The following is a 50,390-nucleotide window of genomic DNA, read 5'->3' as shown; positions in this document are numbered from 1 at the left end:
CGACGGACGCCCAATTGGGCTATAGAAATCGGCGAGGTGGTGGCGCAGGTCGCTCAGATCGAGGCACTGATCAATGCTGCGCAGGAGGTGATTGGCTGGGATGTGATCTTCAAGGTTGAACGAGTAAAACAGTCGCTCCTGCCCACTCGATAACTGTCCCATCATGCTGGTGATCCCCCTCCGGCCAATGAAGCGACTTTGCCGCAGGCCAGGCAGGGGAGCTACTTTTTCAACAGAATCGGCCGATAGCGGTCAGTGCTGAGGAGCAGGAGTCGGCCAACAGGCCCTGCGCCGAGCGTTATGTTTTCTGGCCCATTGCAACAAGACCGAAGAGGACATAACCTATCGTCGGTTTCGGAAGCCCCAGCCTCCCCCTTCGCACGCGAGTGCACGGTAAATGCCTTCTACTCCTCCGTTTTCACGGGGGTGCGACAAACTCATGCAAGGCCCCAAAACAGTCCGATCTTGTGTCTGTAACCGGGGGGACCAGATGCACATGGATCGCTATTCAGGTGCCTCGTATGTCCATTTTTGCGCTCTCTTCGCACGATGTAAAACTGCTGTCGCATATCCTCCACTCCACGTCCAAGGCTATCGGCCGCCCCAGCAAGCTCGCACCTCAGCGAGAAATGCTCAGCAAGCTGCTCGGCTTCCGTGACTGGAATATCGCATGCGCGATATTGCCCGATCGCCTATCCGACACAATCCATGTGGCAATTGCCTTGCTCGAGGCTCCATCGGCAGCACCCAAGCTGCTCATGACCAGCGGCATCGACGCTCCATGGCGACTGCCCGAGAAGGTGCGCGATCACCTAGTCAACCAATCCCAGGATCCGACAGGTTTTACCGTGTCCAGCTGCACGAGGCCTGACCCGGTCGGTGATGTGAAACTGCAGCATTGGTCCTATGAACTCGCGCCGGGACTAGGGCGCGTCACAGAGCACAAAGTGGCGTTTGGCCCTCACGAGATCGATTACGGCCGCAGCAATCACACTCCAACCGTGATGACATTTGCCAATGCGCGGGGCCAAGACGCCTTCACGGTCACTGTTTGGTCGATCACTCTGCATCCAGAATCCCGCAAAGCGACAAATTTCACCGGAGCGGCCTCAATGCCGTTCTACAACACGTTCATTGAATCGATCACAGGCCATGCACCTGAACATCGCCAAGCCTATTGTCTGGTCAACAGCCGACAGAACGGCTTTGCAAATGCAATCGTCAGGTGCAATGAGAGGGGTAGCGAGCTGGAGATCGTCGAACATCTTCACTACATGAAAATTGAAGAGGCCTGGGCAAAGCTAGCGCCCTACAACAAAGCGCTGGGCCTATCTCTTCTGGATGTCGCAGACATCACATGGGCATGCTCTGCCACGGATGATGAGGATATAGCGGATACCTGGTGAAGGTCGTTGCGTAGTTGCAGCGGCATGACCAGTCTGGTGCGGCTATGTTGACGCTCGCTTTCGGCCCAGGTCATTCGCCCAAGGCAGCGTCCGACCCAGCGAACATAGCGCTATTGCATAGAAACACGCAGCATCGCCATCAACGGGTAAGCCGAAAGATCACCGTCACCCTCCGGCTAGCAGAGTTCGAGCAAACTGAAGAGCCCCGCCCATTCCATCTCGATCAGTATCTGCAGGGCTGCTTGCGTTTCGGCGCACTCAACATCAGTAAAGATCCTCAGTTTCAACAGAAAACCCCATTACTGTATAATTTTTTTAGAGCGCGGCGAAACGAGGGGTACCTGCAGTTAATCAAGTACCTATTTGAGTACCCATTGGTAAAAAATTCAAACTAAAACCATTTCAATAAGAGAGCTAAAGGCATTGTGTTTTGTTCCTGGTGCCGGCACCATACAAATCAAAGGGTTACGTGAAAACGTAGCCCTTTTTTGTGCCCGAAATTCGGCCTGGGGTAGGTTTGGGGTAGGGATTTGCCACCCCCCGCTTTGTTGGGTAGAAAAATACGCGCCAACCGAGTTACCGTTCGCCTGTAAATGCTCATCAGCCAAACCCGTCCGTAACGGATTCGCTTTCTACCCCAATCTCCCCAGGCACCTTTTAAATCATCTTGAAGGTCACTCATGGCAAAGGCCTTTCTTGCCAGGATGCCGTAAAGTGGGGATTGCAGAGCACTACCCAAGTCGTGCCCAGATTTGCTCCAATGCAACCTGTATCTCAGCCTCTTGCTGCTCAGCAACGTCAAGTTCACGACACAGCCCACGCCAACCCGCTAGCGCATCCAACGCCTGCTCGATGTACTGATCCACTTTTAAAAAGCTGAAGGACTCACAGACCTTGCGCAGCGCCTTGCGTGTCGGCAGCCCTGCTCCGGCAAAGGCTGTCGTGTGCTCATCAGCCATACCACGCACGCGGGCAAAGGTCAGGTCATAGGCTGGAGCCAGCACCCAACGCCCTTGATCAAACAGGTACGCGAAGTTTTTAGAATGATCATCGTGGTTGTGCGCAAGTGCATTGAAAACCATCAGACGCGCCATGTTCTCGACTTCGCCAGCATGCCCGGTGATGGCCCAGGTTGCTCGCAGCAGGTCGCCGTAATCCAGTGAAGGCGCACGGTGATCGGCGTAAAGGATGCCGCATGCCGTCAGCATGTGGATCTTGCGCTCACCATCACGATCAAAACGCTTCGCGGCAAAGAAGCGCTCTACCCCGCTCTCGGTCTGCACATTCAGAAGTGCGGACTCTGCCATTTCGACCCCGGCACGCCGAGCCATTTGTGCGTAGGCATACTCGATCGCACCGGTATCGCGATGCTCTTCGGGAGAGCGAAACTTCACCAACCAGTGCTCATGCCCCTCGGCCAGTGTTTTAAATGATGACGCACACCGCTGCTTGTCCTGCGACAGCGCCACGACCACCTTGGGTCGAGCCCCCGCAGGCGAGCCACCCGCCAATCGCAAGGCATCCAACGTCGTTTCTGTATCGCCCTCGTAGACCTCAAGCGCAGCCTGGTACAACCGCTCAAGATCCAACGAGGAGTCGGCCTCGGCCTTTTCCAAAACAGGCCGATATTCCAGGGCACCCATGGCGCGGTTGCCCATGTAAGCTAGCCGATCCAGGGTCGTAATGGCGCGCCGATCAATACCTCGCTCACGCAGGAAGAAGCGATCCATCAGCAGCATGCCCCACCCATCTGGCAGGGAGTCGGCGAACACGCCCATCAACCCGCCAAACAGATGAGGATCAGGTGCCGCCTGCGGGGATGATTTGAATTCCATATTCAATGGTGAGAGGTTGAAACCCGTCGCCAACCACTGCTCGTCGTAGGCAAAAAACGTCCCACGCCGAGGCACGGACACCAGCTCGCCAACCCGGGTGCCCGCGAGCAGCACCTCGATTGAGGTCACGTTGTTCATTTGCGCCCTCGGACTCGTCCGCTTTGCTTGAGCTCATCCAGAGAGACCGGCTGCGCCTGCGAGAACAACCCCGACAACTGCTGCGCCACGCCTAAGGCAGAAGCCAACAACACCAACGCATCCAGGGTGATTTGCCCAGTCGTTTCAAAACGCTTTATGGTCGATTCTGAAACCCCGGCCCTTTCGGCCAACGTCTTGCGCGAAAGGTTCTGCGCTAAACGCAGCGCGCGCGCGTTCTCACCGACCTGCTGGGCCAGTTCGCTTGGAGAGAAAAGTGTGTGGGTGAGTGCCATCAAAAACGCCTTACTGGCCAGATCTTTATATAAAAATAATAGCCCAAATTTAGACCATTAAATTCAAAAAACAACAATAAAGGCTCATTTATGAAATTTAGTCATCATCAGGATCATCAGGATCATCTGGCGTGACCGCCTCCATCCGACGCCCGTAGAATGCCACCCAATCTTCATCGCCGAACTCACGGCGCAACAACCCGCTCAAAAAGCCATGCCACTCGCTGAGCGCCACAGCCTTCTCATCGAAATAGGCATAACGGTCGTAGACCGCATCCACCGACAGATCTTTGTGGTTGAGGATGCGACTGCGCACATCCTTACCTAACCCCTGTCGGGACATGTGCGTGGTCGCGCTACGGCGCAAGTCATGCACCGACGGACGCGGGTAGTCCTCCGCGATACGCAGCAGGCTCTTCTCTCAATAGAAATAACCTATTTAGGTCAATACGTTACCTATAGATTCGACTCCTGATGCCGCACCATACGAAACAACGATTTAGGCTCACCGCAAGGTAGGCCTTTTTTGTTTCTGGCGCATGGCGACGATACGCATATCGGCAAAACCTGCTTCGCTGCAGGCCGGCGCCGTTGCCGCGGCGCGCACCAAGCGGCATCCAGTGCTTGCGGCAGCGGCATTCAGCCGACAAGCTAAGTCGGATGCTCAGCGCATGTCGAAGAAGGCACCCATTAAATGCGTATTCTGGTCACTGGCGGCGCCGGTTTTATCGGCTCGGCGCTGATTCGCCACCTGCTCAACGACACCCAGCACCAGGTGCTAAACCTGGACAAACTGACCTACGCCGGCAATCTCGAGTCGCTGGCCCGTGTCGCGGACAATCCACGCTACCAGTTCCTGCAGGCCGATATCGGCGACAGCGCGGTGGTCGGCCAAGCCCTGGCCGAGTTCCAGCCAGACGCGATCATGCACCTGGCGGCCGAGTCCCATGTGGATCGCTCCATCGATGGCCCGGCAGCCTTTATCCAGACCAATATCGTCGGCACCTATGCCTTGTTGGAGGCCACCCGCGCCTATTGGCTGCAGCTGGATGAGGCACGCAGGCAGGCCTTTCGCTTCCACCATATTTCCACCGACGAGGTGTATGGCGATCTGCATGGCGTTGACGATCTGTTCACCGAGAGCACGCCCTATGCGCCCAGCTCACCCTACTCGGCGAGCAAGGCGGCCTCCGACCATCTGGTGCGCGCCTGGCAGCGGACCTATGGCCTGCCGGTTATGCTGACCAATTGCTCGAACAACTACGGCCCCTATCACTTCCCGGAAAAACTGATCCCGCTGGTGATCCTCAACGCTCTGGATGGCAAGCCTCTGCCGGTGTACGGCAACGGCCAGCAGGTGCGTGACTGGTTGTATGTCGAGGACCATGCCCGCGCCCTGCTCAAGGTGGTGAGCGAGGGCCGGGTGGGCGAGACCTACAACATTGGCGGGCATAGCGAGCAGACCAACCTGCATGTAGTGGAGAGCATCTGCGCCCTGCTCGATGAATTGCAGCCGCGCGCCAAGGGCTTTTATAAGGAACAAATCAGCTTTGTTACCGATCGCCCTGGCCATGACCTGCGCTACGCCATCGACGCCAGCAAGATCGAACGCGAGCTGGGCTGGAAACCAACTGAAACCTTCGACAGCGGCCTGCTCAAAACGGTGTTGTGGTACCTGGATAACCTCGACTGGTGTCGCCGCGTGCAGGACGGCAGTTACCAACGCGAACGCCTTGGCGCACGTTAAGGAGCAGGACGATGAAAGGAATAATTCTCGCTGGCGGCTCTGGCAGCCGCCTGCACCCGATCACCCTCGGGGTGTCGAAGCAGCTGCTGCCGATCTACGACAAGCCGATGATCTACTACCCGATCTCGGTGCTGATGCTCGCCGGGATCCGCGAAATTCTGATTATCTCCACGCCCGTGGATCTGCCTAATTTTCAGAAGATGCTCGGTGACGGCAGCCAGTTCGGCGTGCGTTTCGTCTACGCCGAACAGCCGGCACCGGAAGGTCTGGCCCAGGCCTTTCTGATCGGCGAGTCGTTCATCGGCAGCGACCCCGTGTGCCTGATCCTCGGCGACAATATCTTTCACGGCCAGCACTTCACCGAAAAACTCCTGCGCGCCGCTGCCGAGCCCAGCGGGGCGACGATTTTCGGCTACTGGGTCAAGGACCCCGAGCGCTTCGGCGTGGTCGAGTTCGATGCCAACGGCCGGGCCATCTCCATCGAGGAAAAACCAGCCAAAGCGAAATCCAGCTACGCGGTCACCGGCCTGTATTTCTACGACAACGACGTGATCGAGATCGCCAAGGCAGTCAAACCCTCGCCCCGCGGCGAACTGGAGATCACCGACATTAACAACACCTACCTCGAGCGCGGCGACTTGCATGTCGAGCGTTTCGGCCGTGGCTTTGCCTGGCTCGACACCGGCACCCACGACAGCCTGCTGGAAGCCTCGCAATACGTGCAGACCATCGAGCATCGCCAGGGTTTGAAGATCGCCTGCCTCGAGGAGATCGCTTACCACAATGGCTGGATCGACCGCGAACAGTTGCTGAGCCAGGCGCGGACCTTCGGCAAGACCGACTATGGCCAGTACCTGTCCAAGCTGGCGCAAGAGCACCCATGAAGGCGATTGCCAGCGAACTGCCGGGCGTGCTGATCCTCGAGCCCAGGGTATTCGGCGACGAACGCGGCTTCTTCTACGAGAGCTTCAACGCGCGCGCCTTCGAGCAGGCGACCGGCCGCACCTGCGCGTTCGTCCAGGACAACCATTCACGCTCGCAACGCGGCGTGCTGCGCGGCTTGCACTACCAGCTGCAGCAACCCCAGGGCAAGTTGGTGCGGGTCGTCGTCGGCGAAGTGTTCGACGTCAGCGTGGACCTGCGCCGCAGCTCGCCGACCTTTGGCCAGTGGGCCGGCGTGCACCTGTCAGCCGAAAACAAACGCCAACTGTGGGTGCCGGAAGGCTTCGCTCACGGTTTTCTGGTACTCAGCGAATACGCCGAATTCCTCTACAAGACCACCGACTACTACGCGCCGGCCCATGAGCGTTGCATCCGCTGGGACGACCCGAACCTGGCCATCGACTGGCCGCTGGATGGTGCGCCGCAGCTATCAGTCAAGGATCAGGCCGGTATCAGCTTCGCCGATGCGCAGGTTTTCCCATGAAGATCCTGTTGCTCGGCGAGCACGGCCAGGTCGGTCGTGAGCTGCAATCAAGCCTGCGCGAGCAAGGCGAGCTGATCGTGTGCGGCCGCGCTCAGTTAGACCTGAGCCAGCCAGAGCAGATTCGCGTGCAGGTGCGCGCCTTGCGTCCCGACCTGATCATCAACGCCGCGGCGCACACCGCGGTCGATCAGGCCGAAAGTGAAGAGCAACTGGCCTTCGCCATCAACGCCACGGCGCCCGGCATTCTCGCCGAAGAAGCCGCGGCGCTGGGTGCGCCGCTGATCCACTACTCCACCGACTACGTGTTCGACGGCAGAAAAAAAGCGCCCTATGTCGAGGACGACGCGCCCAACCCGCTCGGGGTCTACGGCCGCAGCAAGCTGGCCGGGGAGCAGGCAATCCAGGCGGTTGGCGGCGCGCATTTGATCCTGCGCACCAGTTGGGTCTACTCGCTGCACGGCAAGAATTTTTTGCTGACCATGCAACGCCTGCTGCAGGAACGCGACAGCCTGAATGTGGTGGCCGACCAGATCGGCGCACCGACCTGGGCCGGCAGCATCGCCGAGGCCACCCGCCAGATTGTCGAGCATTGGCGCCATGGCCAAGCAGGCCCCTGGGGCCTCTACCACCTGACCGCCCGGGGTGAAACCTCCTGGTTCGGCTTTGCCAGCGCGATCGCCGAGCAATTGCGCGCGCAGGGTAAAGCGACCGCGACCTTGCAGCCCATACCCACCAGTGCGTACCCCACGCCCGCACAGCGTCCGCTCAATTCGCGGCTCGACTGCACACGCCTGCAACACGATTGGCATGTTCAACTGAGCGACTGGCACAGCGCCCTGCTTGAATGCTTGGACAGCCAGCACAGCGCAGAGCACATCACGCCGTAGCCTGAATAAGCGCCCGTGCGTTATAGGAGATCCCATGGCCGCGGTAGGGCATACCTGCAAACAGCATCGCGGGCATGGAACTAGGCGCCCCCTCGCTCCTACGTCCTGCGAAGCTTGCGCATGAACATAGGATCTACTGCGACGCGCCAGTCTGACCATCAGAAGCATCACCCCCTATGCCTGATCGCGGTAGGCTGGCGGCACATGATTGGGCGCGGCGGGGCCTACGCGGCGCGGCCCAGCCGACTATTTACAGTCGCCAGCCATTCTCGGACAGCCTCCCCGCCAAGCGCTACTGGCACATCCCTTGCTAAAGCTCGAAGATGCATACTATCCGCGACACATTGGCGCCTGACTCCATGACCACAACTATCCGCACGCCCAAACGTCTGCGCTGGCGCAGCCTGGTGCTGCTGGCCCTGCTGCTGACGCCGCTGCTTTGGCCACTGCAACAGCTGGCCGAGCGCTATTACAGCAGCATGCTGAGCGAGCAGAATCGGCAAACTCTCGACCTCTATGTCGCCAACCTGCTCGGCACCCTCAACCGGTATGAGGTGCTGCCACCGATCCTCGGGCAGCTGCCGACCCTGCGCCAACTGCTGCAACACAGCACCGACGAGCAACTGCGCGACCAGGCAAATCATCTGCTCGCCGACCTGCAGCAGCAGACCGGGGCCGACGTGATCTACCTCATGGCGCCGGACGGCAAGACCCTGGCCGCCTCCAACTGGAATCAACAGGACAGCTTTGTCGCGCGCAACTTCTCCTACCGTCCTTATTTCCGCGACGCCATGCAGGGCCGCCCCGGGCGCTTCTTCGGCCTCGGCACCACCTCCGGCAAGCGCGGCTACTTCTTCGCCGCGGCAGTGCGCGACGGCATGCAGACCTTGGGCGTGCTGGTGGTCAAGGTCGACCTCGACCATACCGAGACTTTGTGGGGCAATCGCCCGGAGCAGCTGCTGGTTACCGATAACTACGGCGTGGTGATCCTCACCTCCCAGGCCGACTGGCGCTTCCATGCGACACGCGTATTGGACAATGCCGAACGCGCGGCAATAACCGACACTCAGCCCTACCGCATCCAATCGCCACCGCCCCTGACCCTCGAACCCAATGCCTGGCTCCGACAAGGCCGCAACCTCGAGGATATCGGCTGGACAGTGAGCATTCTGGCGCCGCGCGTGCTGCTCGATCGCCCCGTGCGCACGGCTGTCGCATCCGGTGGCGCAGCGCTGTTGATGCTGCTCTTGCTGCTCGGTCTGCTGATCCAGCGCCGCCGCCACTACCTCGAACGGATTGCCCTGGATGCTCGCGCCCGCCAGCAGCTTGAACTAAGGGTACTGGAGCGCACCCAGGACCTGGAGCTGCTCAACAGCCGCCTGAAACAGGAGGTGCTGGAGCGCGAGCACGCCCAGCAGGAACTGGTCCAAGCCCAGGATGAACTGGTTCAAGCCAGTAAACTCAGTGCCCTGGGCACCATGAGCGCGAGCATCAGCCACGAACTCAACCAGCCACTGGCGGCGATTCGCAGCTATGCCGACAACGCCTGCGTGCTACTCGACCACCAGCGCAACGAAGACGCCCGGGCCAATCTCAAGCTAATAAGCCAGATGACCGAACGCATGGCTTCGATCATTTCCCACCTGCGCGCCTTCGCCCGCCGCGACCGCCATGCCCCGGAAAGCGTAGCCCTGCAACCGGCCATCGACGACGCCTTGGCGCTGCTGGCCAAACGGCGCAGGTCGATGGAGGTCGAACTGATTCGCGACCTGCCGGATGCCACTCTCTGGGTTCAGGCTGGTGAAACCCGTCTGCGCCAGGTGCTCGGCAACCTGCTGGCCAATGCCCTCGACGCCTTGGGCGAAAAAGCCCCGCCGCGACGCATCTGGCTGAGTGCCGAACACAGCGCCGAGGGAGTCGACTTGCACCTGCGCGATAACGGTCCCGGCTTCAGCGCCGAAGCCCTGCAACGCGCCCGCGAACCCTTTTTCACCACCAAGACCAGCGCCCAAGGCCTGGGCCTGGGCCTGGCGATTTGCGATAGCCTGATGCGCGCCCTCGGCGGTGAACTGCTGCTGGCCAACCACCCCGACGGCGGCGCCCTGTTGACCCTGCGCATGCGTGCCGCCGAACATGGCGTTAAAACCCAGTCGCCCGAGGATTATTGCGTATGACCACCCTCGACCCAAGCACCCAGGTGCTGCTGATCGACGACGACTCCCACCTGCGTCAGGCCCTGAGCCAGACCCTCGATCTGGCTGGCCTCAAGGTCGTCAGCCTGGCTGACGCCCACGGCGTCGCCGCGCGTATCTCGCGTGACTGGGCGGGCGTGGTGGTCAGCGACATTCGTATGCCCGGCATCGATGGCATGCAACTGCTCGAACAGCTGCACGAACAGGATCCAGACCTGCCGGTGCTGCTGATCACTGGTCATGGCGATGTACCGCTGGCCGTGCAGGCGATGCGCGCTGGCGCCTATGATTTTCTCGAGAAACCCTTCGCCAGCGACGACCTGCTCGACAGCGTACGCCGCGCGCTCGCCCTGCGCCGCCTGGTGCTGGACAACCGCAGCCTGCGCCTGGCCCTGGCCGACCGTCAGCAGTTGAGTGCGCGCCTGGTCGGCCAATCGCCCGCCATGGCGCGCCTGCGCGAGCAGATCGGTGCGCTGGCCAACATCAGTGCCGACGTGTTGATCCTCGGTGAGACCGGGGCCGGCAAGGAGGTCGTCGCCCGTGCCCTGCACGACCTGTCGAATCGCCGTGACGGCCCCTTCGTTGCTATCAACGCTGGCGCCCTGGCCGAGTCAGTGGTGGAAAGCGAGCTGTTCGGCCACGAGCCGGGCGCCTTTACCGGGGCGCAAAAACGCCGGATCGGCAAGTTCGAATTCGCCAACGGCGGCACCCTGTTCCTCGATGAAATCGAGAGCATGAGCCTGGAGGTGCAGGTCAAGCTACTGCGCCTGCTACAGGAGCGGGTGGTCGAGCGCCTCGGCGGCAACCAGTTGATCCCGCTGGACATCCGGGTGATCGCCGCGACCAAGGAAGGCCTGCGTCAGGCCGCCGACCAAGGCCGCTTCCGCGCCGACCTGTATTACCGCCTGAACGTCGCTGCGCTGCGCATCCCACCGCTGCGCGAGCGTGGTGAGGACTGCCTGCTGCTGTTCCAGCACTTCGCCGATGGTGCCAGCGTCCGCCATGGCCTGGCCGCGCGCGAACTGCAGCCGGGGCAGCGCGCCATGCTCCTGCGGCATCCCTGGCCGGGTAACGTGCGCGAACTGCAGAATGCTGCGGAACGCTTCGCCATCGGTCTCGACCTGGGCCTGGATCTCGGCATGGAGCTGAATCTGGACAGCACTGCGAATGGCGTACCGCCAGGCGGCAACCTCAGCGAGCAGGTCGAAGCGTTCGAGCGCGCCATGATCGCCGCCGAACTCAGTCGTGCCCACGGCTCGCTGCGCAGCCTGGCCGAAGCCCTCGGCGTACCGCGCAAAACCCTGCACGACAAGTTACGCAAGCATGGCCTGAGCGTCGCCGACGCTGGCGGAAGCTCGCCAGATGATTTCGACTGAGTGGCGGGTTCCCGCCACCCTCTACTACCCCACCCCGTCATCGCTGGCAGGCGCCGCACCTAAAAGCCCAACCCTGCGCCCATCGAGCACCGGCAAAACCCTGTACCGGCAAGGTGCCGGTGGTTTCTGCCACTTTTTTCGCGGCGATATGCGGCGCTGGCCGGCAGTCTGGCATGACGGTTGCTCTAGTCCCAGCAGGCGATCCAACAAGCACAAGTCCAGGCAATCGCTGCCCAGCGTCCGTCGTTTTTCGGCAGGCCGCCTAGACTTGCTCTTGTTCGCCCGTTTTCTGCGCTGCGGCGCTTGACGCGATAATCAAAACAAGAGGAAGCATTCCATGTTCAAACTGACTGCCAAGGCGCTCGCTTGCGCCCTGTCGCTGAGCATCGCCGGCATGGCCCAAGCGGCCGATCCGATCGTGATCAAATTCTCCCACGTCGTCGCTGAGCACACCCCCAAGGGGCAAGGTGCACTGCTGTTCAAACAACTGGCCGAAGAGCGCCTGGGTGACAAGGTTAAAGTCGAGGTCTACGCCAACTCCTCGCTGTTCGGCGACGGCAAGGAAATGGAAGCGCTGTTGCTCGGTGACGTGCAACTGATCGCGCCGTCCCTGGCCAAGTTCGAGCAATACACCAAGCAGATCCAGGTCTTCGATCTGCCGTTCATGTTCCAGGACATGGCCGCCGTTGACCGCTTCCAGCAAAGCCCTGAAGGTCAGGCTCTGCTCACCTCCATGGAAGACAAAAACATCACTGGCCTCGGCTACTGGCACAACGGTCTCAAGCAGCTGTCGGCCAACAAGGCGCTGCGTGAACCGAAAGACGCCCGCGGCCTGAAGTTCCGTGTGCAGGCATCCGCCGTACTGGAAGAGCAGTTCAAGGTGGTGCGCGCCAACCCGCGCAAGATGAGCTTCGCCGAGGTCTATCAGGGCCTGCAGACTGGCGTAGTGAATGGTGCCGAGAACCCCTACTCGAACATTTACAGCCAGAAGATGCATGAAGTGCAGAAGTTCATCACCGAATCCAACCACGGTGTACTGGACTACATGCTGATCACCAACACCAAGTTCTGGAACAGCCTGCCGGAAGATGTACGCAGCGAGCTGGACAAGATCATCGTGGAAGTGACTGCCGAAGTGAACAAGCAGGCCGACGAGCTGAACGAGGGTGACAAGCAGCGCATCCTCGACGCCAAGACCACCGAAATCATCAGCCTGACTCCTGAGCAGCGCGGCATGTGGCGCGACGCCATGAAGCCGGTATGGACCAAGTTCGAAGGCGAAATCGGTGCCGACCTGATCAAGGCTGCAGACGCCGCCAACCAGTAAGGTGGATCAAGCCGCATGGCGGCATGATCCATCGGCAGCGGCGGCAATAAGCCCCGCTACCGGGCATTTGCGCCAGGGCAATCAAGCCTGATTGCCCTGGCCTTTCACTCCCAACACTGGAGATGTTATCGATGAACGCCTTGCTGCGCGTCTGGAATCACTTCGAGGAAGGCTTTATTGCGTTCCTGCTCGCGACCATGACGCTTGTGACCTTCGTTTACGTAATCCTCAATAATTTCTACACCCTGTTTTTCAACCTGGGCGACTACTTCGGTGGTAACGAGGCCCTGCTCGCCATTGGCGACCACATTCTCGACATGGCCCAGTCGATGACATGGAGTATTGCTCTGGCCAAGGCCCTGTTCGCCTGGCTGATTTTCTTTGGCCTGGCCTATGGCGTGCGCACCGCCGGCCACATCGGCGTCGACGCCCTGGTCAAGCTGGCGCGCAAACCGGTGCAACGCATCATCGGCCTGATCGCCTGCCTGTGCTGCCTGGGTTATGCCGGGCTGATCGCGGTGGCCAGTTTTGACTGGATGAGCACGCTGTTTACGGCTGACATCGGTGCCGAGGACCTTGGCCATTACGGCATCAAACAGTGGCATATCACCCTGATCGTGCCGTTCGGCTACACCATGGTGTTTATCCGTTTCCTGGAAATATTCGTGCGTATCGTGCGTAACCAGCAGACCGGTCTCGGCTTGGCTGATGAGGCCGCCGATGCCATGAAAGTGTCCGCGCACGAGGAGCCCAAGCAATGACTATCCTGTTCCTCTTTCTTCTATTGTTCGCGCTGATGTTTATTGGTGTGCCGATTGCCGCGTCCCTCGGTCTGGCAGGCTCGGTGACCATCATGCTGTTCAGCCCGGACTCGGTGCGTTCGCTGGCGATCAAGCTGTTCGAAACCAGCGAGCACTACACCCTGCTGGCGATTCCGTTCTTCCTCTTGTCCGGCGCCTTCATGACCACCGGCGGCGTGGCCCAGCGCCTGATTGATTTCGCCAACGCATGCGTCGGCCATATCCGTGGCGGCCTGGCGATTTCCGCAGTGATGGCCTGCATGCTGTTCGCCGCGCTGTCTGGCTCCTCGCCAGCGACCGTAGCGGCAGTGGGCTCGATTGCCATCGCCGGCATGGTCCGTTCCGGCTACCCACAGGCATTCGGCGCCGGCATCGTCTGCAACGCCGGTACCCTGGGCATTCTGATCCCGCCGTCGATCGTCATGGTGGTCTACGCCGCCGCGACCGAACAGTCGGTCGGCAAGCTGTTCATGGCCGGTGTTATACCGGGTCTGATGCTTGGCCTGGCGCTGATGGTGGCGATCTATATAGTCGCCCGCAAGATGAACCTGCCGTCCATGCCGCGCGCTAGCCTGCGCCAACTGCTGACCACCGCGCGCAAAGCGGTCTGGGGCCTGCTGTTGATGGTGATCATCCTTGGCGGCATCTACTCGGGCATGTTCACCCCGACCGAAGCAGCTGCGGTGGCCGCGGTCTACGCCGGCTTCGTCGCCCTGTTCGTGTACAAGGACATGACCGTACGCGAGTGCCCCAAGGTGCTGCTGGAGTCCGGCAAGCTGACCATCATGCTGATGTTCATCATCGCCAACGCCATGCTCTTCGCCCACGTGCTGACCACCGAGCAGATCCCGCAAACGATCACCGCCTGGGTAGTGGACATGGGCCTGCAGCCGTGGCAGTTCCTGCTGGTGGTGAACATCGTCCTGCTGATCGCCGGCGCCTTTATGGAGCCGTCGGCAATCATCCTGATCCTCGCACCGATCCTGTTCCCGATCGCCATGCAACTGGGCATCGACCCCATCCACCTGGGCATCATCATGGTGGTGAACATGGAGATCGGATTGATCACGCCACCGGTGGGGCTAAACCTGTTCGTCACCTCGGCGGTCACCGGCATGCCGCTAACGGCGGTGGTCAAGGCCGCCTGGCCGTGGCTGATGCTGCTGCTCGGCTTCCTGATGATCATCACCTACGTGCCGGCCGTGTCCCTGGCCCTGCCAAACTGGCTGGGTATGAACTGATCGCGGTCATGTGACATACACCATGTACCTTCGCCCGGCCTCTGTGCCGGGCTTTTTTTTGGCTATGTACCAGTTGCATGTTGCACGACTTGCGCTGACAGCACCTCAGGAGAGATGACCAGTAAAAAGGCAGACGCGTCTGTAGAAGCCAGCTTGCTGGCGATCCGGGCCAGCAAGCCCATGCAACAGCATCGCCAGCAAGCTGGCTCCTACAGGGCATTGCTGCATGCAACACATAACGGGTACATAGCTTTTTTTGCTTTTTCGCCGTTAGTTGACTGGCGCATTCAAAGGGTAGCCTGCGAGGTGTGCCCCATGCCGCGTGCACCACGCCTGGGACTGGAAACGGGCGCAGGCACAATCGGCGAGCGCGACGTCCTGTGGTGTGCCCCAACCGCCCATAGCGTCAGGCCAATACCGACCAGTGGCTGAGAAGCCTTCTCATTCTTGACCCAGATCAGCACCGCCAAGCGCCTCACGTGACTCAATGACATTCGTCATGCCCTCAAGGAGATTCCGCATGTCACAGGCTCCCGCAAAACTGCGCTTGGCCGCACTGGTCGCGCTGGTGGTAGGTTCGATGGTTGGCGGCGGAATCTTTTCCCTGCCACAGAACATGGCGGCCAGTGCCGGGGCCGGGGCAATCCTGATTGGCTGGGCGATCACGGCGGTGGGTATGCTGACCCTGGCCTTCGTGTTCCAGAGCCTGGCCAACCGCAAGCCCGAACTCGACGCCGGGGTCTACGCCTACGCCAAAGCCGGCTTTGGCGACTATATGGGCTTCTCCTCGGCCTGGGGCTACTGGATCAGCGCCTGGATCGGCAACGTCAGCTACTTCGTCCTGCTGTTCAGCACCCTCGGCTACTTCTTCCCGGTGTTTGGCGAGGGCAACACCCCGGCCGCCATCGCCTGCGCCTCACTGCTGTTATGGGCGGTGCATTTCCTGGTACTGCGCGGCATCAGAGAAGCAGCCTTGATCAACCTGGTGACCACCATCGCCAAGATCGTGCCGCTGCTGCTGTTCATCGTCTTCACCGCCATCGCCTTCAAACTGGAGGTATTCACCGCCGACTTCTGGGGTACAGGCAACCTAGAACTGGGCAGTGTGATGGACCAAGTGCGCAACATGATGCTGGTCACCGTCTGGGTGTTCATCGGCATCGAGGGCGCCAGCGTCTATTCGGCGCGCGCCGGCAACAGAGCGGACGTCGGCAAGGCCACCGTGATCGGCTTCGTCGGCGTACTGTTGCTGCTGGTCATGGTCAACGTGCTGTCGATGGGCATCATGAGCCAGGCCGAGCTGGCCGGGCTGCAGAACCCGTCCATGGCCGGCGTGCTGGAACACGTGGTCGGCCATTGGGGCGCAGTACTGATCAGCATCGGCCTGATCGTCTCGCTGACCGGGGCCCTGCTGGCCTGGACCCTGCTCTGCGCGGAGATCCTGTTCGTCGGTGCCCGTGATCACACCATGCCCAGCTTTCTCAAGCAGGAAAACGCCAAGCACGTTCCGGCCAACGCCCTGTGGCTGTCCAACGGTCTGATCCAGCTGTTCCTGATCGTCACCCTGTTCAACCAGGCCACGTACCTGAGCCTGCTGTACCTGGCGACCTCGATGATCCTCTTGCCGTATTTCTGGTCGGCGGCCTACGCCGTGCTGCTGGCGATACGCGGCGAAACCTATGAAGGCGCCCCCGGCGAGCGCAAAAAGGATCTGCTGATCGGCCTGATCGCGCTGATCTATGCCGTCTGGCTGGTCTACGCTGGCGGCCTGCAGTACGTGCTGTTGTCGGCGCTGCTCTATGCGCCGGGCGCCATTCTGTTCGCCAAGGCCAAGCGCGAGCAGGGCCAGCCGGTGTTCACCACCCTGGAAAGACTGATATTTCTCGGCGTACTGGTCGGTGCCGGCATCGCCGCCTATGGCCTCTACGCCGGTTTCCTCAGCCTCTAAGAGAAGGAGTTCGACATGCCTACACAAACACTCGGCGTACATTCCGAAGTTGGCAAACTGCGCAAGGTACTGGTCTGCTCGCCCGGCCTGGCGCACCTGCGCCTGACCCCGAACAACTGCGACGAACTGCTGTTCGACGATGTGATCTGGGTCAGCCAGGCCAAGCGCGATCACTTCGACTTCGTCAGCAAGATGCGCGAGCGCGGCGTCGATGTCGTGGAGATGCACAACCTGCTCACCGACACCGTGCAAAACCCCGCAGCCCTGCAATGGATACTCGACCGCAAGATCACCGCCAACCTGGTGGGCATCGGCCTGCAGGACGAAGTGCGCAGCTGGCTGCAAGGCCTGGAGCCGCGTCGCCTGGCCGACCACCTGATCGGCGGCGTGTCAGTGGTCGACCTGCTCAAGGGCCTGGGCGAAAGCGCCAGCCTGAAGATGCTCGGCGACTTCATCGGCCCGGCCAGTTTCATTCTGCCGCCACTGCCCAATAGCCTGTTCACCCGCGACACCAGCTGCTGGATCTACGGCGGCGTCACCCTCAACCCGATGCACTGGCCGGCGCGGCGCCAGGAAACCCTGCTGGCCACCGCCATCTACAAGTTCCACGCGGACTTCGCCAACGCCGAGTTCGACACCTGGTATGGCGACCCTGACCTCGACCACGGCTCGGCCAGCCTGGAGGGCGGCGATGTGATGCCGATCGGTAACGGTGTCGTGCTGATCGGCATGGGCGAGCGCAGTTCGCGCCAGGCTATCGGCCAACTGGCGCAGAACTTGTTCGCCAAAGGCGCGGTCGAGCGCGTGATCGTCGCCGGCCTGCCGCAGTCGCGCGCAGCCATGCACCTGGACACCGTGTTCAGCTTCTGCGACCGCGACCTGGTGACCATCTTCCCCGATGTGGTCAACCAGATAGTGCCATTCAGCCTGCGCCCCGACCCGAGTAAACCTGGCGGCATCGACATTCGCCGCGAGGAGCAACCCTTCATCCAGGTGGTGGCAGAAGCGCTCAACCTCAAGCAACTGCGCACGGTACAAACCGGCGGCGACAGCTACGAAGCCGAACGCGAACAGTGGGACGACGGCAATAACGTACTGGCCCTCGAACCCGGCGTAGTGATCGGCTACGACCGCAACACCTACACCAACACCCTGCTGCGCAAGGCCGGGGTCGAGGTGGTGACCATCGACGCCAGCGAACTGGGCCGAGGCCGCGGTGGCGGTCATTGCATGAGCTGCCCGATCATCCGCGATCCTGTCGACTATTAATTACGCACGGCAGACCTTACCCAGGCCTGCCGCGCCCATTTCTCAAAAGGAAATTGTCATGGCGTTTAACCTGCACAACCGCAGCCTGCTCAGCCTGATGCACCACACTACTCAGGAGTTGCACTACCTGCTGGACCTGGCCCGCGACCTCAAGCGTGCCAAATACACCGGCACCGAGCAGCAGCACCTCAAGCGCAAGAACATCGCGCTGATCTTCGAGAAAAGCTCGACCCGCACCCGCTGCGCCTTCGAGGTGGCGGCCTATGACCAGGGCGCCAACGTCACCTACATCGACCCAAGCTCCTCGCAGATCGGTCACAAGGAAACCATGAAGGACACCGCACGGGTGCTCGGGCGCATGTACGACGCCATCGAGTACCGCGGCTACCATCAGGAAATCGTCGAGGAACTGGCCGCCTTCGCCGGGGTGCCCGTGTTCAATGGCCTGACCGATGAATACCACCCCACGCAGATGCTCGCCGACGTGCTGACCATGCGCGAGCACAGTGACAAACCGCTGCACGACATCAGCTACGCCTACCTCGGTGACGCGCGCAACAACATGGGCAACTCGCTGCTATTGATCGGTGCCAAGCTCGGCATGGACGTGCGCATCGCCGCGCCCAAGGCGCTCTGGCAAGACGCGGCCCTGGTCGAACAGTGCCAGGCCTTCGCCGCAGCAAGTGGCGCACGCCTGACCCTAACCGAAGACGCCAAGGCGGCGGTTCAGGGCGTTGATTTCATCCACACCGATGTCTGGGTCTCCATGGGTGAGCCGGTCGAGGCCTGGGCCGAACGCATCCAGTTGCTCCTGCCCTATCAGGTCAACGCCGCGCTGATGGCCGCCAGCGGCAACCCGCGAACCAAGTTCATGCACTGCCTGCCGGCCCTGCATAACAGCGAGACCGCGCTGGGTAAGCAGATCGCCGGGCAATACCCGAACCTGGCGGACGGCATCGAAGTAACCGATCAGGTGTTCGAATCCCCGGCCTGCATTGCCTTCGAGCAGGCGGAGAATCGCATGCATACGATCAAGGCGGTATTGGTCGCCACCCTCGGCGATATTTGACCGGATAGCCCGCAGGCAATCCGCAAAACCGCCGCCCGGCACGCGTTTGCGCCGGGCATTGAACGGAGAACAACTATGCGTATCGTCATCGCCCTGGGTGGCAACGCCCTGCTGCGCCGCGGCGAACCCCTGAGCGCGGAGAACCAGCGCGCCAACGTACGCAGCGCCTGCGTGCAGATCGCCCGTATTGCCCCCGGCAAGCAACTGGTAATTGCCCACGGCAACGGCCCGCAAGTTGGGCTGTTGGCCTTGCAGAATGCCGCCTATGGCGCCACCGACGCCTACCCGCTGGACGTCCTTGGCGCCGAAACTGAAGGCATGATCGGCTACATGATCGAACAGGAACTGGGCAACCTGCTGCCCTTCGAGGTGCCCTTCGCCACGTTACTGACCCAGGTCGAAGTCGACCCGAGCGACCCCGCCTTTCAACACCCGAGCAAGCCGATCGGCCCGGTCTACAGCAAGGCCGAAGCCAAACGCCTGGCCAGCGAGAAAGGCTGGAGTATCGCCGCCGATGGCGATCAGTATCGCCGGGTGGTCGCCAGCCCCAGGCCCATGCGGATCTTCGAGATCCGCCCGATTCAATGGCTGCTGGAAAAGGGCACCGTGGTGATCTGCGCCGGTGGCGGCGGTATCCCCACCGTCTACGACGAAAACCGCAAACTCAAGGGCATCGAAGCGGTGATCGACAAGGACCTCTGCTCGGCGCTGCTGGCCGAACAACTGGACGCCGACCTGCTGGTGATCGCCACCGACGTTAACGCGGCGTTCGTCGACTGGGGCCTGCCCAGCCAGAAGGCCATTGCCCAGGCCCATCCAGACGCACTGGAGACGCTGTCCTTTGCCGCGGGGTCCATGGGGCCGAAGGTGCAAGCTGCCTGCGAATTTGCCCGGCATACCGGCAAGGCCGCAGTGATCGGTGCGCTGGAGGATATCGAGGGAATTGTGCAAGGCACGGCGGGTACACGGATCAGCGTTGCTGCCGAGGGGATTCAGTACCGTTGAAGTGAACCCCGGGGTTATCCACCCGCTTCTGATATGTAGCCCGGATGCAATCCGGGGAGCGGTGTCGGCCGTGGGATCTTCCCCCGGATTTCATCCGGGCTACAAAAGCGCAGCAGCATCGCCTGTCGGCCGCTGCGCTCGGCGCCAACCTACAGGCCAGCGGCTACGCCACCTTGCCGTTTGCTGCGATGGCCTTGGCCTGTTCGCGCAGCACGAACTTCTGCACCTTGCCGGTGGAGGTTTTCGGCAGGGCGGTGAACACCACACAACCGGGCACCTTGAAGCGCGCCATGCGTTGCTGGCAGAAGGCAATCACCTCAGCCGCCGTCAGCTCGACACCCGGCTTGGGGGTGACGAAGGCGCACGGGGTTTCGCCCCATTTGTCGCTGGGCATGGCGACTACCGCGGCCTCAAGAATCTGCGGATGGCGGTAGAGCACATCTTCCACCTCGATCGAGGAGATGTTCTCGCCACCAGAAATGATGATGTCCTTGGAGCGATCCTTGATCTCGACGTAACCGTCGGCATGCCACACCGCCAGGTCGCCAGAATGGAACCAGCCACCAGCAAAGCACTCGGCAGTGGCGGTGGGGTTCTTCAGGTAGCCCTTCATCACCACGTTGCCACGCATCATGATCTCGCCGATGGTCTGACCGTCCTTGGGCACCGGCTCCAGGCTGTCCGGATCTGCCACCATCAGGCCGTCGAGCAATGGCGCACGCACACCCTGGCGGGACTTGAGGCGCGCCCGCTGCTCAGGGGTTTCGCTGTCCCACTCGCTTTTCCACTCACAGGCCACGCTGGGGCCGTAGGTTTCGGTCAGGCCGTAGACGTGGGTGACGCGGAATTCCATGGCTTCCATGGCCTCGATCACCGCTGCAGGTGGCGCGGCGCCGGCGGTCAGCACCTTGACTGGACAGGTCTTCAGCGCCTTCAGGTCATCGGCGGCATTGGCCAGCATATTCAGCACAATCGGCGCGCCACAGAAGTGGTCGACCGCGTGCTCGGCGATCAGCGGGTAGATGGCTTCGGCGCGCACATGGCGCAGGCACACGTTGACCCCGACATAGGCTGCCAGCGCCCAGGGGAAGCACCAGCCGTTGCAGTGAAACATCGGCAGCGTCCACAGGTACACCGGGAAGCGGCTCATGTCCCAACACATGGCGTTGGACAGGGCATTCAGGTGCGCGCCGCGGTGGTGGTAAACCACGCCCTTGGGGTTACCGGTGGTGCCGGAGGTGTAGTTGAGCGAGATCGCCTGCCACTCGTCGGCGGGCATCTGCCAGGCATAGTCGGCGTCACCTTCAGCCAGCAGCGCCTCGTAGTCGAACTGGCCGATCAGTTGGCCATCCTGATATTCCGGGTCGTCGATACCGATGATCAGCGGACGATTGGGCAGGTGGCTGGTGGCGCGCTGCACCAACTCGCCGAACTCCTTGTCGACCAGCAGCACCTTGGCTTCGCCATGCTGCAGGATGAAGGCGATGGCCTCGGCATCCAGCCGGGTGTTGATGGCATTCAGCACCGCACCGCACATGGGCACGCCGAAGTGCGCTTCGAACATCGCCGGGCCGTTCGGCGCGATCACCGCCACCGTGTCGCCCAGACCGATGCCGCGCTGGGCCAGAGCCGAGGCCAGGCGAATACAGCGGCTGTAGGTTTCACCCCAGGTCTGGCGCAAACGACCGTTGATCAGCGCAGTGCGCTGCGGATAGACGCTCCCCGCGCGCTCAAGAAAGCTCAGCGGGCTAAGCGCCTGAAAGTTCGCCGCATCGCGCGGCATGCCATATTCGTAGGGGTTGAGGCTGTGCATTATTGTTCTCCAGCAAGACCTTGGGCTGCGCAAACGTTAGCAGGAGTATGGCCTTGCCGAAGCGCGACCTTGGTCGAAGCAGTGACTCACGGGTCAGAAATCACGTCAGCATAGTCATCCGAACAATCGAGCCACTGCTCGCCCCATTGAATGTTCCCGTGTTTATGGGTTCCCAGGCGAGCGACAAGCAGGTATTGCTTAATCTGAGCTTGTCCGGCGTTTTTATTTGAAGGAGTTTCCGCGTGAAGTCTCGCTTACCCGTGATTGTTGGTTTTGGTGGTTATAACGCAGCCGGACGCAGCTCCTTTCACCACAGCTTCCGCCGCACCGTCATCGAATCGATGGACACCCGCGCGCGCCAGGAAACCCTCGCCGGCCTGGCCGTGATGATGAAGCTGGTGCAGGTAATCAATGGCCGCTACCAGCGTGACGACGGCACGCTGCTGAGCCTGGCCGATATCGACAGTCACTTTGCCGAACAGATCCTCGCCTCGACCCTGGTGCGCCGCATCGAAAAACAGCACCTGGATGTCGACGCGGCCCATTGGCAGAAGAACATCAGCGTCAGCGGCGTGCCCGGCACCGCGCTGAGCTTCATCAGCAACCGCAAGCAACTGCCCGAGCCACTGCCGGCCAACTGGGCGGTGGAGGAACTCAACGCCACCGAGGTGCGTGTCACCCTGCACGACAGCTGCGATTTCAAGGTCGACAGCTACCGCGCCCTGCCGGTGAAATCCGCCGGGCAACTGCCCAGCGGTTTCGAACCGAGCGAACATTACAACTCGCGTTTCCACCCACGCGGCCTGAGCATGGCGATTGTTGGGGTGACCGACGCCCTGCGCTCGACCGGCCTACCCTGGCAATCGATTGTCGACCGGGTGCAACCGGATGAAGTGGCAGTATTCGCCAGCTGCATCATGAGCCAGCTCGACGAAAACGGCTTCGGCGGCATGATGCAATCGCGCCTCAAGGGCGGCCGGGTCACCGCCAAGCAGCTGGCCCTGGGCCTCAACAGCATGCCGGCGGATTTCATCAATGCCTACGTGCTCGGCAGCGTCGGCAGCACCGGCAGCATCACCGGCGCCTGCGCCACCTTCCTCTACAACCTGCAGAAGGGCATCGAGCAGATCACCGCGGGCAAGGCCCGGGTGGTGATCGTCGGCAGCAGCGAAGCGCCGATCAACCAGGAATGCATCGAGGGTTACGGTGCCATGGGCGCGCTGGCCACCGAAGAAGGCCTGCGCCAGATCGAAGGCAAAGCGCAGTTGGCCCAAGGCGAGGTGAACTTCCGCCGCGCCAGCCGACCGTTTGGTGACAACTGCGGCTTCACCCTGGCCGAAGCCTGCCAGTTCGTGGTGCTGATGGACGACGAACTGGCCCTGGAGCTGGGCGCCGACATCCACGGCGCAGTGCCGGATGTATTCGTCAACGCCGATGGCTTCAAAAAATCCATTTCCGCCCCCGGCCCCGGCAATTACCTGACCGTGTCCAAGGCAGTGGCCAGCGCTGTGCAACTGCTTGGCATCGAGGCCGTGCGCCAGCGCAGCTTCGTGCATGCCCACGGCTCCAGCACCCCGGCCAACCGCACCACAGAGTCCGAGCTACTGGATCGCATCGCCGCCGCTTTCGCCATCGAACAGTGGCCAGTAACCGCGGCCAAGGCCTTCGTCGGCCACTCCCTGGCCACCGCCAGCGGCGATCAGGTGATCTCTGCCCTCGGCAGTTTCAAGTACGGCGTCATCCCCGGGATCAAGACCATCGATGCGGTCGCCGACGACGTCCACCAGCAGCACCTGAGCTTCGCCACCACGGATCGCCAGCGTGAGCCGCAGCAGCTCGATGTGTGCTTCATCAACTCCAAGGGCTTTGGCGGCAACAACGCCAGCGCCGTGGTGCTGGCGCCCCACGTGGTCGAGCGGATGCTGCGCAAGCGCCACGGCGCCGAGGCCTTCGATGCCTACTGCAGCCGCCGCGAACAAACCCGCGCCGCCGCCCGCGCCTATGACGAACAGGCCATGCAGGGTCAGCTGGACATCATCTACAACTTCGGCCGCGACCTGATCGACGACAAAGCCATCGAGTTGGGTACCGAGCAGATCAAGGTACCGGGCTTTGCCCAGCCGCTGGTGTTCAAGAAGGATGAGCGCTTCAGCGATATGCTCGACTGAGCGCGGCGCTATCCCCGTAGGGTGCGCCATGCGCACCGGCTGTTGTGCTGCGGGCCTTGGTGCGCGCGGCCTAGGCGGCCCGTGCACCCTACGAGACTCGCCAGTACGTAGCCCTGATGCAATCCGGGGGCTCTGGCAACGATTTTCCCGGATTGCATCAGGGCTACCGATCAATCCAGCGCGCGGGCCAGCTGGATCAGTTCGGCGCGCCATTCGACCGCAACCGGCAAGGCGAGGAAGGATGGATTGAGCAAGGATTCACGCGCTTCATAGGTCAGCACTTCGCCCTTGAGGGTCAGCACCTCGCCGCCGGCGCCTTCCAGCACGCCCTGGGCGGCGGCGGTGTCCCACTGCGAGGTCGGCGCCAGGCGCGGGTAGCAATCGGCAATGCCTTCGGCCAGCTGGCAGAACTTCAGCGAGCTACCGACGCTGGCTAGCTGCAGGTCGCCGAAGCGTTCGCTCAGGCCCTCCAGCAGGCGCTCCTGGGCCGGGCTGCTGTGACGCCGGCTGGCGACCACGGTAAAGGCTTCGTCCGGGAGCAGGCGCACGCTGATCGGCTGCTCCGTACCATCGGCTTCGGCGCGCCAGGCGCCCAGGCCAGCGCCGCCGGAGTAGCAGCGACCATTGGCCGGAATCCCGACCACGCCAAACACCACCCGGCCATGCTCGATCAGCGCGACGTTGACGGTGAACTCTTCACTGCCGGCGATAAATTCCTTGGTGCCATCCAGCGGATCGACCAACCACCAGCGACTCCATTGCGCACGCTCGCCGAAGGCGATATCGGCGTCCTCCTCGGACAGCACCGGGATACTCGGGTCGAGTGCAATCAGGCCGTCATTGAGGATGTGATGGGCGGCCATGTCGGCGGCGGTCACTGGTGACGCATCGGCCTTCTCGGTCACCAGCACACCAGCGCGCCAATGCGGCAGAATCGCCGCGCCGGCCTCGCGCACCAACTGGATGACCGCTGGAATCAGGGGATGGCTCATAGGACGAAGTCTCCGCGCTGGGTCAGCAGATCGCGCGCCAGGTAGAGCGCGGCCAGGGCCCGGCCCTCGCTGAATTGTGGGTGCTGAACCAGGCTGGAGAGTTCGCGCAGGTTGACCCTGTCGACCCGCATCGGCTCCGGTTCGTCGCCGGGCAGGCTTTCCGGGTATAGGTCCGAAGCCAGCACCACTTGAATTTTCTGGCTCATATAGCCGGGTGACAAGCTCAACTCGGTCAGAAGTTCGAGTCGCCGCGCGCCGAACCCGGCTTCTTCCTTGAGCTCGCGGTCAGCCGCTGCCAGCACGTCCTCACCCGGTTCGATCAGCCCCTTGGGCAGCGACAGCTGGTAGTCGTCGGTGCCGGCGCAGTATTCCTCGACCAGCAGCACATGCTCGGCATCGGCCAGCGCCACTATCATCACTGCACCGTAACCGACGCCCTTACCGACCAGGCGCTCGTAGGTCCGTTCCACCCCGTTGGCGAAGCGCAGCTGCAGCTCCTCGACTCGAAACAGACGACTGCTGGCGACGATCTCGCGGGCGAGTACGGTGGGTTTCTGACGCATGGGGCGGCTCCTGAGAGTGGCGTGGCGAGTTATCATACCCTGCCTTTTCCGATTAGCCCCGTCGGAGATTGCGCGATCACGACCTCGGTCGGCAGATTCGCGACAACCTCCGCAATCAGCCTACAAGAAGCCACCATGCCGTCACTGCCCTGGACCGAGATCGACACCGTACTGCTGGACATGGACGGCACGTTGCTCGACCTGCACTTCGACAATCACTTCTGGCTAGAGCACCTGCCGCAGCGCTATGCCGAGCTACACGGGATCAGCCGCGCGCTGGCCGACGCCGAGTTGCTGCCGCTGTTCCATGCCCATGCCGGCCAGCTCAACTGGTACTGCACGGATTTCTGGAGCCGCGAGCTGAACCTGTCGATCCGTGACCTCAAGCGCGAGGTGGCCCACCTGATCGCCCTGCGTCCGGACGCCGATACCTTTCTCGCTGCCGTGCGTGCCGCCGGCAAGCGCGTGGTGCTGATCACCAACGCCCACCGCGACTCGCTGTCGCTGAAACTGGAAAGGATCGAACTGGCGCCCTACTTCGACCGTCTGATCAGCTCCCACGACTACGGTTTCCCCAAGGAAGCCCAGCAATTCTGGTTCGCCCTGCAACAGGACATCAGCTTCGAGCCGGCGCGCAGCCTGTTTATCGATGACAGCCTGCCGATCCTGCGCAGCGCCCGCGACTTCGGGGTCGGCCACCTGCTGGCGGTGCACCAGCCGGACAGTCGCAAAGGCCCCAAGGACAGCGAGGAATTCGCTGCGGTGGAGGATTACCGCGATCTGCTGCCCTGAGCGGCCCGCGTGAAAACGACCTGCCAGTATCCACGCTCGGCATCGCGTCAATCCTCATTAGACGCCTGCGCCCGGCGGGCTTAGGCTAGGCCAATATGCCGTATTAAGAGACGCCAGCCATGTCACGCGCCGCACTAACGCCTCCCGCAGCCCAGGCCTCCGACGCGCACACGCATGCGGGCGAGGTCTATGCCTACGCCGAACTGGGCACGCCGAGCGTGGTGGCCGATGCCGTACTGGCCGAAGAGTGCGCGCTGGCCATCAGCTACAACGGCATCAGCCATGCGGTAATGATGGTCTCGCCCTCGACGGTGGAAGACTTTATCGCCGGTTTCAGCCTGAGCGGCGGTCTGGTCGACTCGATCGACGAGATCTACGACATCCGCCTCACGCGCAGCGGCGCTGCCCTGAACGCCGAGGTAGAGATCAGCAACCGCGCGTTCTGGGCGCTCAAGCAGCAGCGGCGACAGCTGGCCGGCACCAGTGGCTGTGGCCTGTGCGGGGTGGAAGCACTGGAGCAGGCCCTGCCCAAGCTCGCGGTATTGCCGACCCACGCCCTTCCGCCAGCCGCCCACCTGCATGCGCTGCGCGATCGCCTCGCCGAAGCACAACGTCTGGCTCGCCACAGCGGCGCACTGCACGCCGCTGCCTTCGTCGATGGCAGCGGCGCGCTACGCCTGTGCCGCGAGGACATCGGTCGCCATAACGCCCTGGACAAGCTGATCGGCGCCCTGCTGCGCGAGCAATTGGAACCTTGCCAGGGCTTCGCCGTGGTCACCAGCCGCTGCAGCCTGGAGCTGATCCACAAGGCCGTGCGCGCCGGCATCGGCACCCTGGTCAGCCTCTCCGCCCCCACCGACCTGGCGACGGACTGGGCTCGTCGCCATTGCCTCAACCTGATCCACCTGCCGCACCGTAGCGCACCACGGGTCTACAGCCCGGCGCCGCTGCAAGCAAAGACAGAAACCAGTCAGTAGGACGGTGCAGCGATTCGCTCCACGGTTACCTGCATATGCAGCAACTCAACCGGATCGCCGAACTGCGTGTAGATGGCCACGTCGGCCGCATCGCGACCGTAGGCGACTGCAATCCTGCCGCCTTGCTCATTATCCTGGGTTGGATCAAAGGTGTACCAGCGCCCGCCTACGTAGGCCTCGAACCAGGCATGCAGGTCCATCGGCTGCAGGTTTTCCAGGTAGCCCACGACCATGCGCGCCGGGATCGACAGCGCTCGACAGCAGGCAATGCCCAGATGCGCCATGTCACGGCAGACAGCCTGTGACCGCTCGTTGACCTCGCAAGCACTGATAATTTGCTGGCCCGCTCCGGGCGTATAGGCAATGGTCCGGCGAATATAGTCCACGATCGCGCTGCATTGATCGTACCCCGGCAGTCGTCCGGCAACGATAGACGCGGCCAGCTGGGTGCAGCGATCAGACTCGCAGAAGCGACTCGGCAGCAGGAATGGCAGGGTTTCTTCAGGTAACTGTTGCACCTCGACAAAGTAAGCGCCGGGCGCGGTATCAGAGGCTTCGGCTGCTTCGACATCAAATGAGGTGTGGACCGCGAATCGCCCGGCCGGCGCGACCAGGCGCTGGCAAAGGTTGCCAAACGGATCGGTGAACTCAACCGCCGATACGCTGGGCATTAACAGGTATTGTTCGCGACCGACCCACTGCTGCCAGCCACTGCGTGGGCGCAGCATGAAGATAAACGGCGTCGCAACCGAGCTATTGAATTCAAGTAAGCAGGTGGCGCGCATCCACATAGAAGCCCTATAGCGTTGCAGAATGGTTATGGGGCTGCGCCAAGCAGTCCCAGTGAGAGAGGCGAGCGATTTGAGCGCGGTGCTGGGACCACCCCACCGCGATAACGGTGCTGTTCAACCTTGCTATCGCCCTTTAAGCCCTTGCCGCTTCTTGCCCTGTCACAGGGACGCGTTGAGGGAGATATTCGGTAGGAATGAAAGCCAACCCAGGCAGCTGGAGCAAGTACGCCGGTCGACTCTAATCAGAAACTATGCCATTCGAGCGGACGCTGTCTATGGCGAATGGGTAAAGCGCTGGATCCACTTGCATTGCTAGCGCCGCTAGCATCGATCAGCCAGCATCCGCTGCGGGTGACTTCGACCACCACTGCGGCTAGCTCGTAATGGGAAAAGGCAGCGTTCTATTGAACTAAGCCCCCTCTGATTGAGAAACAACCATAGGGGCTTATCTTCGCCTCGACGTACTCGCCGCGCGTGCGTTGATCCCCGCCGCGCTGCTCAGAACAACAAGCCCGCGTGATGCGTTACGTCTGACCACGGTCGCGCGCCGGACAGTGAATCAGGCGCTCTTAGGCAGCGGTTCGATCTGCTGACGCAGACCCTGCAACGCCTCCAGGGCGAAGGCGCTGAGGTCTTCGCCAGCGGTGGCGTCGATGTGTGCGTAGAGCGCGATGCGCATTTGCGGGTCCCATTGTTTCTTCAGGTGCAGGGCGAAATCCGTACGCGCCTGCTCGAGGTTGGGCTGCGATGCGAAGAAGGCGCCGATCTGGTTGGCCATCTTGATCAGTTGCGTGGTGTTCATGCCCATGGACGTGCTCCGCTGATTAATCGGCATGCCGCGTAGGTTGAGCCTGACCGCGCTGGATCGGTCGGGCCGCGATCGGTCGGGCCACGTCTGGTCGGGCCGCGATCGGTCGGGCCACGTTTGGTCGGGCGGCGTTCGCTCAGGCCGCGAGCGGTGACAACCGAACGGCTGGTGCGCACGGCGCACCCTACGAGCCGGGGAATGATTGCGAGCGGTCTCACAGCTGCACCACCTTGATCTGCGGCAGCAGGTCGAGTTGCTCGCTGGTAAAGGCCTGGAACTCATCCTGCCACTGTGAAGGCGTTTCAACCTTACTGATCTGCACCGCAGTGACCTTGTACTCGGGGCAGTTGGTGGCCCAATCCGAGTTGTCGGTAGTGATCACGTTGGCACCGGACTCCGGGTGGTGGAAGGTGGTGTAGACAATCCCAGGCTGAACCCGCTCGGTGATGGTCGCACGCATCGCCGTCTCGCCGGCACGGCTGTTGATCGACACCCAGTCGCCGTCGTTGATTCCACGGTCCTCGGCATCCACCGGGTGAATCTCCAGGCGATCCTCGGTATGCCAGGCGACGTTGGCGGTACGTCGAGTCTGCGCGCCGACGTTGTACTGCGAGAGAATCCGCCCGGTGGTGAGGATCAGCGGACGCTTGCGCGAAGTGCGCTCCTCGGTGGCGATGTACTCGGTAACCATGAAGCGCCCCTTGCCGCGCACGAAGGCATCCTCGTGCATGATCGGCGTACCTTCCGGCGCGGCGTCGTTGCACGGCCACTGGATACTGCCCAGGCGCTCGAGCTTGGCATAGCTGACCCCGGTGAAAGTCGGCGTCAGGCTGGCGATTTCGTCCATGATCTGCGACGGGTGCGTGTAGTTCATCGGGTAACCGAGGGCGTTGGACAGCGCCATGGTCACTTCCCAGTCTTCCTTGCCGGCCAGGGCTGGCATCACCTTGCGCACCGGCGAGATACGCCGCTCGGCATTGGTGAAGGTGCCGTTCTTCTCCAGGAAGGAGGCGCCGGGCAGGAACACATGGGCGAACTTGGCGGTTTCGTTGAGGAACAGGTCCTGCACCACCACACACTCCATGGCCTTGAGCGCGTCAGTGACGTGCTGGGTATCCGGATCGGACTGCGCCGGGTCCTCGCCCTGGATGTAAATGCCCTTGAAGGTGCCGGCATGCGCGGCCGCCAGCATGTTAGGAATGCGCAGGCCCGGCTCGTCGAGCAGGCTGACGCCCCAGGATTGCTCGAACTGCGCCCGCGCCAGCGGATCGGAGACATGCCGGTAGCCAGGCAGCTCGTGAGGGAAGGAACCCATGTCGCAGGAACCCTGCACGTTGTTCTGCCCGCGCAGCGGGTTGACGCCGACGCCGGCGCGGCCGATGTTGCCGGTGGCCATGGCCAGGTTGGCGATCGCCATCACGGTCGAGGAACCCTGGCTGTGTTCGGTCACGCCCAGGCCGTAGTAGATCGCGGCGTTACCGCCGGTGGCGTAGAGACGCGCGGCGGCGCGCACCGTGGTGGCTGGCACGCCGGTCAACTCGGCCATGGCCTCGGGGCTGTGCCGCGATTCGGCGACAAAGCTGCGCCATTGCTCGAAGGCTTCACCCTCGCAGCGCTCGGCGACGAAGGCCTCGTCCACCAGATTTTCAGTGACGATGACATGGGCCAGGCTGTTGAGCAGGGCAACGTTGCTGCCCGGGCGCAGTTGCAGGTGATGGTCGGCCTTGACGTGCGGGCCGCGCACCAGGTCGATGCCGCGCGGATCGGCGACGATCAGCTTGGCGCCCTCGCGCAGACGACGCTTGAGCTGCGAGCCGAATACCGGGTGGCCGTCGGTGGGGTTGGCACCAATCACCAGCACCACGTCGGCGGAAAGCACCGAGTCGAAGTCCTGGGTACCCGCGGATTCGCCGAGGGTGACCTTGAGGCCGTAGCCGGTCGGCGAATGACAGACCCGCGCACAGGTGTCGACGTTGTTGTTGCCGAAGGCGGCGCGCACCAGCTTCTGAACCAGGTAGGCCTCTTCGTTGGTGCAGCGCGATGAAGTCAGGCCGCCGACCGAGTCGCGGCCGTACTGCGCCTGAATGTCCTTGAAGCGCTTGGCGGTATAGGTGATCGCCTCGTCCCAGCTGACCGTGCGCCAGGCGTCATGGATGCTCTCGCGGATCATCGGCGCGGCAATGCGATCAGGGTGGGTGGCGTAGCCCCAGGCAAAGCGGCCCTTGACGCAGGAGTGGCCGTGGTTGGCGTGGCCATCCTTGTTCGGCACCATGCGCACCACTTCATTGCCCTTGATCTCGGCCTTGAACGAGCAGCCAACACCGCAATAGGCGCAGGTGGTGGTCACGCTGCGTTCGGCCTGGCCCATCTCGATCACCGACTTTTCCATCAGCGTGGCGGTCGGGCAGGCCTGCACGCAGGCGCCGCAGGACACGCACTCGGAATCGAGGAAGTCCTCGTTCTGCCCGGCACTGACCTGCGAATCGAAGCCACGGCCGGTGATGGTCAGGGCGAAGGTGCCCTGCACTTCTTCACAGGCGCGCACGCAGCGGTTGCAGACGATGCACTTGGCCGGGTCGAAGGTGAAATAGGGGTTGGATTCGTCCTTGGCCTCGGCCAGGTGGGTCTTCACCGGGTCGTAGCGCACTTCGCGCAGGCCAACCACGCCGGCCATGTCCTGCAGCTCGCAGTTGCCGTTGGCCGAACAAGTCAGGCAGTCCAGCGGGTGATCGGAGATGTACAGCTCCATGGTGCCGCGGCGCAGCTCGGCGAGTTTCGGGCTTTGCGTGCGCACCTTCATCCCGGCTTCCACCGGAGTGGTGCAGGACGCCGGGAAGCCGCGCCGGCCTTCGATTTCCACCACGCACAGGCGGCACGAGCCGAAGGGTTCCAGGCTGTCGCTGGCGCACAGTTTGGGCACCGCAATGCCGGCCTCTTGCGCGGCGCGCATCAGCGAGGTGCCGGCCGGCACACTGATCGCCTGGCCGTCGATTTCCACGGTTACCGGGGCGCCGGTACGGGCCGGGGTGCCATAGTCGAGTTCACGAAACAGGGCCATGTCGGTGTCTCCGGTTCAGCGGGCTGCGGCGCTGTCTTTCGACATGCCGAAGTCTTCGGGAAAGTGATTGAGGGCGCTCAGCACCGGGTAAGGCGTCATGCCGCCGAGGGCGCACAGCGAACCGCCGAGCATGGTGTCGCACAGACTCTTGAGCAGTTCGATGCGACCCGGCTGCGGGCCTTCGGAACGGGCGACGATGATCTGTTCGAGCAACTCCTCGCCACGGGTCGAGCCGATCCGGCAGGGCGTGCACTTGCCGCAGGATTCGATCGCGCAGAACTCCATGGCGTAGCGCGCCATATGCGCCAGGTCGACGGTGTCGTCGAACACCACGATGCCGCCGTGGCCAAGCACCGCACCGAGGGCGGCGAAAGCCTCGTAATCCAGCGGCGTGTCGAATTGCGATTCCGGCAGGTAGGCACCGAGCGGGCCACCGACCTGTACCGCACGGATCGGCCGACCCGTGGCCGAGCCGCCGCCGTAGTCGTAAAGCAGCTCGCGCAGGGTAATACCGAAGGCTTTCTCGATCAGGCCGCCGCGGGCGATGTTGCCGGTCAGCTGGATCGGCAGGGTGCCGAGCGAACGGCCCATGCCGAAGTCGCGGTAGTAGGCGCCGCCCTTGTCGAGAATGATCGGCACCGAGGCCAGCGAGATCACGTTGTTGATAACCGTGGGCATGCCGAACAGGCCCTCGATCGCCGGCAACGGCGGCTTGGGCCGCACTTCGCCGCGCTTGCCTTCGAGACTTTCCAGCAGCGAGGTTTCCTCACCGCAGACATAGGCGCCGGCGCCGCGGCGCAGGTGCAGATGGAAGCGCTGGCCGCTGCCGAGAATGTCGTCGCCCAGGTAACCCTCGGCATAGGCGGTGGCCATGGCAGCGGTGAGCGCCGCCTCGGCGTGCGGGTATTCAGAGCGCAGGTAGATATAGCCTTCAGTCGCACCGACGGCCAGGGCGGCGATGGTCATGCCCTCGATCAGCACGAAGGGGTCATCCTCCATCACCATGCGGTCGGAGAAGGTGCCCGAGTCGCCCTCGTCGGCGTTGCAGACGATGTACTTCTGCGCCGCCGTACAGCCGGCCACGGTGCGCCACTTGATGCCGGTGGGAAAGGCCGCACCGCCGCGTCCGCGCAGGCCGGAGTCGAGCACCTCGGCGATGATCGCCTCTGAGCCGATTGCCAGCGCGCGCGTGAGGCCGCGGTAGCCGTCGTGGGCGATATAGTCGGCCAGCGACAGCGGATCGGTGATCCCGGCGCGGGCGAAGGTCAGGCGCTCCTGGCGTTTGAGGTAGTCGATTTCTTCGGTCAGGCCGAGCGCCTGCGGGTGCTCGCCGCCGTCGAGAAAACCGGCGTCGAACAATCCGCCGACGTCACGGGCCTTGACCGGACCATAGGCAACGCGACCGGCCGGGGTGGCGACCTCGACCAGCGGCTCGAGCCAGAACAGCCCGCGCGAACCGTTGCGCACCAGGCGCACCTCGATATTGCGCGCAGCGGCCTCGGCGACGATGGCCCGGGCGACCTTGTCGGCACCCAGGCTCAGGGCGCTGGCGTCACGCGGTACGTAAACGGTGATTGGCGAACTCATAGCCGCGCCTCCTGTTCTTCTACCAAATCCAGCAGATCCTCGACGTCGACCCGGCCGTACAGCTCGCCGTTGAGCATGGCGCTCGGGGCGCAAGCGCAGTTGCCCAGGCAATACACCGCGTCCAATGTCAGGCTGCCGTCTTCACGGGTCTCGCCCAACTGCAGGCCGAGTTTGTCCTGCAGCTCAGCGGTCAGCGCCTTGGCACCCATCGATTGGCAGGCCTCGGCCTGGCACAGCTTGAGGTGCACACGCCCCGGCGCCGTGGCGCGAAAATCATGGTAGAAACTGACCACACCGTGCACTTCGGCGCGCGACAGGCAGAGGTCTTCGGCGATCATCGGCAACACCTCGGGCGGCACCGCGCCGAGACGCTCCTGAATGTCGTGAAGAATAGGCAGCAGGGCGCCTGGTTCGTCGCGATGCGCCGCTAACACCTCGCGGGTGACGGCCTGGTACTGCGGTAAGTCGGCATGCTGGGCAAGCTTAGCCATGTTCGAGGCTCCGGCCGCTGTGCGGGGTGGTGGCCGCCACTGCCCGCCGAAATTATCCGGCGAGCGATTGAGCGACCCGTCAGGCGCACAACATATGAAATTGAGTTCTTATTTGCAGGTCATGAAAACCACGGACAGCCAAGCTAACATGCAGCTACGCCGCATCAAATATGAAGCAGAGGACATATGATCCGCATCGAGATCCAACCGCGCTGGCGCTTTCACCAGACCGATGGCAGCAGCCTCGACCCGCAAGGCATGAGCCTGCTGCAAAACGTTCACGATACCGGCAAGCTGACCGAGGCCGCCGCCCGTAGCGGCTACTCCTACCGGCATGCCTGGAACCTGCTGGGCAAGTGGCAAGCCTTCTTCGGCAGCCCGTTGATCGAGCTGCAGCGCGGCAAGGGTGCACACCTGACCAGCCTCGGGGAAAAACTGTTGCGCGCCGACCAACGGATTCGCGCGCGCCTGGCGCCGCAACTGGACAACCTGGCCGGTGAGCTGGAGGTGGAACTCAACCGCGCGCTGCAGGAGACCCGCCCCGGCCTGCGCATCCATGCCAGTCATGGCTTCGCGGTGGCGGCGCTGCGCGAGTGGCTGGAACAGGACAGCCGCTGGCAGTGGGAGCTGCAGTTTCGCAGCGGGGTCGAGGCGATGCTCTCGCTGCAACGCCGCGATTGCGACCTCGCGGGCCTGCACGTACCGTCCGGGCCGCTGGGCAGCCTGAGCATGGCGCGCATCCAGCCGTGGCTGCGCGCCGAGCACCGAGTGATCACCTTCGTCGTGCGCACCCAGGGGTTGATCCTCGCCCCCGGCAACCCGCTGGGCATCGCCGGGGTGGCCGACCTGCAGCGCAGCGGTCTACGCCTGGTCAACCGCGAACAAGGCTCGGGCACGCGCATGCTGCTGGAAAGCCTGCTGCAACAAGCGCAGATCGACAGCGCCAACATCGACGGCTTCCATAACGAGGAATACACCCACGCCGCGGTAGCTGCCTTCGTTGCCAGCGGCATGGCCGATGTCGGTTTCGGCGTCGAGGCAGCGGCGCGCATGTTCGGCCTGGCCTTTATCCCCATGGCTCGCGAGCACTATTGCTTGCTCTGCCACCAGGACAGCCTGGCCCTGCCGGCCATGAGCGCCCTGCTCGAGGTGCTGCACAACCCTGAGTTCCAGGCGCGCATCGCCCAACTGCCCGGCTACGCCCTGAGCCGCCCCGGCGAGGTGCTGCCACTGGCCCAGGCGCTGGAACAGTGGAGCCGCGAGAGCCTGCTGTGATGCCTGCAAACGTCAGCCACGCCATCTGCTGAGGCGAAGGCTATGTGCCCGCCAGGTGTTGCATGCAATGGCTAGAGTGCCCCGTATACATCAGCACAGGGCTCGCGCGAGCAGGTTGGGCCGGGCGGCGTTCCGCTGAGGAGCAACGCGGCGAAGCGCAACGCGACTCGGCTTATCTCCTCGTAACAGTAAACGGGGACATAGCCAGCAAAAGCTTCGCGGACAAGTCCGCTCCCACAGGTTCACCGCCCGACGGGGTAGGAGCGGACTTGTCCGCGATAGCGTTCGTCGGAACGCCGTCGTTCTCATGAGGCAACGCGCCCGCCTCGACCTCTGCTTATCTCCTCGCACAGTTAACGGGTACAGAGCGGTTAAAAAGCCTGCAAAAACGCGCTGGCCGCCTTGGAACAACCAGCTGTGACCGCCTGAATCATTAAAAGTTCTCTATCTAAAACAGATACTTACATAACCTTTACCGAAGCGCACCGCTTGTCGGCAGACGCTTGCCAGGCCAGCGTATCGACCCCAGCATCGCCACCGACTTAACCACTGAGAGAACTTCTCCATGAAGTACATTTCGATGCTTCTACTGAGCCTCGGCTTCGCCGCAGGACAAGCAATGGCAGGCGATAACATCAAAGCTGGCGTCGGCGGCGCACTGGGCGGAGTGTTGGGCTCGGTGGTCGGCCAGCACATTGGCGGCAGCACTGGCGCGGCCATTGGCGCCGGTGTTGGCGGCGCTGCAGGCGGCTCGGTTGCCGCGCGCAACGGCAACAAAACCGAAGCTGCCATTGGCGGTGGCTTAGGCGCAGCAGGCGGCAACGTGATCGGCCAGCAAATGGGCGGTACAACTGGCGGGTTAATTGGCGCCGCGCTCGGCGGTGGTGCCGGTGGTGCCATCGGCAATAACTACGGCGATGCAAGCCGTAACGACGATCGTAATTATCGAGGCGACAGACGCCACTACCGTGACGACCGCCGCCATGGCCATCGCCACCACCACGGCAAGCGCCACAATCGCGGCTGGCACGACTAACAGGGGGAGCCGGGAGCGCTATTCGCGTTAGTTCACCACGGTGGGTCGTGGTGCGCTGAAGCGGATCACCGCTCGCCCCACTGCTTCGTAGTGTAAATAAGCGCCCGCGCAATCCGGGGCCACCTCCCAAATCCCGGCGCGTTGCGTGCCTTAACAATGATGCAGGAGCGCCCGCGCCCTGCGCCGGGGAACCAAAAGTGCTTATTCCGCTCTACATCTACACGATGTAGCAAAAAGCCACTAATCATCACTGCAGTACGCTCGCCCCTTATTCAGCAGGACTCAAACCATGCGCAATATTCTCGTAGCGTTCGCGCTCAGCGGCCTTATATCCACTCCATATGCCTTGGCTGGCGACACCGGCAAAGTCGCCATCGGCAGCGGTGTGGGTGGCGCCCTCGGCAACATTATCGGCCAGCAGGTCGGTGGTAGCACCGGCGCGGCGATTGGTGCCGGGGTTGGCGGCGCGGCCGGCGGTGTGGTTACCGCCCGCGACGGCAACAAGACCAACGCCGCCCTCGGTGGTGGTTTGGGCGCCGCAGGCGGCTCGGTGCTTGGCGGCCAAGTCGGCGGCAGCACCGGCTCGACGATAGGCGCGGGCCTCGGCGGTGCCGCTGGCGGCGCACTGGCCAACGAATACTCCGGCGGCGACCGTGACGACGGTCGGCGTCATGACCATGGCAAAAAGCATAAGAAACACAAAAAACATCGCCACCATTGAATAGCCGCGGGAGCGCCATGCGCACCTGCCGTCCAGCGTCATCGACCACAGCAACAGCAGCCGCTCACCCAGACAGGGGAGCGGCTTTTTTGTAGCCCCTATGTGTATTTGCAAGGCCTGCGATCTCGTCGGGTGGATGGGGCGCGTAGCTGATGCTTTATCCATCCACCAATTGCGATGGTGGATGAAAAAGGCGTCGCGCGTCGTACGTCACGCCGTCTGCAACCCGGTGCGCACGGCGCACCCTACGGTTCGAACCCTTCGCGCCCCTCACCCCGCCAGCAGCGGCCGATCCGGCTCATCCAGGTGCTGCAACAGCTCGGCCCGCGCGGCGTCGCGCAGCTTGATCGCATCCAGCCAACCAGGGCCCTGGGCCAGCAACTGGGCGCAAATGTGCAGGTGGATTGCGCCACGACGGGGGAACCACTGGTCGCCGCGCAGCACCCTGCGCGAGCCGCCGATGGCCACCGGCACCAGCGGCACATCGGCGCGCGCGGCCAGGACGAAGGCACCCATGCGAAATGGCAGCAGGCCCGGTTCGCGGGTCAGCGCGCCTTCGGGGAAGAACACCAGCGACTGCCCGGCCTGCAACGCCTGCGCCAGGCGTTCGGCGTCGTCGGCACTGCGTTGCAGGTCGAAGCGCTCGACGAAGCAGGTGCCGAGTTTGCGCAGAAAGGGCCCGGCAATACGCTGCCCGGCCAGCTCACGTTTGGCGACAAAACTGAACGCAGGCGGCAGCGCCGCGCAGAGCAACACGCCATCCAGGTAGCTGGCATGGTTGGCGACCAGTACGCGCACCGTCTGCTGACGCAGCCTTTCCAGGCCTTCGACCTGCAACGGGATGCCCGCCAGACGCAGGAACAGGCGCGCCGCGGCCTTGGTAAAACGGCGCCGCCAGGTTTGCTGCGGCAGCACGACCACGAGCGTCCAGGTCAGGCTGCCCAGTACCCCGAGCAAGGCCCAGAAATACCCGGCATAGCACAGCGCAAGAATGCTTCGCCAGCCGCGACCGAGTTGCGCGCGCGCCGCCGATTGCAACAGGCGCAGCAGTTGCCGCCACACCGGACGCCCTGGCCGGCCCACCTCGCCGCGCTCGTACAGCTCACGGCTGGCGGCGCGGCGAATCTTGCCGCTTGAGGTTTTCAGCACGCTGTGCGGCGGCGCCAGGACGATATCGTCCGGCGGCACCCCGGTAAGTTCGGTGGCGACCCGGCGGATTTGCTGCTGCAGGCGTTGCCGCACGCGCGCGTCCTTCTCATTGGTTTCCGCCAGCACCACCAGGCGCTCGCTGGCGCCGGCCAGGTCAGCACAGCCGAACACCGCGACGCAGCCTTTGCGCAGGCCCGGCACGTTGCCGACCGCAGCCTCCAAATCATAGGGATAGATATTGCGCCCGCCGCGGATGATCAGGTCCTTGGCCCGCCCGCTGAGGTAGACCTCGCCTGCCACCATGTAGGCCAGATCGAGCGAGTCGAGCCATTCGCCATGGCGTACCCGCCGGCTCTCCTGCGGGTTATGGAAATAGCCGCTGCTGGTCGACGGCCCCTTGAATTGCAGATGACCCTCGGTACGCTCGGGCAGTTCGATGTCGTGGTCATCGACGATCCGCACCTGATGCCCTGGCAGCGGCCGACCGCAGCTGACGAAGCGCAGCGCATCGACACTTCCCGGCTCGGCGCGCAAGGCTTCGCCCCGGGCCTGGAACGGTTCGCGCTTAACCCAATCAATCAGCGGCCCACGGCCCACTGGCGGGAAGGCCACACCCAGGGTCGCTTCGGCCAGGCCATAAACCGGAGCCAGCGCACCCGGCTGCAGCCCATAACTGCCGAAGCGCTCGGCGAAGCCTTGCAGGGTGTCCGGGCTGACTGGCTCGGCACCGTTGCAGGCCAGGCGCCAGCGGCTCAGGTCGAGGCCCTGGATCTCGCTGTCAGCGAGCTTGCTCAGGCACAGCTCGTAGGCAAAATTTGGTGCCGCCGACAGCGTGGCCCGATAGCGGTGGATGGCCTCCAGCCAGCGCACGGGCCGGGAGAGAAAGGCCAGCGGCGACATCAGCACCAGAACGAAGCCGTAATACAGACTGCCGAGCCAGGCGCCGATCAGGCCCATGTCGTGGTACATCGGCAGCCAGCTGACGAACACATCATCGGCGCTGACGTGCAGCGCCGAGGCCATCGCGCGCATGTTGGCCAGCAGGTTGGCGTGGCTGATCATCACCCCCTTGGGTTGGCCGGTACTGCCCGAGGTGTACTGCAGAAACGCCAGATCCCCAGCCTGCCGGGTGACTGCCAGGAAGGTGCCGGGGACAGCGGATAACTCGGCCACGCTGGCGATCTCGCGCAGGCTTGGTACTTGCGACTTGAGCAGCCTGGAGAGCAATTTAGCTTCGCTTACGGTAATCAGTACCGTCGCCTGTGCGTTCTCCAGAATGCCGGCTTGGCGGCGCAAGTGCTCCTCGATCTGCGCCAGGCGCACGGGTGGATAAATCGGTACCGGCACACCGCCCGCGAGGAGGATGCCGAAGAACCCGAAGAGGAAATCGCGGCCGGTCGGCAGCATCAGCGCTACCCGCTGCCCAACGCGCAGGCCGCGCTGCTGCAACCCGCAAGCAACTGCCCGGGCGCCCTGCTGCAGGGTCAGATAGCTGATGTCTTGCGGCTCATCGCCATCGCCCAGCAGGCGCACATGAATGCGCTGCGGGTGGCGCTGCACATGCCAGTCGAGCGCCTCGATCAGGGTCTGCGCAGCGTCTGGCGTGAGCCGCTCCTGCGGGCCGACAGGCACGTGCTCGACGCTGCCGCGCGAAGCCGGGCGGTCGGCAGGAGCGCATGCCAGCAGCGCTTCAAGCAAATCGCCTGGGGTCTGCGCCGCAGCGAACAGCGCTTGCGGCAAACGCACCGCAAATTCGCGCTCGACCCGTGACCACAGCTCGACCCGGCCCAGACTGTCCAGCCCCAGATCGCTGTCGAGCCTGCTGTGCAGGCTGACGGGGGAATCCTGCAGCGCATCAGGGCGCAGCTCGGCAACCGTCTGTCGCACGATGCGCAGCAGCCGTTGCGCCGCCGCTGGATCGGGATGGGCGCTTGTGGCGTGAGGCAAACGACTCATCGGCAACCCCTCAAGAATGTCCTGAGAGCCTGTGAAAAAACTCTCACCTACTGCGCCCATGCTGTTCACTTGACTCATGTGAGCAGCATTTTTTGTAGCCCGAATGCAATCTGGGGAAATCCAGCGCCTGAAAAACTGCTCCCGGATTGCATCCGGGCTACGAGAGCTGTGCAGGGTGGGTCGGGGCGCGTAGCCTTTTTCATCCACCATCGCTGTTGGTGGATGGATAGAGCGTCGTCCACCCTACGATGCTGCAGACCTTGCGTATGAACATAGGATCTACGCGTTGGCACCTGGAGCCATCCCCAAGAACAATAGGCCTTGGCCGGCGTTAGCGATAATAACCTCTGGCCCATAACAGACCCGCGGTTATAGCGCGGTCGTCTCTCGCAGAGCGGGCTGCTAGGATCTACCCACAATTGTCCAGCACCAACCCGGAGTGTTTGCCATGCCCCCCAGCCTTGCCCCTGGAGTCACGCGTCGCGAAGCCTGGGCCTGGGCGATGTATGACTTCGCCAACTCCGGCTACACCACAGTGGTGATCACCGCGGTGTTCAGTGCCTACTTCGTCGCCGTGGTGGCCGAAGGCGCGACCTGGGGCACCCTGGCCTGGACCAGCGCCATCGGCCTGTCCTATGCCCTGATCATCCTAAGCGCGCCGCTGCTTGGCGCCTACGCCGACGCTTATGCCTGCAAGAAGCGTCTGTTGCTGCTGTGCACCCTCGGCTGTGTAGTCTTTACCGCAGGCCTGGCGCTGGCCGGACCGGGCGCGCTGGTGATCGCCATCGTCTTCATCGTGCTGTCCAACTTCTGCTTCGGCAGCGGCGAGAACCTGATCGCTGCCTTCCTCCCGGAAATCGCCCGCGAGGATGCCATCGGCCGGGTCTCCGGCTGGGGCTGGGGCTTCGGTTATCTCGGCGGTCTGCTCAGCCTCGGCGCCAGCCTGGCCTATGTCAGCTGGGCGCAGGCCCAAGGCCACACGGCGGCGCAGTTTGTGCCGGTGTGCATGCTCCTCACCGCCATCCTGTTCGCCCTGGCCAGCCTGCCGACATTCTTGTTCCTGCGCGAGCGCAGCCAGGCGCAGCTGCAACCGGCCGCCCGCCACAGCGCGCGGGTAGCATTCGCCCGCTTTGCCCGTACGGTCCGCGAGGCCCGGCGCTATCGCGACCTGCTGCGCTTTCTCGCCTGCACCCTGTGCTACCAGGCCGGGATCGCCGCAGTAGTCACTCTGGCCGCCATCTATGCCACCCAGGCCATGGGCTTCACCACCCAGGACACCCTCAAGCTGATCCTGCTGGTGAATATCACCGCCTCGATCGGCGCCGTATTGTTCGGCTATGTGCAGGACCGCCTCGGCCACCTCACCACCCTAACCCTGACTCTGTTCGGCTGGTTGCTGATGATCGGTCTGGCCTGGGCCGCCGAGGGGCCGCCGCTGTTCTGGCTGGCGGCGAATATCGCCGGCTTGTGCATGGGCGCCAGCCAGTCGGCCGGACGCGCCATCGTCGGCCTGCTCGCGCCAGCGTCGCGGCGGGCGGAGTTCTACGGCCTGTGGGGCCAGGCAGTGAAGCTGTCGTCGATCATCGGGCCGATGACCTACGGCCTGACCAGCTGGCTGACCGATGGCGACCACCGCCTGGCGATGCTGATCACAGGAAGCTACTTCGTCCTCGGCCTGCTGATCCTCGCCAGCGTCGACCTCAAACGCGGCCGCCGCGCGGCGCTGGCCGACTGGTAAGGCGCAAAGGTTGCGGCAATATCGATTTGCAGGTGTGACTCGCCGCAGGCTGCCGGCGAAAAGCCGATCCGGCAGGCTGTTGCTGCGCGCCGAACGAAACGCCGTCCGGCCCACCCTACGCTTACCCCAATTACTGACACACCATCTGGCCAGCGCCTACTGACGACTGGCATCGAGCATCCATGGCTCGTGGCGGCGGCCGAACGCGACCTGAACCCGCACTCGCGGCCGCTCCTCACGGTAGGCGCCACCCTGCTGCCAGTCGACGAACACCTCGCGCAGGGCATGTGGCACCGTGATCTGCGCATGCTCGGGAGAGATGGTCGCGGTAAACCCGCCCGGCCCAGGCTTGCCACTGCCGGCATGAGGCTTCAGACGTCCGCCCAGCAACAGGTAACGCTGACGGTTCGGATAGGCCTGGCGCAGCGCCCGCGCGTCGAGCCCGGCATCAACCAAGAACAGACGACTGTCACGCTGCTGTTCCTGGACCAGTTGCTGCTGACGACTGTCGCGCTGGCGCTGCAGCTCCTGATCATCCGGGCGGCTCTGCACGCGCGCCTCGGCCTCGGCCAGCGCCTGATCCGCGTTCTGCACGTGGCGTTGGTACGCCGGGCCGTCGAGCTCCAGCACCAACACGACCGGACGGGCCAATTGCCGGTTAAGGCGCCGCGGCCAATCGTCCTCACTGAAGTCGGGCACTCGGAAACCCAGGGCCCGCAGTTTGTCTGCACTCAACCAGTCGACCTGGCCGTGGCGCCACAGCAGCTGCACACGCACAGCGCTGTTGTCCTCGCGCTGGAACCAGTCGCCGTAGGGCAGCTGCAGTTCACGCTCACTCAGGGTCAGGCTGCTCTCCGGCGCGCCGCTGCGGTTGTAATAAACCCCAGCCAGGGCCATGGCGTTGCTCAGCAGGATCAGACCAAGGCCCAGCCACAGGCGCCGGCGCGTGTTCCAGAGGTTCATTGCGCACCCTCCTGGGCGCTTCTGCGCCAGCGTTGCAGCAGGGCCAGGAGCAACAGCGAGAGCAGGCCCAGCAGCAGGAAGAACAAATACTTGGGCAGCAGCTGCCACCACCAGTCGAACAGCTTGGCGTAGAGGAAGATCACCGCGAACAGCAGGCCGATATTGACCAGCTCCGTCCAGCCGCGGCGAATGCCCTGCCAGATCACCAGCCCGGCGAGGGGGAAGCTGAGCAGTTGGTACAGCGCCTCGATCGCCGCGCTCGACCAGGGCAGGTAGCTGCCGGCGCCCCAGTAGGACAACAGCAGCAGCGGAATGAACAGGAACAGCAGCGCCATGCTGCGATAGAGGCTGGCGAAGCCGCTGTAGCGGGACTGCTCGAACAGCTGCGGTACGGCCAATAGCAGCAGCGCCACCGGCAGGAAGTTCTCCGGCCGCTGGCCCACCGAAAACCAGTAGAAGCCGCCCCAGGCATTGCAGCGAATGGCCACGAACAACCCCAGACAGAGGATCCCGGTGGCCAGCAGCAGGCGCTGCCGGCACTGGTAGGCGAGCAGCAAGGCCAGCGCGCCCCAGGGCAGCAGGGCCTGGTCCGAGGGGGTTATATTGAAAATCTGGCCGAGCATGCTCAGATTGAGCACGAAGCAGACAAAACTCAGCAACGCCGCCAGCTTGGCGTAGTAACCGGAACGGTCGCGGGTCTGAATCCAGAAGGTCAGCAGCAGACTGCCGAGCGCACTGCCAAGCAGGATCGCCACCTGCGCCGCTTCGTTGAACAGCCCCCAGAACTGATAGAACAGAAAGAACACCCCAGCCGCCAGGGCCAGGGAACCAAACAGCGAGGCGACACGCATGCCCAGCGACAACTGCCGCGCGTGCTGGTCGGCATCGATATCCAGGGTCGTGGTGAAATGGCTGAGCAGCTGCTGGTGATAGATGCTGATCGCCACCTGCTGCTCCGGCGCCAGGCTGACCACCCGCTCGGCCTGCAACTGCGCCAGCTCCTGCTGAAAGGCGTGAATCTGCTCGGCGCGCTGCTGCGCCTGTTCACGGGTGGGGGCGGACATGGGCACTCCTTGGCATGGTGACTGCCGACAGCCTAGTGCGCCGCCAGCAAATTCACCATGCATTTGCCGCAGGGACCGTCAAAGGCTCGCAAGCAAGTCCGCCCTCGCCAGAACACCAGCGCATCGTAGGAGGGGCCTTGGCCGCGAACCGTGGCCAAGGGGCAATATCCATTCGCGGACAGGTCCCCGCCTACCAGTCAGTGCACCGCAAAACCGTAGAAGCGGGCCATGCCCGCGAACAACTATTGCACCTGCAACGCCGCCAGCGCCTCACGCAGGCGCCCCGGAATCGGCAGCGGCCGGTTGCTCGCCCGATCGACGAACACATGGACGAAACGCCCGGCCGCGCAGGCCTCATCCTCGCCCTGCTTGAACACCGCCAGCTCGTACTGCACCGAGCTGTTGCCCAGCTTGGCCACCCGCAGACCGATCTCGATGCGCTCGGGGAAGGCGATGGAGGCGAAGTAGTCGCAACTGGAACTGACAACGAAACCGACCACCTCGCCATTGTGAATATCCAGGCCGCCGACCTCGATCAAATAGCTGTTCACCGCGCTGTCGAAGTAACTGTAGTAGGTGACGTTATTCACATGGCCATAGACATCGTTGTCGTGCCAGCGCGTGGTGATCGGCTGGAAGTGTGGGTAGTCGCTGCGCAAGTGCTGGGGTGGATTCATTGAGTGTCCTTGGTAGGCAATGGTGCGCGCAGCCTAGGTGGCCCCGCACGCCTCGGGTAGGGTGCGCCGCGCGCACCAACGGGACTCGTCCGCGCGGGTTTTGAAGTGAATTGATCGGACGATCCTTGGGCCGGCAATGGCGCTCGCCTCAATAGGCCGATTGGTAGATGGCCAGGGCGTGCGCCTCGGTCATCTCGCGCGGGTTATTCACCAGCAGGCGTTGTTGCAGCATGGCCTCGCACGCCAGTTGCGCGAGCATATCCTGCGCCACCCCGGCATCACGCAAACGCGTGGGCAGGCCGCTGCGCTCGCTGAAGTCGGCCAGTTCAAGTATGAACTGCTCGGTCTGCCGCATGGCGCTGCCGGGCCGCAACTTGGCGCCCAGTACCAGCGGCGCCAGTTCGGCATACAGCGGCGCGGCCACTGCCGCATTGAAGCCCAGCACATGCGGCAGCACCAGGGCATTGCTCAGGCCGTGGGGGATGTGGAAATGCCCTCCGAGCGGATAGGCCAGCGCATGCACAGCCGCCACCGGCGCATTGGCGAACGCCTGACCAGCCAGACAGGCGCCGAGCAGCATGGCCTGGCGCGCTTGGCGGTTGCCGCCGTTGTGCACCGCCTCGTCCAGATTGGTGGCCAGCAAGCGCAGCGCCTCGCGGGCCAGCAAATCGGACAGCGGGTTCTTTTTCTGCACGCTGGTGTAGGCCTCGATGGCATGCACCATGGCGTCGATGCCGGTGGCGGCGGTCACCGCCGGCGGCAGGCCGAGGGTCAGGTCGGCGTCCAGCAGCGCCAGGTCCGGCAGCAACAACGGCGAAACCACACCCAGCTTGGTCGTCGCGCCGGTGGTGACGATCGCCACCGGGGTCACTTCCGAACCTGTACCGGCGGTGGTCGGCACCTGGATCAACGGCAGACGCCAGCCCTTGGCATTACCGACGCCGTAAATGTCGACCAGTTGCTGAGTGCAGTCGGGATGCGCAAGCAACGCGACCAGCTTGGCCACGTCCATCGAACTGCCGCCGCCGAAGCCGATGATCAGCTCGGCCTTGAGCGCTCTGGCCTGCTCCACCGCGCTCTGCACGATGGCTTCCGGCGGGTCGGCCAGCACCTGATCGAACACCTGCGCGGTCACCCCCGCCAGCAGAAAACCAGGCAACACCTCGGCCAGCAGACCAAGCCTGGTGATCCCGGGATCGGTGACGATCAATACCGTTCTGGCGCCACGCTCGACGCACAGCGCGGCCAACCGGTGGGCGGCACCGGCTTCGCAGATAATCTGTGCGGTGGTGGCGAAGCTGAATGGCTGCATGGTGTGATCCTCTGGTTGCCCTTTAATCCTTCGCGGTCGAGGCCGCCACCACAAGGGAGCCGGCGATACTCGTCACCACCCTCTCACATCCAGGGAGATGAGCGGGGAGCGATTGAGCAAGCCACCCCGATACGCGGGTAAAACCTGCGCGGCTGAAGCCAGGCGCACATCTGCGGCAGCGGGTCACCTCGACATGAATGCCTGCATCGACGGCTCCCTGGCGCGGCGAACGGCCGGTCAACACAATTGCCCCTGCAAGTGCTCCGTGGCCATTCAGGCATGGTTCAACATTAGGCGAAGAAGGGTTGCCACCCGCCACAAGCAGGGCACTACTGTTTTGCAAATCTAGTCGTGTGAGAAGTCGTATTCGGCAGGTGAATATCTCAACCCTCGGCCTGAACCTACTGCGTACGTTCAACGCCCTGACAGGGGAACGCATCGCCTCGCGCGACGCCGACCGCATGGCGCGGTGAGTAACCTGCCGGGCCGACTAGGCGAGCTGCCACTGCTGCGCGTCGGCCGCAGGTAGAACAACACCTGATGGCCGGCCTTCGGGCAGCGGGTAGCGGGTAGCGGGTAGCGGGTAGCGGGTTAATCTCGCGGCAATTGATTGCGTCGAGCATGGCAGCTGAGCAGACGACTTACACGGCAAGCCCGCACCTGCCAGCCAGCGACACGCCGAACGATACGCGCTGCTATTGCAGGCTTTGAGCGGAGCAAGCATGCTGGGGCTCGAGATGATTCCAGAGCGGTCCTTCGCTGATCAGCATGCCGTGCATAACCAGGCAGGTTCTGCCCCCGAGCTGCAATTTGAGCGGATTGCGCTGAGCAATAACCCAGTTCTCGCTCAGCAGTTGGTCGATGTGCGCGCGTAGCGCAGGGAGGTAGCGTTGTTCTTTCATGGCAGAGTCCCTTCTTACCTGCGGATGATGCTGTTGACCCCGCCCAAGGAGCCGTCGCACTCACCAAAAAATATCCGGCGAAGCATAGTGGCCTTATGCACATCAGAAAAGCTCTAATTGCCCTGCCGTTGTAGTTGATAATCCTCAATTACCTATGGCGTTTGGCTTACACAAGGCTATGCCAACACCAGAAATTGCCGGCCGCCTCCGGCAAGCAGTACGCAGGATGAGCCAGGCGCAGTCCGTAGGATGGGTCGGGCCGCGTAGGTTAGGCGCCCGCAAACTGACCTGCCATCAGCAGTACAAACGCGCCGTAACCCATCATCGATAGTCGCCATGACACCACCTGATGGGTATCGCTGCGCTCAACGCCATCCTACGGGGCGCGGTGGGACTGAGTCTCATACTACCGAGCCAGCCTCCTCGGGGTGGTGCGGCGAGCTGAACTCCAGGTAACCGTCCTCCAGCTTGCCATAGCGCAACTGCGCCAGGTCGAGCAGGTAATTCTGGTAGAGCTTCCAAGGCACGCGATCGCCTTGCTTGGGGATTCTGTCGGCGGCGCGCTGGATGTAACCAGAGGTCAAGTCGAGAAACGGCGCCTCCCCGACCTGCCGCGCCGGGTCGCGAGGCGTGCACTGGCGCATGCCGATGGCATCCATGTGGGTGATCAGGCGGCAGAAGTATTCGCTGGACAGGTCCGCCTTGAGCGTCCAGCTGGCGTTGGTGTATCCCAGCACTACCGCGGCATTGGGCAGGTCACGCAGCATAATGCCGCGATAGCCCATGCTCTTGGACGCATCGAATGGCTGGCCGTCTACCGCCACCTCGATGCCGCCGAACATCAGCAAGTCCAGACCGGTGGCGCTGACGATCACGTCGGCCGGCAGCACCTGCCCGGTTTTCAGGCGGATGCCGGTTTCGGTCAAGCTGTCGATCTGCTCGGTCACCAGCGACGCCTTGCCCGCACGCAGCACCTTGAACAGATCGCCGTCCGGCACCACGCATACGCGCTGATCCCACGGCTGGTAGCGCGGGCTGAAATGGCGCATATCGAAACGCGCGCCCAACTGTCGCCGGGCCTGGCCCAGCAGCAACTTGCGCACCAGCGCAGGCAAGCCTTTGGCCAGTGTGTAAAAACTCAGCTGCATGAGCACATTGCGTGTGCGCACCAGGCGGTACACCACGACCGGCGGCAGCCAGCGGCGCAGCAGGTTGGCCAGCACATCGCGCTGCGCCAGGCTAACCACATAACTCGGCGAGCGCTGCAGCATGGTCACATGACGGGCCTTGTCAGTCAGCGCCGGCACCAGGGTCACGGCGGTGGCGCCGCTGCCGATCACCACCACGGTCTTGCCGCTGTAGTCAAAATCCTGCGGCCACTGCTGCGGATGGATAAAGGTGCCGCGGAACAGTTCGCGGCCCTTGTAAACCGGGGTATATCCCGCGTCGTAGCGGTAATAGCCGGTGCACATCAGCAACTGGTTGCAGCTCAGCAGACTCGGTTCGGCCGCCTCGCCGCACTGCACCTGCAGCGTCCAGCGCGCCGCCTCACTGCACCAGTCAGCCTTGAGCACCCGGTGCTGGTAGCGGATCTTTGCATCGATGCCGTTCTCCCGCGCGGTCTCCTCGATATAGCGGCGGATCGACGGGCCATCGGCAATCGCCTGCGGTTCGGTCCAGGGCTTGAAGTTGTAGCCCAGGGTGTACATGTCCGAGTCGGAGCGGATGCCCGGATAGCGAAACAGATCCCAGGTGCCACCGAGGGCATGCCGACCCTCGAGGATCGCGAAGCGCTTGCTCGGGCACTGCTGCATCAGGTGATAGGCCGCGCCTATACCCGACAGGCCAGCACCGATGATCAGTACGTCCAGGTGTTCCACATCCATAGGCTGCCTCGCAGTCGTGTTGCCTCGCCCGGCGAGGGTCGCAGCAGGCAAGCGATGTTTTCTCAGCCGCTCAGCCAGGCGGGTTCGCCAGATAACAGGGTAGACGCTGGCAGTGCCCTCCTGCCGAAGAGCCGCATGCCCCGGCAGAGCAGCAGCTACGGCCATTCACCAGCCAGCCACAGCGCCCGGCGCGAAGATCGTAACTCGCCAAATACGGGATGCCTACAAAGGGAGCAGACCACGATTCATTTCGGTCCACAGCCAGAGGCTCACGGGAGTGTTGTTACGCCGCCGAGCAACAGCAGCGCCGTGTTTGCAAAAAAAGGGGGGATTGGTTACGAGCTGGTTTGACGGAGTGCGCGCCTGCACAACCTTAAAGGGGTTGCCATGCATGCATGGCAACCCCTTATGAAATCATTCAGAACTCAGCGAATGTCAGCGGCTTAACTCCGGCTGAGGGCTTCTTCTTTGGCTAGGAACTCTTCCAGCAGCAGGGCCTCGGTGACTTGCTCGGGGTCTTCGCTCAGACGTGGGTCGTCGATGTGCCCGGTGGAGACGGCCCGGACCTCCAGCTTGCCGACCATGTGGTCGAGGGCATTGCGCATTTTTTCAGTGGCGCCATCCACGGCCTGTACAAGTGAGGATGCTTTGTAGGTGACAGAAATAGCTTGATGGCCCTTGGGCCGTGCTTCGATCTGGCAGCGCTTGTCGTCGGCACCGGCCTTGTTGCCGTTTTCGTCGCTGACATGCACTTCAACACGAGTGAGAAAATCTTCAAAACGGTCAAGTCGCTCGGCCACTGTTGCGCTTACCCACTCCTGAAGCCGGACACTTCCTTCGATATGGTTGCTTCTCACATGAATTTGCATGGTATTCCTCGCTTCTGACGGGTCTGTACCTTCGAGGGCTGACATGACGTCGAGGTTCCGGACTTTGTCGTTGCGGCGCTGACAAAGACCACATTCTGCGACGCTGCAACTGCGTATGCTCAGCCCTGTATTAACCTGAGTCTACAGGGGGTGCTCTGGATTCGCTCCTTCACATTGCCACAGGACATTTATGACAATGCCCGGCGTGGAAGGCAACCCCTATCGCCTGTATGAGGAGGTAAATGATGCTGGGAGCAGAGCGCCGCCACGCATGCGGCACAGTCGATGTTGCTTGCTCGACCCGCTACAACCCAAAGGCATGGATATGACCCTCGAAACCTGGGAGCTGCTGTCTTACATCGTCACCGTGGTGGCCTTGCCCTTCGCAATTGGGGTATTCCTTGTCGAACAGCGCAAGGCGCGCGCGAATGAGCAGGAAGCCACCTGGCAACAGATCTCCGATGCCTATATCGACTTCCTTGAAGTGGTGCTGGCCAACCCGGATCTGAAGCTGCGCAGTCAACATGCGACGGCTGACTTGACCGACGAACAACGCGAACGAATGCTGCTGATCTTCGACATGCTCATCTCGCTGTTCGAGCGTGCCTATCTGCTGATTTATGCGCCCGACATGGACGAGAAGAAGCAGCGTCGCTGGCACTCCTGGGAGGACTACATGCGCGAGTGGAGCCGGCGCGAGGATTTTCGCGAACGGCTGCCACAACTACTGCGCGGGGAAGACCCGGACTTCGCCATCTACCTGCAACGGCTGGCGAATGAAGAAGCAAGCGCGCCCGAGGTTCTGGCCACTGCGTAGGAGCGATTGAGCGCAACGCTACCCGC

Annotated in this window: 41 protein-coding genes and 1 pseudogene; 23 read left to right on the top strand and 19 right to left on the bottom strand. The window is 63.0% G+C overall.

The genetic code is table 11. The features are described 5' to 3' along the window. Window positions 1-165: pseudogene (locus tag Q8K09_RS10105) on the bottom strand (IS5/IS1182 family transposase); the annotation flags it as partial. A gap of 356 nt (window positions 166-521) precedes the next feature. On the opposite strand from Q8K09_RS10105, the gene Q8K09_RS10100 reads away from it, so the two are divergent. Continuing rightward, a complete protein-coding gene (locus Q8K09_RS10100; RefSeq protein WP_305254838.1) occupies window positions 522-1,406 on the top strand; it encodes a hypothetical protein in 885 nt (294 codons plus the stop codon). Between the two features lie 731 nt (window positions 1,407-2,137). Here the strand turns inward: Q8K09_RS10100 and Q8K09_RS10095 are convergent. The 3 genes from Q8K09_RS10095 to Q8K09_RS10085 form a co-directional block, all read right to left on the bottom strand. Next, window positions 2,138-3,379, bottom strand: coding sequence for a type II toxin-antitoxin system HipA family toxin (locus Q8K09_RS10095; RefSeq protein WP_305254837.1), 1,242 nt, complete (start codon window positions 3,377-3,379; stop codon window positions 2,138-2,140). Further along, on the bottom strand, window positions 3,376-3,672 hold the full coding sequence (locus tag Q8K09_RS10090) for a helix-turn-helix domain-containing protein (RefSeq protein WP_305254836.1): 297 nt from the start codon (window positions 3,670-3,672) through the stop codon (window positions 3,376-3,378). Before Q8K09_RS10090 ends, Q8K09_RS10095 begins: the two co-directional genes overlap by 4 nt. A 97-nt stretch (window positions 3,673-3,769) precedes the next feature. Further along, entirely contained in the window at window positions 3,770-3,988 is a 219-nt protein-coding gene (locus Q8K09_RS10085) for a hypothetical protein (protein ID WP_305254835.1), read from the bottom strand. Between the two features lie 378 nt (window positions 3,989-4,366). On the opposite strand from Q8K09_RS10085, the gene rfbB reads away from it, so the two are divergent. From rfbB to arcC, 13 genes are all read left to right on the top strand, one after another. Further along, window positions 4,367-5,419 (top strand): dTDP-glucose 4,6-dehydratase, encoded by a 1,053-nt coding sequence (rfbB, locus tag Q8K09_RS10080; protein WP_305254834.1) that lies wholly within the window; start codon window positions 4,367-4,369, stop codon window positions 5,417-5,419. A gap of 11 nt (window positions 5,420-5,430) precedes the next feature. Further along, the gene (rfbA, locus tag Q8K09_RS10075; protein WP_305254833.1) at window positions 5,431-6,303 is read left to right on the top strand and encodes a glucose-1-phosphate thymidylyltransferase RfbA; all 873 of its coding nucleotides are present in this window, start codon (window positions 5,431-5,433) and stop codon (window positions 6,301-6,303) included. Then, on the top strand, window positions 6,300-6,845 hold the full coding sequence (gene rfbC / locus Q8K09_RS10070; protein ID WP_305254832.1) for a dTDP-4-dehydrorhamnose 3,5-epimerase: 546 nt from the start codon (window positions 6,300-6,302) through the stop codon (window positions 6,843-6,845). The genes rfbA and rfbC overlap by 4 nt, the downstream gene beginning before the upstream one ends. Continuing rightward, window positions 6,842-7,732 carry a dTDP-4-dehydrorhamnose reductase gene (rfbD, locus tag Q8K09_RS10065; protein ID WP_305254831.1) on the top strand — a complete coding sequence of 297 codons (891 nt, stop codon included), beginning with the start codon at window positions 6,842-6,844 and terminating at the stop codon, window positions 7,730-7,732. Before rfbC ends, rfbD begins: the two co-directional genes overlap by 4 nt. 359 nt (window positions 7,733-8,091) lie before the next feature. Then, the gene (locus tag Q8K09_RS10060) at window positions 8,092-9,906 is read left to right on the top strand and encodes an ATP-binding protein (protein WP_305254830.1); all 1,815 of its coding nucleotides are present in this window, start codon (window positions 8,092-8,094) and stop codon (window positions 9,904-9,906) included. Next, entirely contained in the window at window positions 9,903-11,300 is a 1,398-nt protein-coding gene (locus Q8K09_RS10055) for a sigma-54 dependent transcriptional regulator (RefSeq protein WP_305254829.1), read from the top strand. The genes Q8K09_RS10060 and Q8K09_RS10055 overlap by 4 nt, the downstream gene beginning before the upstream one ends. 337 nt (window positions 11,301-11,637) lie before the next feature. After that, window positions 11,638-12,627 carry a C4-dicarboxylate TRAP substrate-binding protein DctP gene (gene dctP / locus Q8K09_RS10050; RefSeq protein ID WP_305254828.1) on the top strand — a complete coding sequence of 330 codons (990 nt, stop codon included), beginning with the start codon at window positions 11,638-11,640 and terminating at the stop codon, window positions 12,625-12,627. Window positions 12,628-12,758: 131 nt separating this feature from the next. Then, a complete protein-coding gene (locus tag Q8K09_RS10045; RefSeq protein ID WP_305254827.1) occupies window positions 12,759-13,388 on the top strand; it encodes a TRAP transporter small permease in 630 nt (209 codons plus the stop codon). Beyond that, a complete protein-coding gene (gene dctM, locus Q8K09_RS10040) occupies window positions 13,385-14,668 on the top strand; it encodes a C4-dicarboxylate TRAP transporter large permease protein DctM (protein WP_305254826.1) in 1,284 nt (427 codons plus the stop codon). Before Q8K09_RS10045 ends, dctM begins: the two co-directional genes overlap by 4 nt. Window positions 14,669-15,188: 520 nt before the next feature. Continuing rightward, window positions 15,189-16,616: an arginine-ornithine antiporter gene (gene arcD / locus Q8K09_RS10035; RefSeq protein WP_305254825.1), complete on the top strand. Its 1,428-nt coding sequence runs from the start codon at window positions 15,189-15,191 to the stop codon at window positions 16,614-16,616. Window positions 16,617-16,631: 15 nt separating this feature from the next. Continuing rightward, a complete protein-coding gene (gene arcA, locus Q8K09_RS10030; RefSeq protein WP_305254824.1) occupies window positions 16,632-17,885 on the top strand; it encodes an arginine deiminase in 1,254 nt (417 codons plus the stop codon). Window positions 17,886-17,943: 58 nt separating this feature from the next. Next, window positions 17,944-18,954 carry an ornithine carbamoyltransferase gene (locus tag Q8K09_RS10025; RefSeq protein WP_305254823.1) on the top strand — a complete coding sequence of 337 codons (1,011 nt, stop codon included), beginning with the start codon at window positions 17,944-17,946 and terminating at the stop codon, window positions 18,952-18,954. Window positions 18,955-19,029: 75 nt separating this feature from the next. Further along, a complete protein-coding gene (gene arcC, locus Q8K09_RS10020; RefSeq protein WP_305254822.1) occupies window positions 19,030-19,959 on the top strand; it encodes a carbamate kinase in 930 nt (309 codons plus the stop codon). 163 nt (window positions 19,960-20,122) lie between these two features. On the opposite strand, the gene Q8K09_RS10015 is transcribed toward arcC, so the two are convergent. Beyond that, window positions 20,123-21,772 (bottom strand): acyl-CoA synthetase, encoded by a 1,650-nt coding sequence (locus Q8K09_RS10015; RefSeq protein WP_305254821.1) that lies wholly within the window; start codon window positions 21,770-21,772, stop codon window positions 20,123-20,125. A gap of 242 nt (window positions 21,773-22,014) precedes the next feature. Here Q8K09_RS10015 and Q8K09_RS10010 point away from each other — a divergent pair, with 242 nt between their 5' ends. Further along, on the top strand, window positions 22,015-23,940 hold the full coding sequence (locus Q8K09_RS10010; protein ID WP_305254820.1) for a beta-ketoacyl synthase: 1,926 nt from the start codon (window positions 22,015-22,017) through the stop codon (window positions 23,938-23,940). Between the two features lie 170 nt (window positions 23,941-24,110). Here Q8K09_RS10010 and cysQ read toward each other — a convergent pair whose 3' ends face one another. Next, complete coding sequence (cysQ, locus tag Q8K09_RS10005; protein WP_305254819.1) at window positions 24,111-24,932, bottom strand: 3'(2'),5'-bisphosphate nucleotidase CysQ; 822 nt, start codon at window positions 24,930-24,932, stop codon at window positions 24,111-24,113. Beyond that, window positions 24,929-25,495 (bottom strand): ADP compounds hydrolase NudE, encoded by a 567-nt coding sequence (gene nudE / locus Q8K09_RS10000; RefSeq protein ID WP_305254818.1) that lies wholly within the window; start codon window positions 25,493-25,495, stop codon window positions 24,929-24,931. Before nudE ends, cysQ begins: the two co-directional genes overlap by 4 nt. A gap of 135 nt (window positions 25,496-25,630) precedes the next feature. Between nudE and yrfG the strand changes: the two genes are divergently transcribed. Together yrfG and fdhD are read left to right on the top strand one after the other, a co-directional pair. Beyond that, on the top strand, window positions 25,631-26,287 hold the full coding sequence (gene yrfG / locus Q8K09_RS09995; protein WP_305254817.1) for a GMP/IMP nucleotidase: 657 nt from the start codon (window positions 25,631-25,633) through the stop codon (window positions 26,285-26,287). 119 nt (window positions 26,288-26,406) lie between these two features. Continuing rightward, entirely contained in the window at window positions 26,407-27,264 is an 858-nt protein-coding gene (fdhD, locus tag Q8K09_RS09990; protein WP_305254816.1) for a formate dehydrogenase accessory sulfurtransferase FdhD, read from the top strand. Here fdhD and Q8K09_RS09985 read toward each other — a convergent pair. From Q8K09_RS09985 to Q8K09_RS09965, 5 genes are all read right to left on the bottom strand, one after another. Continuing rightward, window positions 27,258-28,049 (bottom strand): transglutaminase family protein, encoded by a 792-nt coding sequence (locus Q8K09_RS09985; RefSeq protein WP_305254815.1) that lies wholly within the window; start codon window positions 28,047-28,049, stop codon window positions 27,258-27,260. The genes fdhD and Q8K09_RS09985 overlap by 7 nt on opposite strands. Window positions 28,050-28,614: 565 nt before the next feature. Beyond that, window positions 28,615-28,863 carry a formate dehydrogenase subunit delta gene (locus Q8K09_RS09980; protein ID WP_305254814.1) on the bottom strand — a complete coding sequence of 83 codons (249 nt, stop codon included), beginning with the start codon at window positions 28,861-28,863 and terminating at the stop codon, window positions 28,615-28,617. 214 nt (window positions 28,864-29,077) lie between these two features. Next, complete coding sequence (gene fdhF, locus Q8K09_RS09975; RefSeq protein WP_305254813.1) at window positions 29,078-31,921, bottom strand: formate dehydrogenase subunit alpha; 2,844 nt, start codon at window positions 31,919-31,921, stop codon at window positions 29,078-29,080. Between the two features lie 15 nt (window positions 31,922-31,936). Further along, window positions 31,937-33,508 (bottom strand): NADH-quinone oxidoreductase subunit NuoF, encoded by a 1,572-nt coding sequence (locus Q8K09_RS09970; protein WP_305254812.1) that lies wholly within the window; start codon window positions 33,506-33,508, stop codon window positions 31,937-31,939. After that, window positions 33,505-33,999 carry a formate dehydrogenase subunit gamma gene (locus tag Q8K09_RS09965; RefSeq protein WP_305254811.1) on the bottom strand — a complete coding sequence of 165 codons (495 nt, stop codon included), beginning with the start codon at window positions 33,997-33,999 and terminating at the stop codon, window positions 33,505-33,507. Before Q8K09_RS09965 ends, Q8K09_RS09970 begins: the two co-directional genes overlap by 4 nt. Before the next feature lie 186 nt (window positions 34,000-34,185). Here Q8K09_RS09965 and Q8K09_RS09960 point away from each other — a divergent pair, with 186 nt between their 5' ends. The 3 genes from Q8K09_RS09960 (at window position 34,186) to Q8K09_RS09950 (ending at window position 37,031) form a co-directional block, all read left to right on the top strand. Then, window positions 34,186-35,274 carry a substrate-binding domain-containing protein gene (locus Q8K09_RS09960; RefSeq protein WP_305254810.1) on the top strand — a complete coding sequence of 363 codons (1,089 nt, stop codon included), beginning with the start codon at window positions 34,186-34,188 and terminating at the stop codon, window positions 35,272-35,274. A 565-nt stretch (window positions 35,275-35,839) separates the two neighbouring features. Further along, window positions 35,840-36,310 carry a hypothetical protein gene (locus tag Q8K09_RS09955; protein ID WP_305254809.1) on the top strand — a complete coding sequence of 157 codons (471 nt, stop codon included), beginning with the start codon at window positions 35,840-35,842 and terminating at the stop codon, window positions 36,308-36,310. Window positions 36,311-36,599: 289 nt separating this feature from the next. Then, complete coding sequence (locus tag Q8K09_RS09950; RefSeq protein WP_305254808.1) at window positions 36,600-37,031, top strand: glycine zipper domain-containing protein; 432 nt, start codon at window positions 36,600-36,602, stop codon at window positions 37,029-37,031. Between the two features lie 270 nt (window positions 37,032-37,301). On the opposite strand, the gene Q8K09_RS09945 is transcribed toward Q8K09_RS09950, so the two are convergent. Then, on the bottom strand, window positions 37,302-40,136 hold the full coding sequence (locus Q8K09_RS09945; protein ID WP_305254807.1) for an AMP-binding protein: 2,835 nt from the start codon (window positions 40,134-40,136) through the stop codon (window positions 37,302-37,304). Window positions 40,137-40,584: 448 nt separating this feature from the next. Between Q8K09_RS09945 and Q8K09_RS09940 the strand changes: the two genes are divergently transcribed. Next, the gene (locus Q8K09_RS09940; RefSeq protein ID WP_305254806.1) at window positions 40,585-41,874 is read left to right on the top strand and encodes an MFS transporter; all 1,290 of its coding nucleotides are present in this window, start codon (window positions 40,585-40,587) and stop codon (window positions 41,872-41,874) included. Between the two features lie 156 nt (window positions 41,875-42,030). Here the strand turns inward: Q8K09_RS09940 and Q8K09_RS09935 are convergent, their stop codons facing one another. The 4 genes from Q8K09_RS09935 to Q8K09_RS09920 all read right to left on the bottom strand — a co-directional run bounded on the left by Q8K09_RS09935 (window position 42,031) and on the right by Q8K09_RS09920 (window position 45,890). Continuing rightward, a complete protein-coding gene (locus Q8K09_RS09935) occupies window positions 42,031-42,837 on the bottom strand; it encodes a DUF4824 family protein (RefSeq protein WP_305254805.1) in 807 nt (268 codons plus the stop codon). Next, on the bottom strand, window positions 42,834-43,901 hold the full coding sequence (locus tag Q8K09_RS09930; protein WP_305254804.1) for a DUF2157 domain-containing protein: 1,068 nt from the start codon (window positions 43,899-43,901) through the stop codon (window positions 42,834-42,836). The genes Q8K09_RS09935 and Q8K09_RS09930 overlap by 4 nt, the downstream gene beginning before the upstream one ends. Before the next feature lie 242 nt (window positions 43,902-44,143). Beyond that, window positions 44,144-44,578 carry a thioesterase family protein gene (locus Q8K09_RS09925; protein WP_305254803.1) on the bottom strand — a complete coding sequence of 145 codons (435 nt, stop codon included), beginning with the start codon at window positions 44,576-44,578 and terminating at the stop codon, window positions 44,144-44,146. 148 nt (window positions 44,579-44,726) lie between these two features. Continuing rightward, complete coding sequence (locus Q8K09_RS09920; protein ID WP_305254802.1) at window positions 44,727-45,890, bottom strand: iron-containing alcohol dehydrogenase; 1,164 nt, start codon at window positions 45,888-45,890, stop codon at window positions 44,727-44,729. A 722-nt stretch (window positions 45,891-46,612) separates the two neighbouring features. Here Q8K09_RS09920 and Q8K09_RS09915 point away from each other — a divergent pair. Beyond that, window positions 46,613-46,765 (top strand): hypothetical protein, encoded by a 153-nt coding sequence (locus tag Q8K09_RS09915; RefSeq protein WP_305254801.1) that lies wholly within the window; start codon window positions 46,613-46,615, stop codon window positions 46,763-46,765. Between the two features lie 428 nt (window positions 46,766-47,193). Here the strand turns inward: Q8K09_RS09915 and Q8K09_RS09910 are convergent, their stop codons facing one another. Next, window positions 47,194-48,678: an NAD(P)/FAD-dependent oxidoreductase gene (locus tag Q8K09_RS09910; RefSeq protein ID WP_305254800.1), complete on the bottom strand. Its 1,485-nt coding sequence runs from the start codon at window positions 48,676-48,678 to the stop codon at window positions 47,194-47,196. A 443-nt stretch (window positions 48,679-49,121) separates the two neighbouring features. Further along, window positions 49,122-49,547: an HPF/RaiA family ribosome-associated protein gene (locus Q8K09_RS09905; RefSeq protein ID WP_305254842.1), complete on the bottom strand. Its 426-nt coding sequence runs from the start codon at window positions 49,545-49,547 to the stop codon at window positions 49,122-49,124. A 325-nt stretch (window positions 49,548-49,872) separates the two neighbouring features. On the opposite strand from Q8K09_RS09905, the gene Q8K09_RS09900 reads away from it, so the two are divergent. Continuing rightward, the gene (locus tag Q8K09_RS09900; RefSeq protein ID WP_305254799.1) at window positions 49,873-50,364 is read left to right on the top strand and encodes a hypothetical protein; all 492 of its coding nucleotides are present in this window, start codon (window positions 49,873-49,875) and stop codon (window positions 50,362-50,364) included. The last annotated feature ends 26 nt before the right edge of the window (window positions 50,365-50,390 follow it).

The sequence above is a fragment of the Pseudomonas sp. genome (genome assembly GCF_030683065.1).
Classification (GTDB): Bacteria; Pseudomonadota; Gammaproteobacteria; order Pseudomonadales; family Pseudomonadaceae; genus Aquipseudomonas.
The sequence above is the reverse complement of the archived record's forward strand: the minus strand, read 5'-3'. Positions and strand labels throughout refer to the sequence as shown.

Coding starts and splice junctions, on each gene's coding strand:
- Q8K09_RS10100 (WP_305254838.1), top strand. CDS start 522: ATGTCCATTTTTGCGCTCTCTTCGCACGATGTAAAACTGCTGTCGCAT.
- Q8K09_RS10095 (WP_305254837.1), bottom strand. CDS start 3,379: ATGAACAACGTGACCTCAATCGAGGTGCTGCTCGCGGGCACCCGGGTT.
- Q8K09_RS10090 (WP_305254836.1), bottom strand. CDS start 3,672: ATGGCACTCACCCACACACTTTTCTCTCCAAGCGAACTGGCCCAGCAG.
- rfbB (WP_305254834.1), top strand. CDS start 4,367: ATGCGTATTCTGGTCACTGGCGGCGCCGGTTTTATCGGCTCGGCGCTG.
- rfbA (WP_305254833.1), top strand. CDS start 5,431: ATGAAAGGAATAATTCTCGCTGGCGGCTCTGGCAGCCGCCTGCACCCG.
- rfbC (WP_305254832.1), top strand. CDS start 6,300: ATGAAGGCGATTGCCAGCGAACTGCCGGGCGTGCTGATCCTCGAGCCC.
- rfbD (WP_305254831.1), top strand. CDS start 6,842: ATGAAGATCCTGTTGCTCGGCGAGCACGGCCAGGTCGGTCGTGAGCTG.
- Q8K09_RS10060 (WP_305254830.1), top strand. CDS start 8,092: ATGACCACAACTATCCGCACGCCCAAACGTCTGCGCTGGCGCAGCCTG.
- Q8K09_RS10055 (WP_305254829.1), top strand. CDS start 9,903: ATGACCACCCTCGACCCAAGCACCCAGGTGCTGCTGATCGACGACGAC.
- dctP (WP_305254828.1), top strand. CDS start 11,638: ATGTTCAAACTGACTGCCAAGGCGCTCGCTTGCGCCCTGTCGCTGAGC.
- Q8K09_RS10045 (WP_305254827.1), top strand. CDS start 12,759: ATGAACGCCTTGCTGCGCGTCTGGAATCACTTCGAGGAAGGCTTTATT.
- dctM (WP_305254826.1), top strand. CDS start 13,385: ATGACTATCCTGTTCCTCTTTCTTCTATTGTTCGCGCTGATGTTTATT.
- arcD (WP_305254825.1), top strand. CDS start 15,189: ATGTCACAGGCTCCCGCAAAACTGCGCTTGGCCGCACTGGTCGCGCTG.
- arcA (WP_305254824.1), top strand. CDS start 16,632: ATGCCTACACAAACACTCGGCGTACATTCCGAAGTTGGCAAACTGCGC.
- Q8K09_RS10025 (WP_305254823.1), top strand. CDS start 17,944: ATGGCGTTTAACCTGCACAACCGCAGCCTGCTCAGCCTGATGCACCAC.
- arcC (WP_305254822.1), top strand. CDS start 19,030: ATGCGTATCGTCATCGCCCTGGGTGGCAACGCCCTGCTGCGCCGCGGC.
- Q8K09_RS10015 (WP_305254821.1), bottom strand. CDS start 21,772: ATGCACAGCCTCAACCCCTACGAATATGGCATGCCGCGCGATGCGGCG.
- cysQ (WP_305254819.1), bottom strand. CDS start 24,932: ATGAGCCATCCCCTGATTCCAGCGGTCATCCAGTTGGTGCGCGAGGCC.
- nudE (WP_305254818.1), bottom strand. CDS start 25,495: ATGCGTCAGAAACCCACCGTACTCGCCCGCGAGATCGTCGCCAGCAGT.
- yrfG (WP_305254817.1), top strand. CDS start 25,631: ATGCCGTCACTGCCCTGGACCGAGATCGACACCGTACTGCTGGACATG.
- fdhD (WP_305254816.1), top strand. CDS start 26,407: ATGTCACGCGCCGCACTAACGCCTCCCGCAGCCCAGGCCTCCGACGCG.
- Q8K09_RS09985 (WP_305254815.1), bottom strand. CDS start 28,049: ATGCGCGCCACCTGCTTACTTGAATTCAATAGCTCGGTTGCGACGCCG.
- Q8K09_RS09980 (WP_305254814.1), bottom strand. CDS start 28,863: ATGGGCATGAACACCACGCAACTGATCAAGATGGCCAACCAGATCGGC.
- fdhF (WP_305254813.1), bottom strand. CDS start 31,921: ATGGCCCTGTTTCGTGAACTCGACTATGGCACCCCGGCCCGTACCGGC.
- Q8K09_RS09970 (WP_305254812.1), bottom strand. CDS start 33,508: ATGAGTTCGCCAATCACCGTTTACGTACCGCGTGACGCCAGCGCCCTG.
- Q8K09_RS09965 (WP_305254811.1), bottom strand. CDS start 33,999: ATGGCTAAGCTTGCCCAGCATGCCGACTTACCGCAGTACCAGGCCGTC.
- Q8K09_RS09960 (WP_305254810.1), top strand. CDS start 34,186: ATGATCCGCATCGAGATCCAACCGCGCTGGCGCTTTCACCAGACCGAT.
- Q8K09_RS09955 (WP_305254809.1), top strand. CDS start 35,840: ATGAAGTACATTTCGATGCTTCTACTGAGCCTCGGCTTCGCCGCAGGA.
- Q8K09_RS09950 (WP_305254808.1), top strand. CDS start 36,600: ATGCGCAATATTCTCGTAGCGTTCGCGCTCAGCGGCCTTATATCCACT.
- Q8K09_RS09945 (WP_305254807.1), bottom strand. CDS start 40,136: ATGAGTCGTTTGCCTCACGCCACAAGCGCCCATCCCGATCCAGCGGCG.
- Q8K09_RS09940 (WP_305254806.1), top strand. CDS start 40,585: ATGCCCCCCAGCCTTGCCCCTGGAGTCACGCGTCGCGAAGCCTGGGCC.
- Q8K09_RS09935 (WP_305254805.1), bottom strand. CDS start 42,837: ATGAACCTCTGGAACACGCGCCGGCGCCTGTGGCTGGGCCTTGGTCTG.
- Q8K09_RS09930 (WP_305254804.1), bottom strand. CDS start 43,901: ATGTCCGCCCCCACCCGTGAACAGGCGCAGCAGCGCGCCGAGCAGATT.
- Q8K09_RS09925 (WP_305254803.1), bottom strand. CDS start 44,578: ATGAATCCACCCCAGCACTTGCGCAGCGACTACCCACACTTCCAGCCG.
- Q8K09_RS09920 (WP_305254802.1), bottom strand. CDS start 45,890: ATGCAGCCATTCAGCTTCGCCACCACCGCACAGATTATCTGCGAAGCC.
- Q8K09_RS09915 (WP_305254801.1), top strand. CDS start 46,613: ATGCTGGGGCTCGAGATGATTCCAGAGCGGTCCTTCGCTGATCAGCAT.
- Q8K09_RS09910 (WP_305254800.1), bottom strand. CDS start 48,678: ATGGATGTGGAACACCTGGACGTACTGATCATCGGTGCTGGCCTGTCG.
- Q8K09_RS09905 (WP_305254842.1), bottom strand. CDS start 49,547: ATGCAAATTCATGTGAGAAGCAACCATATCGAAGGAAGTGTCCGGCTT.
- Q8K09_RS09900 (WP_305254799.1), top strand. CDS start 49,873: ATGACCCTCGAAACCTGGGAGCTGCTGTCTTACATCGTCACCGTGGTG.